This window comes from Variovorax sp. 10N412 (assembly GCF_056394985.1).
Map to the genome: position 1 here is coordinate 111,535 of NZ_JBFTIO010000014.1, position 53,807 is coordinate 165,341.

Genomic DNA, 53,807 nt, shown 5'->3' on the forward strand with positions numbered 1-53,807 from the left:
ATCGTCGGCAGCTCGCACGGCGGCTGCGTGCGGCTGGTGGGCGCGAAGAGCGCGGGCGTGACCGACATCGCCAGCCTGAAGGGCAAGTCCATCGGCGTGTCGGACATCACCAGCCCGGGCAAGAATTTCTTCTCCATTCTGTTGACCAAGAACGGCATCGATGCGGACAAGGACGTCACCTGGCGCCAGTACCCGGCCGACCTGCTCGACATTGCGGTGAAGAAGGGCGAGATCCAGGCCATTGCCGACGGCGACCCCAACATCTACCTGATCGAGAAGCGCAACAAGGGCGCCTACGTCGAGGTGGCGAGCAACCTCACGGGCGAATACAAGGACAAGGTCTGCTGCATCGTCGGTGCGCGCGGCGAGCTGGTGCGCAAGGACAAGGCAACCGTCGCCTCGCTGGTACGCGCCATTGCGCAGGCCTCCGACTACGTGGCCGAGAACCCGAACGAGTCGGCCAGGCTCTTCGCCAAGTACTCGCCGAACGTGCCGGTGGAAGACCTGCGCGCCTTGCTTGGCACGCTCACGCACAACCACCACCCGCTGGGCCGCAAGCTGCGCGACGAGGTGGAGTTCTACGCACGCGACTTCCGCGGCGTGGGCGTGCTCAAGAAGAGCACGGACCCGGCGCGCTTTGCGGAGCACGTGTCTTTCGATCCCCTGGCATGAAGCACAGCAATTCCATGACCCACAGTTCACGCCGCCGGTTTCTTGTTCAGGGCGCCTCGGCCGCTGCCGCCTTGTCTTTGCCCGGCGCTGTGTTCGCGCAGGGCCGCCCGGTGCTCAAGGCCGGCGACCAGAAGGGCGGGTTGCGCGCGCTGCTCGAAGCGGCAGGCGGCCTTGAAGGGCTGGGCTACGACATCCAGTGGTCCGAATTTCCGGCCGCCGCGCCGCTGGCCGAGGCACTGAACGCCGCCGCGGTCGATTCGGGCCCCATCGGCGACGCCCCGCTGATCTTCGCGCTGGCCGCCGGCACGCGCGTGAAGGCCATCGGCGCGAACCGCTCCGACTCGTACGGCACCGCGGTGCTCGTGCGGCCCGACTCCACACTGAAGACCGCCGCCGACCTGCGTGGAAAGAGCATCGCAACCAACCGCGGCTCCATCGGCCACTACGTCACGCTCAAGGCCATCACCTCGGCCGGCCTCAAGCCCGAGGACGTCAACATCCGCTTCCTGGCACCGGCCGACGCCAAGCTCGCGCTCACGCAGGGCTCGGTCGATGCCTGGGCCACCTGGGAGCCCTACACCGCGCTGGCCGAGGTCAGCCACCATGCGCGCGTGCTGGTCAGCGGGCGCGGGCTGCTGCCGGGGCTGAGCTACCTTGCGGCGACCGACAGCGCCATCGCGGCCAAGCGGCCGGTGCTGCACGACTTTCTGCAGCGCGTGGTGAAGGCGCAGGTCTGGTCGTACCGCAACGTCGATGCCTACTCGGCCGCGCTGGCCCGCATCATCGGCATTCCGCCCGAGGCGGCGAAGCTGCAGTTCGAGCGCCGGCAGCAGAAGTGGGTGGCCATCGACGCGCAGGTCATTGCCGACCAGCAAGGGACGGCGGACTTCTATAAGCAGGTGGGGCTCATCAAGCAGCCGTTGGACGTGAAGGGCACCTTCGACATCGGTTTCGGCGTGGCCGGTTGAGGCCTGGACGCCTAAACGTAGCTGAGTCCAAGACTCGCGTAGATGCGTCCGCCGGGCGCGGGTTGGCGGTGGCTAGAGTCCTTGCATGACCTCTGCAACCGACACCCTCTACGCCATTTCCCCCGCGCCCGTCCATTCGCTGCCCATCCAGGGCGAACGCGCGCGCTTCCCGGTCAACCGCATCTTCTGCGTGGGCCGCAACTACTCCGAGCACGCCCGCGAGATGGGCCACAACCCCGACCGCGAGCCGCCGTTCTTCTTCATGAAGCCGGCCAGCGCCATCGTGGCCGACGGCGGCGAGTTTGCCTACCCCACGCTGTCGAACGACGTGCACCATGAAATCGAACTCGTGGTGGCGCTGAAGACCGGCGGCTCGGACATTGCCGCGTCGGCCGCGCTCGAACACGTGTACGGCTACGCCGTGGGCCTGGACATGACGCGTCGCGACCTGCAGGGCGAGGCCAAGAAGATGGGCCGCCCCTGGGACACCGGCAAGGCCTTCGACGGCTCCGCGCCCTGCGGCGAGCTGGTGCCCGTGGCCAAGGCCGGCCACCCGGCGGCCGGAGAGATCCGTCTCGAGGTGAACGGCGCCCAGCGCCAGGTCGGCGACCTGGCCGACATGATCTGGAACGTGCCCGACACCATCGCCTACCTGTCGACCCTGTTCACGCTGCAGCCCGGCGACCTGATCTTCACGGGCACGCCTGCAGGCGTGGCGGCCGTGCAGCGCGGCGACCGCATGCGCGGCACGGTGGCGGGCGTCGGCGCGCTGGAGGTCGTGGTCGTCTGACCCCCCATGAGGGTCCCGGCATCGGCCCTGCTGGGGCTGTCGGACCGCAAGTTGGCGTACCCTCGCGGGCTTCAGCCTGCCGGATCCAGTGACACGCCAGCCCCGATGCGCCCCTCTCCCTCCACGTCCGTTCGCACCTACGGCATGCACGAGCGTGCCGACCATCTCGACTTCGACATTCGCTTCCAGGGTGCGCGCAACGAGCTCACGCTGCCGCACAGGCATGCGTACTTCCAGATCCAGGTCGGCATCGAGGGCCGCTCGCAGCAGGCCATCGGCGGCGAGGTGCGCCCCTTCGGGCCGCGCCACCTGAGCTTCGTGCTGCCGTACCGGGTGCATGTGATCCCGCACCCGCCCGAGGCGCTGTACTGCATCGTCAACTTCGACCAGCGCTTTCTCTGGCCCGAGCTCGAGGTCGATGCGCTCGACCTCGACGACGTGTCGCTCGCGCGGCATCCCGACCTCGCACCCTTCCTGTTCCAGGAGTACGTCGACTTCGCCTTCGACGAGGCCGACTTCGCGCGCATCCGCGGCTGGCTCGACGAGCTGCATGCGCTGAACACCGGGCGCAACTTCGGCGCCAAGATCGCGATGCGCGGCATCGTGCAGCAGATCATCGGCCTGGCCTGCATGCGCCAGGAGCAGGCGCTGATGCGGCTTTCGCTGCAGCACAACGGCAAGACCTCGCAGCGCGACGCGTTGCAGCGCGTGGTGCGCTATGTGCGCGACAACCTCGACAGGCCGTTGTCGCTGACCGATGCGGCCGCCGCCGCTTTCCTCTCGCCGAACTACCTGGCCAACCTGCTGCGCAAGGAAACCGACCGCACCTTCACCGACCTGGTGACGGAGCGGCGCATCGAACGGGCGAAGGAGCTGCTGTCGTCGACCTCGCTGCTGGTGCGCGAGATCGCGCACCAGTGCGGCTTCACGGACGAGGCCTACTTCAACCGGCGGTTCCGGCAATGGGTGGGAACCACGCCGCGCAACTTCCGGCGCGACCATGTGGCGAGCTCGCGCGGTTAGCGATCAGCTTCGCCCCGACGCGCGCGCCAGCTGCGACAGGCGCTTCACCAGCGGCTCGAACAGCTCCGCCGACGTGTTGCCATAGCCCAGCACCAGCCCGTTGTCGGTGGCCAGCGGCTGCATTGCGAACCCCGACAGCGCAGAGGGCGCGATGCGATGGCGCAGCGCCTCGGCGGCGATCTTCCGGTCGTCGAACTGCGCGGGCAGCCGCACGGTCAGGTGCAGCCCGCAGTAGCCGCCTTCGATCTGGTGCGGCACCTTCAGGTGCTTTTGCAGCGCGAGCCGCAGCGCCTGCTGCCGGTCGCGGTACAGGCGCCGCATGCGGCCCAGGTGCCGGCTGAACTGCCCGCTCTCGATGAACTCGGCCATGGCCAGCTGCTCGTGGCGGTGGCCGCCGCGCAGCATCTCTTCGAGCGGCACGCGCACGCTGGGCACCAGCCGTTCGGGCAGCACCAGGAAGCCCAGCCGCAGCGACGGGAACATCGTCTTGCTGAAGGTGCCGACGTAGAGCACGGGCGCATCGGCCACCAGCCCCTGCATCGCGCCGATGGGCTCGCCTGTGTGGCGGAACTCGCTGTCGTAGTCGTCCTCGATGATCCACGCGCCGTGCGCGCGTGCCTGCGCGATCAGGTCGAGCCGGCGCGCGATGCTCAGCACCGAGCCGGCCGGGTACTGGTGCGAAGGCGTGGTGTACACGAGCCGGGGCGGGTGCCTGCGCCAGTCGTGCGCACTCGCGCACAGGCCTTCGGCGTCGACCCGCACCGGCACCACGCGCATGTCGCCCGCATGCATGGCGGCCTTCACGCCGCGGTAGCCCGGGTCTTCGACCCAGCCGGTGTCGCCGGGGTTCGACAGCAGCCGCACGCACAGCGTGATGGCCTCCTGCGCGCCTTCGGCAATGACGACCTGGTGCGGCTCGCAGCGCACGCCGCGTGCCACCGACAGGTGCCGCGCGATGGCCGCGCGCAGCGCCGGCTCGCCCAGCGGATCGCCGTAGCCCAGCGCGGCCGTGCCGGCGCTGCGCACGGCCCGGTCGAGCGCGCGGCGCCAGGCGGCCAGGGGAAAGTGCGACAGCGCGGGCACGCCGGGGCGCAGCGCTGCCTCCATGTCGGCACGCGATGCGCTCGGCTGGAGCCTTGCGAGGCGCAGCGCCGTGGCGGGCACACCGGCCGGCATGTCCGCGCGCCTGGGCACCGGCGAGGAGAGCTCGGTCACCCGCGTGCCCTGGCGGTCGGGCTGCACATAGCCTTCGGCGGCCAGATGCTCGTAGGTCGCGGTGACGGTGTTGCGCGAGATGGCGAGCGCTTCGGCCAGCGCGCGCGAGCCGGGCAGGCGGCTGCCGGGGGCCAGGCTGCCGTCGAGGATGGCGCGCTTGAGGCGCTCGTGCAACTGGCGCTGCATCGAGCCGGCGTCGCGGTCTTTCAGCAGCGGGGATTCGAGCAGCGCTGCGAGGGAAAGGGAAGGGCGTGGCACCATGAAATCAATCAGTCGTGGCACTTTGGCTGGAGCCACGTTGCGGGTACTTTACGTGCTTCGGCCTTGCCGCCTCCCTATTTTTTCCGAAAGACACCCGCATGCCAGCCCGCCACAACGAATTCGGCCAGTCCATCGGCCCCGACGTGCCCGATTGGACGCCGCGCGCCCTGCCGCCGCGCCAGAACGTCGAGGGCCGCTTCTGCACGCTGGAGCCGCTCGACGCGGCCAGGCACGCCGACGACCTGCATGCCGCCTATGCGCAGGCGCCCGACGGCCGCGACTGGACCTACCTGGGCGTGGAGCGGCCCGCCGACCTGGAAAGCACCCGGGCCTACGCGCAGCGTGCCGCGCAGAGCACCGACCCGATGCACTTCGCCGTCGTCGACAAGCAGAGCGGCCGTGCCGTCGGCACGCTGGCGCTGATGCGCATCGACCCGACCCATGGCGTGATCGAAGTGGGCAGCGTCAATTTCTCGCCGCTCCTCAAGCAGACGCCCGTGTCCACCGAGGCGCAGTACCTGCTGATGAAGCTGTCGTTCGACGCGCTGGGCTACCGCCGCTACGAATGGAAGTGCGACGACTTCAACGAGCCCTCCAAGCGCGCCGCACTGCGGCTGGGCTTCCAGTACGAGGGCAGGTTCCGGCAGGCGGTGGTCTACAAGGGGCGCACGCGCGACACCGCCTGGTTCTCGATCCTCGCGAGCGAGTGGCCCGCACTGCGCACCGCCTTCGAGCGCTGGCTCGCGCCCGGGAACTTCGATGCGCACGGCCGCCAGCGCATGTCGCTGGACAAGTTCCGCCTGCCGTCCTGAGCCGGGGATGCCACGGCGCCGGGCACAAGGAGGCTGCGTTGCAAAAAAGGCAAAGGTGGCGCTGAAAATCGGCAATTGTTCAAACGCTCGGGTTTGCCTAGACTGCCGCGAAACCCTACCAAGTGGACCCCGCCCCATGCTTTCACAGCCCCGAACCTCGCGCGGCCCGCTCGCGCTGCTCCCCCTGGCCCTGACAGTGGCCGCCTGCATGACCGGCACGGCCGGCGCGGGCGAACTCTCCGCGGCCGACGCCGAGCGCCACGCGCAGGCCACCTACCGCGAGTACTTCGAGCTGCTGGCCCTGCCCAACGACGCCATCTCGCCGGAGGACATCCGCAAGAACGTCGAGTGGCTGGAGCAGGCCTTCCGCAAGCGCGGCTTCACCACGCAGCAACTGCCCAACGACGGCAAGCCGATGCTCTATGCCGAGTACCCGGGCAGCGACCCCGCGCGCAAGACGGTGCTGTTCTACATGCACCTCGACGGCCAGCCGGTCATTCCCGCGCAGTGGGCGCAGAAGAGCCCGTGGACGCCGGTGCTCAAGCGCAAGGCGGCCAACGGCGGCTGGGAGGAGATCGATTCGGCGCCGCTCTTCAGCGGCCCGCTCGACCCCGAATGGCGCGTGTTCGGCCGCGCTTCCGCCGACGACAAGGGGCCGATCATGATGATGCTCGCCGCCATCGATGCCTTGAAGGCCGGGGGCGCCCAGCCGGCGGTGAACGTCAAGGTGATCCTCGACAGCGAGGAAGAGAAGGGCTCGCCCTCGATCGGCAAGGTGATGCAGGCGCACCGCGACCTGCTGCGCTGCGACGCCATCGTGATCCACGACGGCCCCATGCACGCCACCAACCGGCCCACGCTGGTGTTCGGCAACCGCGGCGCGGCCGAGGCCCGGCTCACCGTGTACGGCGCCAAGGTGCCGCTGCACAGCGGGCACTACGGCAACTACGCGCCCAACCCGGCCCAGCGCCTGGCCAACCTGCTGGCCTCGATGAAGAACGACGAGGGCCGCGTGACGGTGGCCGGCTACTACGACCACGTGAAGATCGCCGAGGCCGACCGCAAGATCATGGCCGCGGTGCCCGACGACGAGGCCGCGCTCAAGCGCCGCCTGGGCATTGCGCGCACCGACAAGGTCGGTGCGAACTACCAGGAAGCGATGCAGTACCCCTCGCTGAACGTGCGCGGCATGGCCGCGGCTTCGGTGGGCGACAAGGTGGCCAACATCGTGCCCGACAAGGCCGTGGCCGAGATGGACCTGCGCACCACGCCCGACTCCGATCCGGCCTACCTCGGCCAGCTGATCCAGAAACACATCGAGCGCCAGGGCTACCACCTCGTCAAGGGCGAGCCGACCGACGAGGACCGCGCGCGCTACGACAAGCTCGCGAGCTTCTCCTACCAGAGCGAAGGCGGCGACGCGGCGGGCTCGCAGATCGAGTCGCCCGTGGGCCGGTGGGCCTACAAGGCGCTCGGCGCAACTTTCGGCACGCAGCCCGAGCCGGTGCGCATCCGGATGATGGGCGGCACGGTGCCCACCGCCGAGATCGTTCGCGTGCTGCCGGTGCCCTTTGCGATCATTCCGCTGGTGAACGCCGACAACAACCAGCACGCGGCCAACGAGAACCTGCGCATGGGCAACTACGTGAGCGGCGTGCGCACCGTGTACGGGCTGGTGACGCAGGCGTTCTGAGGCCTTTCAGCCGGTCTTGCCCGGCTTCTGCGCCTGCTCGCACTCGACCTGGATCAGCTCGCGCTCGTCCAGCGTCGCGCCGATGCGCACCGCGCTCAGGCAGCCGCCCCACACGCAGCCCGTGTCGGTCGAGAGCAGGTCGGGCCGCGAGAGCCAGCCCAGCGTCGACCAGTGGCCGAAGGCGACCGTGGCCTTGCGCGTCTTGCGCCCCGGCACGTCGAACCAGGGCATGTAGCCCTCGGGCGCCGTGGCGGCGCTGTCCTTGGCCTCGAACTCCATCACGCCGTCGGCCGTGCAGAAGCGCAGCCGCGTCAGCGCATTGACGATGGCGCGCAGCCGGGCGCTGCCCGTGAGGCTGTCTTGCCACTGCGCGGGTTCGTTGCCGTACATCGTCATCAGGAATTCGCCCAGCGCCGGGCCGCGCAGCACCGACTCGACTTCGGAGGCCCGCACCAGCGTGTCGCTCACCGTCCACTGCGGCAGCACGCCCGCATGCACCATCAGCAGGTCGCCGGTGCCGATGCGCATGTGCAGCGCCATGTGCTGCTGGCGCACCCAGTCGAGCAGCGCCTCGCTGTCGGGCGCGGCCAGCAGTTCGCCCAGCGTGTCCTTGCGCCCAGCCTTGCGCGCGCCGTGCGCCACGCCCAGCAGGTGCAGGTCGTGGTTGCCCAGCAGGCTCAGCGCGGAGGCGCCGTAGCCCTGCACGCGGCGCAGCACCGCGAGCGAATCGGGGCCCCGGTTCACCAGGTCGCCCAGCAGCACGAAGGTGTCCCGGCTGGGGGAGAAATCGATCTTTTGCAGCAGCCGCGCGAGGGGGGCGTCGCAGCCCTGCAGGTCGCCAATCAAGTAAAGTGACATTCCTTCATTCTCTCCCTCAGTTCATGGATGTTCTCCTCCTGGCCTTGTTGACCACGCTGAACGCGTTGTTCGCAATGTCCGAAATGGCCCTTTCCACCAGCCGGCGCGCACGTCTCGCGGCCTTGGCCGAAACGGGAGACACCGGCGCGGTGGCCGCGCTGAAGCTGATGGAGTCGCCCACGCAATTCCTCTCGACGGTGCAGATCGGCATCACCTCCATCGGCATGCTGAGCGGCATCGTCGGCGAGGCCGCCTTCGCCGCGCCGCTGGCCGTGTGGATGGAAAGCGTGGGCATGGGCGCCGGCACCGCCAGCGTGGTGTCCACCGCGTGCGTGGTCACCTGCATCACCTTCTTCACCATCATCTTCGGCGAGCTGGTGCCCAAGCGCATCGGCCAGCTTTATCCCGAGCCGGTGGCGCGCTGGGTGTCGCGCCCCATGCGCGGGCTGGCCAAGGCCGCCAAGCCCTTCGTGTGGCTGCTCGCGGGCGCCACGGCCACCATGCTGAAGGTGCTGCGCATCGACGCCAACGCGGCGCGCCACGTCACGGAAGAAGAAATCTCGGCCAGCCTGGAAGAAGGCGTGGACGCCGGCGTCATCGAGCACCACGAGCACCAGATGGTGCGCAACGTGTTTCACCTGGATGACAGGCGGCTGTCGTCGCTGATGATCCCGCGCGCCGACATCGAATGGCTCGACGCCTCGTTCACCGTGCCACAGGCGCTGCAGAAGGTGGCCGACGCCGCCGCGCTCAACCTCGTGCATTCCTGGTACCCGGTGTGCCGCAACTCGCTCGACGACGTGGTCGGCGTCATCAGCGTGGCTCACCTGCTGCGCCTGGGGTCCGCGCACCCCGGCGCGCTGGGCCCGGAGGCCTTGCCCGCGGTGTTCGTGCCCGAAACCCTCACCGGCATGGAACTGCTGGAGCAGTTTCGCGAGCGCGCCGGCCGGCTGGTGTTCGTGGTCGACGAATACGGCGTGGTGCAGGGCCTGATGACCCCGCGCGACCTGCTCGAAGCCATCACCGGCGAGCTGCAGCCCGGCATGCAGACCGACGCCTGGGCCCGCGAGCGGCCCGACGGCGTGTGGGAGCTCGACGGCCTCATGCCCGTGTCGGAGTTGCGCGCGCGCCTGGGCATTCGCGAGCTGCCCGAGGAAGAGCGCGGGCGCTACAACACCGTGGCCGGGCTGCTGATGTCCGTCTCGGGCCACCTGCCGGAAGTGGGCGAGCTGATCGACTGCGCCGGCTGGTGCTTCGAGATCGTCGAGCTCGAAGGCCGCCGCATCGACCGTGTGCGGGCATCGCCCGACCCGGCGGCGCTAAGGGACGCGTAGGGCACGGCCGGATGCTGTCGCTGCTCGCACTCAGCTGCCCCCAATGCTCCGCGCCGTTGCCGCGTGCCGCACGTTGGCGCACGGTCGACTGCAGCTACTGCGGCGCCACCATCGTGCGCGGCACGGAAACCGTCGAACGCGAGAGCTTCCGCGCCGCGCTGCGGCGGGCCAACGCCGACGTGCCGGGCGGACGCATCCTCACCTGGCGCGGTGCGCGCTACCGCGTGCTGGCGCCGCTGGCCACCGGCGAGCACAGCGAGGTGCTGCTGGCCGAACGGCTCGGCGCACTGCCCGAGCGCGTCACGCTGAAACTGGCGCGTGACTCCGCAGCCAACCAGGTGCTGCTGCGCGAGGCCGCCGTGCTGCAGGCCCTGCAAGACCTGTCGATCGCAGGCGCGGCCTACTTCACACGTCGCTTGCCGCAACCGCTGGGCACGGGCCTCGCCGAAGGCCTGGGCGACGGCGCCCGCCAGGCGCTGGTGCTGCGCCACCCGACCGGTTTCTGGGGCAGCCTGCAGGACGTGCAGCAAGCCAACGCCCGAGGCATCGACCCGCGCCACGCCGTGTGGCTCTGGCGCCGCATGCTCGAGGTGCTGGCCTTCGTGCACGGCACGGGCTGGACGCATCGCGACCTGTCGCCCGCGCATGCGCTCGTGCATCCGCGCGACCACGGCGTGCTGCTCATCGGCTGGTCGCGCGCGCAGCAGGCCACCGGGCCGGCCCACACCGCCGCCGTCGCGCGCGACCTGATGCAGGCCGCCTGGACCGTGCGCGCCGTGCTGCATGGCCTGCATGAGGCAGGGGCCGGCGAGCCCGGCTTCGGCGCCCACACCCCGGCACCGCTCGCGACCTTGCTGCGCCAATGCAGCGAAGACGCCGCCACCTGCGAGCGCCTGGGCGCGCAGGGCATCGAGCAAGCGCTTTCGGCCGCCTCGCGCGAAGCCTTCGGGCCGTCGAGGTTCGTGCCTTTCGATCCCGCGCCGCGCGCCGGCGCCTGAACAACAGTCACCAAGGAGGTCATTCATGGGCTATGGAAACTACTCGCATGCCGCACACACGGCGCTGATTGCCGACCGCGCCGCCAAGCCCGGCGCCGAAGTCTTCACGCAACGCTCGACGCACCCGCTGATGAACCCGCACGGGCTCAAGGTGCGCGAGTCGCGCGACAACGCCGACCACCCCAATTCGCTGGGCATCGTGTTCGCCCTCGACGTCACCGGCTCCATGGGCGACATTCCGCAGACCCTGGCGCGCCGCGAGCTGCCCAACTTCATGAAGCTGCTGACCGACTGTGGCGTGCCCGACCCGCAGCTCATGTTCATGGCCATCGGCGACGCCACCTCCGACGGCGCGCCGCTGCAGGTCGGCCAGTTCGAATCGACCGCCAACCTCATGGACCAGTGGCTCACCTGGAGCTACCTCGAAGGCGGCGGTGGCGGGAGCGGCGAAGAAAGCTACGAGCTGGCCTTCTACGTCATGGCGCAGCACACCGACATGGACTGCTGGGTCAAGCGCAAGAAGCGCGGCTACCTGTTCGTGACCGGCGACGAGCTGCCGTACCCCGCCGTCTCGCGCCACCAGATCGAAGGCCTGATCGGCGAGAAGCTCGACGAGGACATTCCCATCGAAGAGGTCATCGCCGCCGCGGCCGAGACCACGAACCTGTTCTTCCTGATTCCCGACGCCCAGCGCCGCCGCCGCTGCGAGGGGCGCTGGCGCGAGCTGCTGGGCGATCACGTCATCTGCATGGACTCGCCCGACGACGCCTGCGCCGTGGCCGCCGGCATCGTCGCCCTCACCGAGAAGGCCGTGCCCAGCCTCGAGGCGCTGGCCGGCGTGATGAGCGGCACCGGCATGGCCAAGGAACGCGTAGGCGGCGTGCTGCACGCGCTGGACGCCTACGCGGCGCTGCTCGACCCCGGCGCATCGCGCCGCGCGCCGCCGGCCGTGGCCACGGCGGCCGCGAACCCGCGCTCGTCGTGGTGGAAGCGCCTGTTCGGCTGAGGGTCGGGTGACCGCCGGGTGACCGCCGCCGCCGCAGGGGCCACGCACTACGTCTCGCTGCTGGGCTTGGGCTTCGGCGACTGCGGCAAGGGGCGCTTCACCGACCACCTGTGCGGCGCGTTGCAGGCCCACACCGTGGTGCGCTTCAACGGCGGCGCGCAGGCCGGGCACAACGTGGTGCTGGCCGATGGCCGGCACCACACCTTCTCGCAGTTCGGCGCCGGCAGTTTCCATGCGGGCGTGGGCACTTTGCTGGCGAGTGCGGTGGTGGTGCATCCCACGGCGCTGCGCGTCGAGGAGGCGGCGTTGCGCAGGGTGGGTGTGCAAGACGCCTTCTCGCGCCTGCTGGTCGACGCGCGTTGCCGCGTGACCACGCCGTTCCACCAGGCCGCGGGCCGGCTGCGTGAATGGACGCGGGGGGAGGGCGCGCACGGCAGCTGCGGCGTGGGCGTCGGCGAGACGGTGCGGCACGCGCTCGCCTCGCCGGATGAAGCGCTGCGCTACGGCGATCTGCTTCACCCCGCTCGCGCGCTCGAGAAACTGGAGGCCTCGCGCACCGCGCTGCTGCGCGAGTTTGCGGCTGCAGCCTCTTTGCATGGGGATGCCGCGCAAGAACTCGCCATGCTGCGTGACGACTCGCTCGCGCAGCGCTGGCTCGACGCCGTGGCGCCGTGCCTGGCGCAATCGCCGCCCGCTGGCGCGGACCGTGTCGCCGAACGGCTCGCGCGTCCGGGCACCGTGGTGTTCGAAGGCGCTCAGGGTGTGCTGCTCGACGAGTGGCGCGGTTTTCATCCCCACACGACCTGGAGCACGGTGTCGACTGGCGCTGTCGAGGCGGTGCTGCGCGATGTAGGCGTCGGCGCGCGCGTGCAGCACCTGGGCGTGCTGCGCAGCTACCTCACCCGGCACGGCGCCGGCCCGCTGCCCACGCATGACCATGCGCTGGACGCTCTCCTGGCCGAGCCGCACAACGCCGACGAAGGCTGGCAGGGCGTGTTCCGGCGCGGGCATCCCGATGCGGTGCTGCTGCGCTATGCGCTGGAGGCCGTGGGGAAACTCGATGGGCTGGTGGCGAGCCATCTCGATGCTGTCGAGGGTGCGGGCCTGCGATGGTGCGCAGGGTATCGCGGTGCCGACGGCTCGCGCATGAACGCGTTGCGTTGCAGCGAGGTGCCTGATCTCGAACACCAGCAAGCCCTGACGCAACGGCTGTACACCGCCCAGCCCCTGTACGAGCCGGGCACCGTCGGCACGCCGCAGGAATGGATTGAACGTGTCGAAGCCCTCAGCGGCCTTGGCGTGCGCTACGGCGCCTTCGGGCCGACGCGCGACACGGTGCGGGTGCTGCGGCCGCTCGCGTGTTTTTGAAAGATTCCTTGTGTCCTGCAACATTCCCTTGATCGCCGGGGCCGTGCTCAGTGCCATCGCGGCGCTGCTGCACATCTGCATCATCTTTGGCGGGCCCGCCTGGTACCGGTTCTTCGGGGCTGGGGAACGCATGGCTGCAGGCGCGGCCGCGGGGCATCTGTATCCGCCGATCGTCACGCTGCTGATCGCGTGCGTGCTCGGCGTCTGGTCGGCGTATGCGCTTTCAGGGGCTGGGGTGCTGCAGCCGCTGCCATTGCTGGCGCTCGTGCTGCCTGCGATCACGGCGGTGTACCTGCTGCGGGGGCTCGTGGCGCTGGCGTTGTTCGTCTTCGACCGGCGGCGGCTCACTGCCTTCTGGGTCTGGAGTTCGGTGGTTTGCCTGGCATTCGGCGTCGTCCACCTGGTGGGGCTGATTCAGGTGTGGGATGCACTTTGAGTGCCTGAGCCATCCTGAGAATCGAATCCGGCCATGATCGTTGGGTGGCCACGTCCGCCGTGACGAGCCTGTTGCCGCATCCCCGGTCGCTGCTGCCTGCTCAGGTCTTGCGCAGGAACGCGTCTGCGTCTCCAGCCTCGCATTTCCAATCTGCGAATACACCGACCAGCTGGCAGCTTGTGCACCTGCAGCCGATGTAGTACCAACGAACGTCGTTGCTGTCCGCGTACAAGGCGACACCCGACAAGAGTTCGAATGCCTCCGCGTCGCAGATGCACGAATGCCTTTCGAACTCCGCTTCGCTCGCGTATTCGTCGCTGTCTCCCATGAGATGAACGGCGCCGCAGCGAACACAGGTTCGCCTGGCCGCGCCTGCGTCCTCATCGGTTTCGAGCTGGAACGAACGCTGTCCGCATGCGCATGCAGACCGGGAGAACCTGACGGCCTCGTACCTGTTGCGCGTGCTGTAGGCGACGAGTTGAGCCTCGATGTCCTCGGGTGTGGTGCCGTACCAGTACTTGCCCTTCTTCTGCAATGTCATGGATGAAGACCCTTGCGTGGCGCAGGGCGTGAAGCTGTGGAATTCATTCGATTTCTCCGGTGACGGCCTCAGCCCCTTCGAAACATCACCTGCACTTCGGCCGCCCGCGCCCTCAACTGGCCGCAGCCGCCATCGACGTCCTGCCCCGCCGAATTGCGCAGCTTCGTCAGGATGCCCCGCTCGTGCAGCGTGCGCGCCACCTGTTCGCAGCGCTCCCATGACGGCCGGCTGAACGTCACGCCGTCCACCGCGTTGAAGGGAATCAGGTTCAGCACGCCGTACTTGCCCGACAGCAGCCGGACGATGCCTTCGATCTCCTCGGGCCCGTCGTTCACGCCTTCCAGCAGCGTCCACTGGTACTGAATCGGGTAGCCGGTGGCGCGCGCATAGCGCTCGCCCGCGTCGACCAGCTCTTCGGGCGTCATGTTCGGGGCGCGGGGCAGGAGGTCCTTGCGCAGGTCGGCCTTCGTCGTGTGCAGCGAGAGTGCCAGCGCGGGCCGCACGCGCTCCTGCAGCAGCCTGTCGAACACCCGCGGGTCGCCCACGGTGGAGAACACCAGGTTCTTGTGGCCGATGTTGCCCACCGTGCCGAGCAGGTCGATCGCCTCGATCACGTTGTCCAGGTTGTGGGCCGGCTCACCCATGCCCATGAACACCACCTTGCGCACCGGACGGCGCATGCGCGCGAGCGCGACCTGGGCGATGATTTCGGCGCTGCCCACCTGGCGCAGCAAGCCCTCCCGGCCCGTCATGCAGAACCGGCATCCGACGGCGCAGCCCACCTGCGACGACACGCACAGGCCGTCGCGGGGCAGCAGCACGCTTTCCACGGTCTGGCCGTCCGCCAGGGCAACGAGCAGCCGCTCGGAACCGTCGGCGCCAGGGTGCACGGCGTGAATGCGCGCCAGCCCCGCGAGCTCGGCTTCGATGGCGGGCAGCGCCTCCATCAGCGACGACGGGAAAAAGCTCGCCGGCAGGCGCCTGCCGCTGTCGCGGGGCAGCGCATGTGACCACAGCCGCAAGATCCGCTGTTCATGGCTGGGGCCTGCGCCGGCTTCCCGCAGGCGTCGTTTCAGTTCGTGGATTCGCATGGCGTCAGGGTCGAGATGCCGCAGATTGTGCACGCCGGCCTGCAAGGCCCGGCGTCACCAGGCCACCCCGTCCCCTTCCAACGCCCGCTTCGCCAGCAGGAACGTCGCCGCATTCCAGCTTTGCCCCGCCATTCCCATCGGCGCCAGCGTGCGCCCATGGAACCACTCCGTGAAGCGCCAGCCGTCCAGCGCGTTCGCCTGCGCCAGCCGCTCGAGCTCGGTCCATGCCTGTTCGTGCAGGCCCAACCGTGCCAGCGCCATCACCCAGAACCCGCCGACGAACGGCCAGATCCCGCCGTTGTGGTACTGGTGCACGATGTTCTGCTGGTGGCGCCCCATGTAGGCGCGCCACAGTTCGTGCTGCTGCGACAGCGGATGCAGCACCACGCGCACCGGGTAGGGGGCGCACGCACGCGCCGCGTTGACGGTCTGCACGATGCGGTGCGCCATCTCCGTGTCGGCCAGGCCGCTCTGTATGGCGAGCACGTTGCCGAACACATCGCCTTCGTCGCCGACGACCGCGAGGTTGACGAAGCTCAGGTACAGCCCGGGGTCGCGCCGGCCGCGCCGCGCGTAGTGCCGCAGCAGCCGCGCGCGGTGGTACTCGGGCAGGTCGCGCTGGAACGGGTTGAACAGGTGGTTGAAGTGGTGCTGGGTCTCTTCTGCATGGTCGAGCGCGAAGCGGCGCTTCACGTCGTACCAGAGCGCGTTGCTGTACAGCACGTAACCCGAGCGCGGCATGATGTCGGCCCAGTCGCTGGCCTCGTTCTGCTGCAGCAGGCGGAAGTGCTGGTGCTCCTGCGCCTGCAGCCATTGGATGGCGCGCGCGGCCTCTTCCTGCCAGTGCGATGCGCCGACGCTGCCGTGCCGGCGCACATGGTCCACCGCAATCAGCCACCACAAGGTGGCGTCGATGCAGCCCAGGTACCAGAAGTCGGCGTCCTGGCCTTCGGGGTCGACGTACTTGGGAATCTGCCCGTTGGCCGCCTGCTGCGCCGCGAGCGCGTCGAGGCTGGCCACCGCGCCTTGCTCCAGCGCGGGCACGCCGCTGCCGCACATGGCCATCACGCAGATGGCGGCGTCGCGCCCGAAGATGCGCGTGTAGCGCCGCGCGACAGCCGCCTCGGTGCGGCTGGCGGCCAGGATGCCGTGCGGTGTCAGGTTGCTTTCCAGCAGGACGAGCGAGGCCTGGGTGCAGGTGTCGATGAGTGCGGGCGTGGAGGGGGCGGAGTTCGTCATGGGTCGTCTATCGTCGCGCACCGGCGTGCCGGCATGGAAAATTCCCTGCGGGGCATCGGGCATCCGATTGTCGGACCCCGCGACCCGCACGGTTTGCACCCGGTCGGCTCCGAACGTGCCCCGAACGCAACGATTGACGCGGCCGCCCGGCACCGTCAGGCTCGCGTCATGCGCGCGGCCCGATCATCCCCTCGCGGGTGGGCGCGCCAACCGAGACGAGAGCAGGAAAAAAATGACGACAGCATGCTGGGCCGATGCATCGCGCCGCGATCGGCAGGGCGCCTTTCGCGCCCACATGTTGGGCCGCCCGCTGCTTGCGGCGTGCCTGCTGGTTCTTTCGATGTGGATGACTGCATGCGCCAGCCTGCCGCCGCAGGTGCCGACGCAGCCCGTCGGCGCCATCACCGATTTCCAGGCCACCCCGTTGGGCACCCTCACGCAGAAGGTGCTTCCGCCCGACGGCCGCTCGGGCTTTCGCCTGCTGCCTTACGGCCCCACCTCTTTCGCGACCCGCATGGAACTGGCCCGGCTCGCCACGCGCAGCCTCGACGTGCAGTACTACCTGCTGGCCGGCGACAACACCGGCCGCGCCCTGGTGGGCGCGCTGCGCGACGCGGCGCTGCGCGGCGTGCGTGTGCGCCTGCTGGTCGACGACCTCTACACCACCGGCGAGGACGACCTGCTGCTCGCGCTCGCCAGCTACCCGAACGTGCAGGTGCGCCTGTTTAATCCTTTTCCGGCAGGGCGGGGCAGCGATGTCACGCGCTTCGTCAGTTCGGGCTTCGACTTTGCCCGCGTCAACCGGCGCATGCACAACAAGCTTTTCGTGGCGGACAACGCCGCCGCCGTGGCGGGCGGGCGCAACATGGCCGACGAGTACGTGATGAATGCAGCGGGCAGCAACTTCGTCGACATGGACGTGTTCGCGGCCGGCCCGGTGGTGCGCGACCTGTCGAGCGAGTTCGACCACTACTGGAACAGCGAGGTCGTCTACCCCGTGGGGCGCATCGCCGGCACCTCGCTCACGCAGGCGCAGCTGCGGCAGAAGTTCGACACGCGCGTCGCCGACGCCAGGCCTCCGCAGGCGCCGCGCATTCCGGCGGACGGCAAGATCCACGACCCGCAGCCCGACGAACCCGTCGAGTTGCCGCTGGACCTCGTGCCCATGATGAACCTGCCCTTCGAGCTGGCCGACCGTGCGCTCAGCTCGCTGCTGTGGGCCGACGCACGGGTGCTGTTCGATCCGCTCAGCAAGACGCTGGGCCTGAACGAGCGCGAGAACTCGCTCAAGGGCACCGTCACGGAAGGCGTGATCCGCTGGTTCCGCACGGCGCGCAGCAGCATCAAGATGGTGTCGCCGTACTTCGTGCCGTCCGACGCCTCGGTGGCCAGCCTGGCCGGCGCGCAGGCCGAGGGCGTGAGCGTCACGCTGCTCACCAATTCGCTGGCATCGACCGACGAACCCTGGGTGTACGTGGGCTACTGGCCGCACATCCATGAACTGCTCAAGGCCGGCGTGGGCATCTACGAGCTGAGCCCCACCTTGAGCGTGAAGCGCGGCAAGTTCGGCATCTTCGGCCATCGCACCGGCGCGCTGCACATGAAGAACGGCATCGTCGACCGCAAGCAGGTGTTCCTGGGCTCGATGAATCTCGACCCCCGCTCGGCGCGGCTGAACACCGAGCTGGGCCTGATCATCGACAGTGCCGAGATGGCCCGCCAGCTGGACAGCTTCGCGGACGCGGGCAGCTCCTACCGCCTGCGGCTGGACGCCGGCGGCAAGAACGTCGAATGGATCGAGCAGGACAACGACGGCAAGGAAACCGTCTACGACGTGCCGCCCGAGACCACGGCGTGGCAGCGCTTCAAGCTGCGGCTGGTGGCGCCGTTCATTCCGTTGAACGAGCTGTAGGTGCAGGGCCGCCGGGCCGCGCGTTCACACGTTGCTGGTCGCGCGCACTTCCTCGATGCTGGTGTGCCCGGCCAGCACTTTCTCGATGCCGTCCTGGCGCAAGGTGCGCATGCCTTCCTGCAGCGCGGCCAGCTGCAGCTCTTCCGCGCGTGCGCCGGTCTGCACCAGGCGGCGCAGCGTGCTGGACATCACCATCAGCTCGTGGATGCCCACGCGTCCCTTGAAGCCGGTGTTGCCGCAGTGCTTGCAGCCGGTGCTGGCGTGGCTGTGCAGCTTGCCGTCGTGGCCGTAGCGGCGCAGCCAGTCGTCGTGAACGGCCTGGCGGTGGGCCGGCGTCTTTTCCTGCGGGCCGAAGGCATGCATGTAGTCGTCCAGCAGTTCCTCGACGGCCTCCGCGCTCGCGGGGGAGGGGGTGGTGCAGCGCGTGCACAGGCGGCGCACCAGCCGCTGGGCCAGCACCGCGAGCAGGGAGTCCGCGAAGTTGAACGGGTCCATGCCCATGTCCAGCAGCCGGGTCACGGTTTCCGGGGCGCTGTTGGTGTGCAGCGTGGACAGCACGAGGTGGCCGGTGAGCGAGGCCTCGATGGCGGTCTTGGCGGTTTCCTCGTCGCGGATCTCGCCGACCATGATCACGTCGGGGTCCGCGCGCACGAAGGCCCGCAGCGCCTTGGCAAAAGTCCAGTCGATGCGCGGGTTGATCTGCACCTGCCGCAGGCCGGCCTGGGTGATTTCGACCGGGTCTTCCGCCGTCCAGATCTTTCGTTCGGGCGTGTTGATCTGCATCAGCGCCGAGTGCAGCGTGGTGGTCTTGCCCGAGCCCGTGGGACCTACGCACAGCACCATGCCGTAGGGGCGCCCGACGGCTTTGGTCAGCTGCGCCAGGTTGTTCGGCGACAGGCCCAGCTGGCTCATGGGAATGGGCTTGGCCGATGCCAGGATGCGCATCACCACGTCTTCGAGCCCGTTGTTGGTGGGAATGGTCGCCACGCGCAGCTCGATGCGGTGCTGCGGCGAGTACTTCGCGAAGTTGATCTTGCCGTCCTGCGGCATGCGCTTTTCGCTGATGTCCAGGTCGCACATGATCTTGATGCGCGCGACGATGGCGGCGCGGTAGCTCGGTGGCAGCTCCAGGTAGGTGTAGAGCAGGCCGTCGCGGCGAAAGCGGATGCGGGTCTTTTCCTGGCCCGGGTAGCTTTCGATGTGGATGTCGGAGGCACCCTCGCGGTGCGCCTCCAGGATCATGCTGTTGATCATGCGCACCAGCGAGTTGTCCGACTGCTCGATGGGCGCATCCGTGGGGGCGGCCGCGGGACCTTCGCGCTCCAGGGTCTGCAGCAGTTCGGTGGTGCCGGCCATGTCGAACTCCAGCGGCCGCATGGGGTCGAGGTTGGCCGCAAAGGCGCCCCCGACGCCGACAGCGGGCTCGCCGATCTTCTCGTAGGCCGTGTGCAGCACGGTGTCGAGGTCCAGGCATTGGCCGATGACGGGAATCACCTTCGCCTGCGCGATGAACTCGATCTCGTCGAGCGCCGAGTGCCGGCTGATCGGATCGTCGATGGCCACGATGATGCGGCCCTCGTGCATCATCAGCGGCATGACCTGCAGGCGCCGCGCGACGCTGTGGCCGACCTTGCGAAGGGCGTCGGCCGCGGGCGGGAACAACTGCAGGTTCACCAGCGGGTAGCCCATCTTGCGCACCAGCGCGGTCTGCAACTGGCCCTGGGTGACGATGCCCATGCGCACCAGCGTCTCGCCCAGCGGCACGTTGGGTGCGCGTTGCTGCTGTGTCAGGCCTTCGCGCAGCTGGTCCTGGCTGACCATGCCCAGCGATGTCAGCGCTTCGCCGATCCGGGCAATCGGCATGCGGCTCTGGGCCGCGATGGCGATCAAAAGCTGTTCGGGCAGGACGACTTCGGTGGAAGACATGTGTTCTTTTCCTGTCTTGATTGCGTGAGCGTGGCGCACCGAACTGCGGCGCGCCGATGCTGCATCCTAGGGCGAGGCGGAAGAACCTGCCATCCGTGCGACGCTTGAGTACGCAAGTTCTCAGCGAACACGTAGGCCGTCGACATCAAGGCTTGCAGCGCGTCGTCGACCACCGCCATGGCATACGAAGACTCGATGATCTAGCTCGCGCAAGGCGCTGCGGGCCGCAGCCTGCGCAGCCGCACGGTCAGCTCCTTGACCAGCTGCAGTTCACCGCGCCGCTGCGCCACCTCCAGGCCCCGGGCGAAGGCCGCCTCGGCCTGCTCGGCATCGCCGAGTTCCAGTGCAATCAAGCCTTGCAGGCGGTGTGCCGCGGTGAAGTCCGCGTCGAGGGCCAGTGCCTTCCCGAGGTGTATCAGCGCAGTGTGGGGATCGTCGCGCCGGTGATGGGCCAGCGCCAGGCTCATGCGCAGCAGCGCGCCGTCGCGGCCCGCGGCCAGCATGCGTTCGAGTGCTTCGGGCGAGGGGCCGGGTGGCGGGGGTTGCGTGCTCATTGTTGCGTCCTCGGTGGTTTGTCAAAGCATAGCCTTGGACATTTCAAGTTGCAGTTCGCGGCCCGAATCTCCTTGCGTCCTACGCGGATCGCGCCGCCGATGGCAAAGCATCGAGACGATGCGTAAATTGATACTTGTGACAACACTGGGGTTGGGTGCGTCTTGCGCACTCGTGCAGGCCGAGCCGATCAAGGTGCCGGTCGACAACGACGACAAGGGCACCGTCTATGTGGCGCCCAACGTGAACCCGACCGAGCAGGCCGCCACCGTCAATGGCGCGACCGTCGGCGTGCAGCGGCCCGACGGCAGCGGCACCTACATCGGTACCGACACCTCGACGCCCCGGCCCACCTATTCGCTGGGAGCCAGCACGGGCGGCAACGTGTCGCTCAACGGCGGCGTGTCGTCCGACGGCAAGGCCAACAACGGCGTGAAGGCCGGGGTGACGATCAAGTACTGAGACTGAGGGGCTCAGACCGAGGTGCCGTACACGATGAACCCGTCGTGAGTGGCCACCTTGTCATACAGCGCGCGCCCCGCCGCGTTGGTCACATGCGTCTGCCAGTACACGCGGTGCCCGCCCGCACGCTTCACCCGGTCGTACACGCCCTGGATCAACAGCCGTCCCACGCCCCGTCCGCGCTCCGAGGGCAAGGTGAACAGGTCCTGCAGATAGCAGGTCGGCTCGATGCGCGTGGTGCTGCGGTGGAACAGGTAGTGGGTCAGGCCGACCAACTGCCCTTCACGCTCGGCAACCAGCGCATGCACCGGTTCGTAGGCATCGAAGAACCGTTGCCAGGTGACCTGTGTGATCTCGTCGGGCAGGGCGGTCGGGCCCTCGCGGCCGTAGAAGGCGTTGTAGCCGTCCCAGAGCGGCTTCCACGCCGCGTAGTCGTCCGGCACCGGAGGGCGAATCGAGAGGGAAGAGGTCGTCATGCGTGTGCTGCCTGCGCGTTGAAAGAGTGAACGTGCGATTGCAACATGACTCGGCCTCGGGCCATTGCGAGCCATGCCACGCGCACCCGTCGTCACGCGCACTCCGGGGCCAGGGTGTCCAGCACCGTGACCAGTCGCTCGACGAGTCGGGTGGAATAGACCTGCGACGGATGAAGAATGTCCGCCATCTCGCCGCGACGCATCGGCACGCTTCCCCAGTCGGCGAATGGCACCGCCAGGTCCCCCGCCACGCGTCGCACCGTCGCGTCGCCTCGTGCGCGCACGTCGGCGCCGACCAGTATTTGCGACAAGCCCGTCAGGACCACATGGCGGCCCTCTGCCCTGGTTTGCGTGACCATGGAGCGCAAGGCCGGTTCCAGCGGCAGGTTCTGCATGGCGTCATTGAGTCCGTACTGGATGACGACGATGCGGCTCGAACGTGGTTCCGTCGCGAACGCCGCCGATCGCACGCTGGCGGTTTCTCCGTTCACGGAGTGATCGATCACCCGGTATCTGGGACGCATGCGCCGAAGCGCGGCCGCCGGGCTTTCCTCGAGACGCCGGTCGCCCAGGTAGCCGCCATGAAGGATGGAGTCGCCGTAGAGCTCGACGCTGCAGGCACCTTTCGGCGCCGCAGCAGCACCCAAGGAATCGACCGCGAGGCCCGGATCGGGATCCCCGGCGCGGCTAGAGACGGAAGCCGCAGTACCTTGGGCGTGGTCTTCCAGCGGCGCGACGGAGGGCTGAGAGCAACCGGTGGCCAGTGCCATGCTCAGGGCGCCGGCGATCGTTCTGAACAGATGGGATCGCCAAGGTCGAACGCGAATGAAATCAGGCATTCCCTCAGGCTAGAAGGCAATGAAGGAGGAAAAATGGAGACTGTGTGCTCGCCTCGGAACGCAGGACGGCTGCGAGCGTGCACGCCGACAATCGGCAAGCCGAAGATCAAGACGGCGGCGCGGCCGCCCAGCCAAAGAAAAGGAAAAGCCCATGTCCAGCCTCACCCTGCAGCAAGCCCGGACCATCATCGATGCCGCCCTGAAGAAATCCACGGAGGCCGGCTATCAGCCCATGGGCATTGCCGTGCTCGATGCCGCCGGCAACCTCAAGGCGTTCGCCAGTGAAGACGGGGCCACCATGTTCCGCTTCGACATTGCCCGCGCCAAGGCCTGGGGCGCCGTGGGCATGGGCGTGGCCAGCCGCAAGCTGGCCGAGCGTGCCAAGGACAACCCCAACTTCTTCGTCGCGCTGGCCGCCACGGCCGACGGCAAGTTCCTGCCGCAGACCGGAGCGGTGGTGATCCGCGATGCGGCGGGCCGGATGCTGGGCGCGGTGGGCGCCAGCGGCGGCACCGGCGACGAGGACGAAGCCATCTGCATCGCCGGCGTTCAGGCGGCGGGGCTCGCGGCCGGTTGAAACGCCCTCAGCCGGCGGCCTGCCAATCGGGCAGGCCGGCATTGGCGTCGCGCCGGTTCACTTCGTAGAACAGGCCGCGCAGCCAGCGGTTGGACGCATCGTTCTGCATGCGACGGTGCCAGTACTGCTGCACCTGGAGCTGCGGCGGCTTGAAGGGCAGCTCGATGGTCTTCACCGCAATGTGCCGCTGCACCACGGTGGCGATGTCGTCGGGCACGGTCGCCACCAGGTCGCTGCCGGGCAGCAGCGACAGCAGGCTCATGAAATGCGACAGCTCCAGCGTCACGTGCCGGTGCCAGCCCTTGTCTTCCAGAAAGCGGTCCAGCATGTGCTCGCGCCCGTCCGGCCGCACCACGATGTGCCGCGCCGCCAGGTACTGCCGTGCCGTCATGCGCGCGGGCGCTGCCGGGTTGTGCGCGCAGGCGATGCAGGTGTAGGACGTCCTGAACAGGGCCTGGCGGTAGTAGCCTGCCTTCTGCAGATCGGGAAAGAAGCCCACGGCCAGGTCGGCCTGGCCGGCCTCCAGCGCCTGGGCGGCGGCCGTGCGCGGCATCGAGAGCGCATGCAGCCGCACCAGCGGCGCCTCCTGCCGCAAGCGGCGCAGCACGCCGGGAAGAAAGGCGACCTCGCCGATGTCGGGCGTGAGCAGCGTGAAGCTGCGCTCCGCGTGCGCCGGATCGAAGCCCGCGGGCTGGAGGATCTCCGACTGGATCGCCTGCACCACGCGCTGCACCGTGGGCCCCAGCGCCTGCGCGCGCGGCGTGGGCTCCATCTGCGCACCGGCGCGCACGAACAGGTCGTCGTCGAAGGTCGCGCGCAGCCGCGCCAGGGCCGCGCTGGTGGCCGGCTGGCTGAGTCCGACGGCTTCGGCCGCGCGGCTGACGCTGCGCAGCCTGGTCATGGCATCGAACAGCACCAGCAGATTGAGATCGACTGAACGAATATCCATGAAATGGATTTTATGTATCCATGTCATCGACTGTTCAGATGATCGAAGGCTTCCTAGCATGCAGGCTCAAATAAAAAAGGAGACTTCATGCAACGCAGAGATTTCGCCCGGGCGGCGATGCTGTTTCCATTGGCCGGGAGCGGCCTGCTTCGCGCCCAGCCCGACTGGCCGCAGCGCCCCGTCAGGTTCATTCTTTCGCAGCCGGCGGGCTCGGGCCCCGACGTGCTGGCGCGCGTTGTTGCCGACCGGTTGAGCCGAAGCTGGGGCCAGCCCGTCGTGGTCGAGAACAAGCCCGGCGGACAGAACGTCATCGGCGCACTGTCGGCAGCGCGTTCGCCGGCCGACGGCTACACCCTCTACTACGCCACCACCGCGGCGATGGTGACCAATGCCTTCACCTTCAAGGCCTTGCCTTACGACCCCGCGAAGGACTTCGCGCCGGTCCGGCTGGTGGGCCGCAGTCCCTTCGTGATCGCCTGCGCGGCGAACTTTCCGGCCCGGAACCTGAAGGATGCGCTGGCGTTGGCCAAGGCGAAGCCCGGCGACATCACCATTGCAACGGAAGGCCCGAAGACCTTCTCCGGCATGCTGGCCGACAGCGTGGCCGGCATGGCCGGCGTGCGCTTCAACCATGTCCCGTACACCAAGGCCACCGATGCGCTGCAGGACGTGATCGGCGGACGCGTGCAACTCGTCTGCCTGCCCGATGCGGCCCTCACGGCCTACCTGAAGGCCGGGCAGGTGCGTGCACTGGCCGTGAGCACCGCCCAGAGGCAGCCGGGCATGCCGGACGTGCCATCGCTCTCGGAGACCTTTGCCGGCTTCGACTACGCGGGCTGGAACGGCCTCTTTGCGCCGGCCGGTACGCCGCCGGACGTGATTGCGCGCGTCAACCGCGACCTGGAGGCCATCCTGCAGCAACCCGAGGTGGTGGAGCGCCTGCGGACCCTGGGCTCGGAACCGGAGCTGCACATGTCGGTGGGTGAGTTCGAATCCTTCATGCGCAGCGAGCGCGAGCGCTGGGTCAAGCTGGTCAAGCAGCTCGGCATCCAGCCTGAATGAACCGGAGTTCGAGGCGTGCACAAGCTCGACTGCAACTGCGGCATCGACGTGCATGCGCACGTGGTGCCCGAACACTTTCCGAACTACATCGGCGCCAGGCTGCCTGCCGAATGGCCCTCGATGGCGCCGGCCCATGCCTGCCACCGCCACGTGATGATCTCGGGCAAGGTGTACCGCACGGTGTCCGACAAATGCTGGGACACCGCGCGCCGGCTCGAGGACCTGCCGGGCATGGGTCTCGCACTGCAGGTGGTCTCCCCGATGCCTGAGCTCCTGTCGTACTGGATGGCGGCCGGCGATGCCCGTCAGCTGCTGCGCTACACCAACGACTGCATGGCGCAGATGGTGGCGCAGGGCGACGGCCGCATCGCGGCACTGGGCGCGGTGCCGCTGCAAGACATCGACCAGGCGATTTCCGAACTCGAATACGTGATGAAGACCCTGGGCTTTGCCGGGGTCGAGATCGGCAGCAACATCAACGGCGCGCCGGTGGGCGCCCCGCAGTTCGATCCCTTCTTCGAAGCTTGCGAGGCCCTGGGCGCTGCGGTGTTCGTGCATGCCCTGCGCCCGGCGGGCATGGACCGGCTGGTGGGCCCTGCGCCGTTGCAGCAGGTGCTGGCCTACCCGGGCGACGTGGGCCTGGCCGCGGCCTCGGTCATCACGACCAACCTGCTGGTGCGGCGGCCGCGCCTGCGCATCGCTTTCAGCCATGGCGGCGGCACACTGGCCGCGTTGCTGCCGCGCCTGCAGCAGGGCTGGGACGTGTTCCCGGCGCTCAAGGAAAGCATCGCCACGTCTCCGGCCGAGCAGGCACGACGGCTGTTCTACGACACCCTGGTGTTCGACACGCCCTTGCTGCGCCACCTGGTGGACCGGTTCGGGGCCACCCAGCTGCTGCTGGGCACCGACTACCCCTTCAACTTCCACGACCGCACGCCGGTGCAGCGCGTCGAGGCCGCAGGCTTCGATGAGGACACGGCGGCGGCGCTGGTGCACCGCAACGCCGAGCGATTCCTCGGCCTCCTTACGAAAGAGACGACCCCATGAGTTCTCCCTGGATCCAGGGCCTGCGCAGCGTGGCGCTGTTCGTGCCGGACCTCGCGCAGGCCGAAGACTTCTATACCCGCACCTGGCAGCTCGAAGTGGCGCACCGCGCGCAAGGCGTGCTCTACCTGCGCGGCACGGGCAACGATGCCTACCTGCTGGCGCTGCACCAGGGCAGGGAGCTGCCGCAGATCCGCCAGGTGACCCTGCGTGCGCGCAGCCGCGAGGCGCTCGATGCCATTGCGGCCCAGGTGGTGGCCGCCGGCGGAACTTTGCTGGCGCAGGTGCACGAACTCAGCCGCGACCCGGGCGGCGGCATGGGCCTGGAGTTCAAGGACCCGCATGGCCGCATCTTCCAGGTGGTGCACGGCGACACGCAGCGGCCCGAAGGCGCCGCGGTGAAGGACCGGCCCGTCCGCCTGACCCACGTGGTGCTGAACAGCCACGCGGTGGACGAGACGCAAGCCTTCCTGCAGCAGGCGCTGGGGTTTCGCCTGGCTGACCGCACCGGGATCATGGCCTTCATGAATTGCGATCGCGACCACCACGCCATCGCCATCGGCATCTCGGACAACGATGCGCTCAACCACATCGCCTTCCTGATGCCGGACTTCGAGTCCGTGATGCGTGGGGGCGGCCGCATGAAAGACGCGGGCTTTCCCATCCAGTGGGGCCCCGGCCGGCATGGCCCGGGCAACAACCTCTTCAACTACTTCATCGATCCCTTCGGCGTCGTCATCGAGTACACGGCCGACGTGGAGCAGATCGACGACAGCTACGAGGCGCACGGCCCCGAGCACTGGAAGTGGCCACCCGGCCGCGTGGACCAGTGGGGCATCTCGCCCGCGCCCGGCGCCGCGCTGAAAGAAGCGCAAAGGCGCATCTTCTTTGCACCGAATTCCTGATTTCCCAACCGAGCGACATCCCGATGAAATTCACCACCTACCTGCGCCAAGGCGCACCCCGCCTGGCCCTGGTCGAAGGCCAGGACCTGATCGACCTGAACGATGCCGACTCGCAGCTGCCCACCGACCTGCGCGCCGCGCTGCGGACCGGCGTCGACCTGCAGGCCGCGGCACGCCAGGCGCTCGCGTCCGGCAAGCGGCAGCCTCTGGAGGCCGCGAAGCTGGCGCCGCTGGTGCCCGAGCCCGGCAAGATCATCTGCCTGGGCCTGAACTACTATGACCATGCCAAGGAAGGCGGACGCGAGAAGCCGGACTACCCCTGGTTCTTCTTCCGCGCGCCGTCGTCGCTGGTGGCCCATGGCGAGGCAGGCTGGCTGCCCAAGGTCTCGACCCGCTTCGACTACGAGGCCGAGCTGGCGGTGGTAGTCGGCCGCACGGTGCCCCGGCACACCAAAGAGGCCGATGCGCTGCAGTACGTCTTCGGCTACAGCTGCTTCAACGACATGAGCGTGCGCGACTACCAGAAGCGCACGCCCCAATGGACCATCGGCAAGAACTTCGACCGCACCGGCGGCTTCGGGCCGGTGCTGGTCACTGCCGACGAACTGGCGCCGGGGGCCGCGGGCCTGCGCATCCAGAGCCGCCTCAATGGCCAGGTGATGCAGGACGCCAACACCGACGACATGATCTTCAGCGTTGCCGAGACGATCGCGCTGCTGGCGGAGGTGCTGACCCTGGAGCCGGGCGACGTGATCGTGATGGGCACGCCCGCGGGCGTGGGCCAGGCACGCACCCCGCCGGTGTGGATGAAGGCCGGGGACACCATCGAGATCGAGATCGACCGCGTCGGTCTTCTTTCCAACCCCATCGCGGACGAGGCGGCGTGAGCACGGGCGACATCTACGACGTCGCCATCGTCGGCTACGGGCCGGCGGGGCAGGTGGCGGCCGGACTGCTGGGGCAGCGCGGACTCAAGGTGTATGTGTGCGAGCGCCTGCCTGACGTCTACGAGATTCCGCGCGCCATTTCGCTGGACCACGAAATCATGCGTGTGTTCCAGCAGCTGGGCGTGGTGGAGGCCGTCGAGCCCTACACCGAGCCGTTCACCAACTCCGAGTATTTCGGTGTCGACGGCCAATTGATCCGCCGCATGACGATGGTGGCGCCGCCCTATCCGCAGGGGTACACACCTTCCGTCGTGTTCACGCAGCCGCCCGTGGAGCGGGCGCTGCGTGCGCGGGTGGCGCAACTGCCCAACGTGAAGGTGGACCTGGGCGTCGGCATGAGCGCGCTCGCGCAGGACGACGAGGGCGTCACGCTGCAGATCGATGCCGAAGGCCAACGGCGCACGGTGCGTGCCCGCTATGCCATTGCCTGCGACGGCGGCAGCAGCGGCGTGCGCACGCAGCTGGACATCGAGATGCAGGACCTGGACTTCGACGAGCCCTGGCTGGTGGTCGATGTCCTCGTCAACGAACAAGGCCTGGCCAAGCTGCCGAAGGTGAGCGTGCAGTATTGCGAACCGCAGCGCCCCTGCACCCTGGTGGTCGGCCCGAAGAACCATCGCCGCTGGGAGATTTCGATCCTGCCGGGCGAAGACCCCAAGGAGGTTGCCACGCCGGAGCACACCTGGAAGCTGCTCTCGCGCTGGCTCGCGCCGGAGGATGGCGCGTTGTGGCGGCAGGCGAGCTACCGTTTCCATGCGCTGGTGGCCAAGGAATGGCGCCGCGGCCGCGTCTTTCTGGCCGGCGACGCGGCGCACATGCAACCACCTTTTCTCGGGCAGGGCATGTGCCAGGCCGTGCGCGATGTGGCCAACCTGAGCTGGAAACTCGCGGCGGTGCTCCAGCGCGAGGTGCGGGGCGCGGCGGGCGAGGCGCTGCTCGACAGCTATGGTGCCGAGCGCCAGGCCCATGTGCGCGAGCTCACCAGCCGCATCAAGGGGGTGGGGGCGGTCATTTGCGAGCGCGACCCGGCCAAGGCGAGGGCACGCGATGCACGCCTCTTGGAGGAATGCGGCGGCCGGGTGCAGGACACGCCGCGACAGGACATCCTGCCGCGCCTGGCGTGCGGTCTTCTCTCGGCGGCGCCCGGTGCGGCACGCGGCAGCCTGTTTCCCCAGCCGTGGCTCGGGGGCGCGGCGGGGGAGGGTCGACGCATGGACGAAGTGGCAGGCCATGGCTGGCGGCTGGTGCTTGCGCCGGGCCTGGCGCTGGCAAAGGCCGATCCGATGCCGGGATTCGTCACGCTGGCACTTGGCGGGGATGACGACGTGGAAGGCGTCGCGACGGGCTGGTTCCGTCAGCATGCATGTGTCGCCGCGCTCGTGCGGCCCGACAACTACGTCTACGGCACCGCTCGCAGCGCCGCCGAGGCGCTCTCCTTGTGCGAGGAGGCCGGCGCGGCGCTCGGTTTGCCGGCCTGCGTCGCCTGAGCCCGCGGGGCTTGCTGATCAAACGCCGCATGCGACTCGCGGAACTCGAACGGCGTGCGGCCCGCCATCCGCTTGAAGAACTTGAGGAAGTTGGTCGGCTCGGTGAAGCCGAGCCGGTGTCCGACCTGCGCGGGAGACCGTGCTCTCGGAGACCCAATGCACCCGGCTGTCGGCGCCGACGCCCACAGCGGCGGCAGCTCCGAAGCTGATCTGCGTTCAACGGCGTCGCTTGCAACCATGCTGGTCGCGCAATCCGCAGTCATTGGGGAGCGGCTGGCGCGGTACAGAATCGTCGGGCCATGGAACTCAGATCTCTCCGCTATTTCATCGCCGTACTCGAGGCGGGTAGCCTGTCGCGTGCGGCGGGTTCGCTGTATGTAGCTCAACCCGCGCTCACGGCGCAGATCAAGAAGCTGGAGGTTGAACTCGGCACCCAGCTCTTCGAGCGCTCGCACGTCGGGGTCACGCCCACGGCCGCCGGCCTGCAGCTGTACCAGGACGCGCGCAAGCTGCTGTCCGACGCCAGCGCGATGCGTGAGCGCCTGCAGCGCGCGCCCGACGGGCCCGAAGGCTCGGTCACGGTGGCGGTGCCTTTCCTGCTGGCCTCGTTGCTGCTCGGGCCGGTGCTGGCGCGGTTGAAGCGCAGCCACCCGCGCATCCGCGTGTTCGTTCTCGACGACCTGAGCCTGATGGTGCGCAAGGCCATGGTCGAGCGGCGCGCGGACATCGGCGTGCTGGTCGACGCCGAATCCGTCAACGGCCTCGACGTGAAGCCCTTCGTGCGAGAGGCGATGTTCGTCTGCGGCTACGACGCCAACGGCAAGGTGGCGTCCATGACGATGCCGCCCTCGGCCAAGAAAGCAGGCAAGGGCAAGACGGCCGCAGTGCAGCGTCTCGAACTGCCGTTCGCCCGCGCGGCCAACTTGCCCCTGGTGCTGCAGTCGCGCCGCTTCAGCATCCGGGCACAGGTCGAGAGGACTGCGGCGGATCTGGGGCTGGAACTCAACATCGCGCACGAACACGACTCGGCGCGCGTGATCCGCTCTCTGTACCTGGCTGGTGCCGGCTTCACCTTCTCGCCGGCCTGCGCCATGGGCGATGCGCCGCCGAGCGGCAAGCAGTGGCTGGTCGCGCGCGTCGTCGAGCCCGATCTGGCGCGCACCTATTCCCTTGCGACCCCGGCGGGGCGCGAGCCTGACCCCGCGATCCAGGCGGTGCTGGACGTGCTGGTCGACGAGGCGCGCCACATGATCGCCTCGGGCCGCTGGGAGGCGGAGTTCCTGTTCGGCAAGCGGCGCGCCGGCCACGGCGGCAGGGCCAGCTGAGCCATTGCGTCGGTCGCATTGAACCGAGGGGCATCAACTTTTCTGATCGCCGTGCATCAGCAATCCGTATTTGTTGTTGTGCGCCTTTCGCCGCCAAAGTCGTCTTCATTCCGTGCCGTGGCACGGAAATCCAGGAGACAACTTGCAAACCACCACCCCGGAGATCGCCAACGTCGGCGAGCTCGCATCCCGCGCCGCCCGCCTCCACGCGAAGCGTCTTGCCGTTACCAGCGCACAGCGCTCGGTCACCTATGAAGAACTCGAACAGCGTTCCAACCGCCTGGCCAATGCGCTGCACGGCCTCGGCCTGCAGCGCGGCGACCGCGTAGGCGTGTATCTGCCCAACTGCATCGAGATCGTCGAGCTCGAACTCGCGTGCTACAAGGCTGCGCTGGTGAAGGCGCCCATCAATGCAAGGCTGGCGCCGCTCGAGGTGGCCGAGGTCATCGCCAACAGCGAGGCGACGCTGGTCGTCACCACCACCGAGCGCGCCGAAGGCTTTCTCGCACACCTGAAAGGCGCAGCGCCGCGCCTGCTGCTGCTGGACGCCGCCGAATACACGCCTGCGTCCTACGAAAGCGTTCTCGCGCGCGCCAGCGACCGCTTCACGCCCGTGCGCGTGCACGCCGACGAACTCGCGGTGCTGCACTACACCTCGGGCTCCAGCGGCGTGCTCAAGGCCGCGATGCAGACTTTCGGCAATCGGCTCGCGCAGTTGCGCAAGTTCCTGATGCGCGCGGACAACCCGCGCCCCGGTGATCTGCTGGGCCTGGTCGGGCCCATCACCCATGCCTCGGGCATGCAGCTGGTGCCGGCGCTGTGCAGCGGTGCCACCATCCGCCTGTTCGGCGGCTTCGAGCCCGCGCGCTTCATCGCCGAGATGAAGCGCGAGCGTGTGACCCACACCTTCATGGTGCCCACCATGATCAATATGCTGCTGGCCGAGCTGCAGGGCCGCTATCGCCCGCTGCCCGACCTGCAACGCCTGGGCTACGGCGCGGCGCCGATGGCGCCCGCGCGCATCATGCAGGCCATGGACGTGTTCGGCCCGGTGCTCTCGCAGGGCTACGGCGCCGGCGAGACGACCTCGGGCGTGTGCGGCCTGAGCGTGGAAGACCATTTGTTTGCACGCGCCGCGATGCCCGACCGGCTGGCGTCGTGCGGGCGGCCCTTCCTCGAATCGGTGGTGGAAATCGTCGACGACGAGGGCGTGCCTGTAGCCACGGGCGAGATCGGAGAGATCGTGGTGGGCGGGGCCGACATCTTCGCGGGCTACTGGCGCGCGCCCGAACTCACGGCCGAAGTGTTGAAGAACGGTCGATACCACACCGGCGACCTCGCACGCGCGGACGACGAGGGCTACATCTACATCGTCGACCGCAAGAAGGACATGGTCATCAGCGGCGGCTTCAACGTGTATCCCTCGGAGGTCGAGGCGGTGCTCTACCAGCATGCGGCGATCGACGAGGCCTGCGTGTTCAGCGTGCCGGACGACAAGTGGGGCGAGGCCGTGGCCGCGCATATCGTGCGCAAACCCGGCGCCGTGCTCGACGCCGCGGCGCTCGATGCCTTCTGCGCCGCGCGGCTCGCGGGCTTCAAGCGGCCGCGCCGCATCGAGTTCGTCGAGGCGCTGCAGAAGAACGCCAACGGAAAGATCGCGCGCAAGGCCATCCAGACGCCGTACTGGGCGGGCCATGACCGCCGTGTGAACTGAGGACCCTCACCGCCATGACCACGCCAACCACCACAGACGAGCCCACCGCCGGCTCCCGCGTGCGCTCGCCTTTGTTCGACGGCCCGTTCGAAGGCTCCGAGCGCGCGGCCGACCTGATCGCGCGCATCGGCGACTTCCTGCAGGGCGAACTCGCTGCCCTGGTGCGCGAAGAGGGCATCGACCATGAGCACAGCCCGGGCAAGCCGGTGCTGCAGCGCGTGTGGCGCCGCTCGCACGAACTGGGCTTCTACGGCATGACCTTGCCCACCGCCATGGGCGGCCTCGGACTTTCGCTGCTCGACCATGTGCTGATCAAGGAGTCGATCTACGCGAGCGGCTCGCCGCTCGCGCCCCATGTGTTCGGCGAACTCAGCGGCCCGCCGCGCGTGGGCGCGCTCGCGCGCCACGCCACGCCGATGCAGCTCGCGAACTTCATCGTGCCGGTCGCGCAGGCCGAGAAGGCCATCTGCTTCGCGCTCACCGAGGCCGAAGCCGGCTCGGACCCCGGCGCGCTGCAGACGCAGGCCCGCCTCGAAGGCGACAGCTATGTGCTCAACGGGCGCAAGCGCTTCATCTCGGGCTCACCCTTCGCGGACTACGCGGTACTGATGGCCTCCACCTCCGACAGCCCCGAGCGGCGCGAGATCTCGGCCTTCTTCGTCGACCTGCACCAGGCTGGCGTGGAGGTGGTAGCGGGCTACAAGACGATGGCGGGCCAGCAGACCACCGGCGACATCGTGCTGAGCGACTGCCGCGTGCCGGCCACGCACCTCATCGGCGCGCCCGGCCGCGGCCTGGCACTGGCGCTGGGACGCATCACAGTCAACCGGCTGCTGCATTGCCCCGGCATGGTCGGGCTGGCCACCGTGGCGCTGAAGGACGCGCGCGACTATGCGCGCACGCGCCGGCAGTTCGGCCGCCCGATTGCCGAGTTCCAGGCAATCCAGCATTCGCTGGCCGACATGGCCACGCAACTGGCCGCGGCGCGCGCGCTGATGATTTCCACCGCGCGCCAGCTCGACGCGGGCGGGGACGCACGCGCCGACGCGTCGATGGCCAAGCTGTTCTGCTCGGAGTCGGCGTTCCGCATCGCCGACGCGGCGGTGCAGATCCATGGCGGCGAAGGCATCGTGCAGGGCAGGCGCGTGGAGTTCCTGTTCCGCATGCTGCGCATGTACCGCGTGCTGACCGGCACCAGCGAGATCCAGAAGAACATCATCGCGCGCGAGTTGCTCGGCGAGGCGCCGTAGGCATTCCCGGCATGAATCACAAAACAACGATCCGGAGACAAGCGCTTTGAACATCGACCTTTCACGCCGTGCGCTGTGCCGCGCGTTCGCGGCATCACCCCTGCTGTCGCTCGCGGACGCCGTGCGAGCCGCCGACCAATGGCCCGGTCGTCCGATCAAGTGGGTGGTGCCCTACCTGGCAGGCACCGGCCCCGACACCGGCGCACGCATCCTCGCCGAAGCAGTGGGCCGGCTGCTCGGTCAGCCGGTCATCATCGAGAACAAGGGCGGTGCGGCGGGCAACATCGGCGCGCGCCAGGTGGCGCATGCCGCGCCCGACGGCTACACCTGGCTCTACTCAGCCGCGCCCATGGCCGCGAACGTGTTGATGTATCGCTCCCCCGGCTTCGATGTGATGAAAGACTTCCGCCACGTCATGCGGCTCACGACGTCGGATGTGCTGCTGGTCGTCAACCCCGCGTCGGGCATCGAGACGCTGCAGGACCTCGTCGCCAGGGCACGCGCCCACCCCGGGAAACTCGACTACGCCTCGGGCGGCGTGGGCACGCCTTCGCACCTGGGCGTCGAGCTGTTCCTCCATGCTGCCGGCATCAGCGCCACGCATGTGCCGTACAAGGGTGCATCGGAACTCGTGAACGCGGTGCTGGGCGGCCAGGTGAGCTTCGGCATGCCGATCTTCGCGGTGGCCTATCCCCACGTGAAGGCGGGCAAGCTCAAAGCCCTGGGTGTTGCCAGCGCAACGCGCAACGCGAACCTCCCGGAGGTGCGCACGCTGGCCGAGCAGGGACTGCAGGGCGTGGAGCTCACCTCGTGGGGCGGACTCTCGCTGCCCGCGGGCACGCCCGATCCGATCGCCTCGCGCATCTACGAAGTCTTCAGCCGCGCGCTGAAAGACCCGCGGGTGGTCGCATCGATGACCGAACTCGGCAGCCAGGTGAGCCCTTCGACGCCTGACGGCTACCTCCAAGTGATCAGGCACGAGATCGACTTGACCGGACGCATGATGAAGAGCGCGAACATTCAGCCGTTGTAACGGGGATGCCGGCCGCACCCTCGCCACGACAGGCCCCGTCCTGGCGGCCGTTGCGCTGTGGGGCCACGGTCTTGTGGTTGTGAAGTTCTCCGAGGGCTTCTGCGGCAGTTCGGCGGTTGAACTACCTCTTTCCCGCCTTGGGCTTGGCTTGGCGTGTCGAGACCTTTTCCTCCAATTTTCGATTGGCCTTGTCCAGGGCCTTGGCTGATTTGCTGAGCCTTTTCTCGATCTTTGCCGTCTGGGCGACTGCTTGATCTACATCACCAGAGCGCGCCTCTTCCGCCAGCTCCTTGTCCAGTACGGCGTGCACAACGACCAGGTCATCGGCAGCCGCCTTCACCTCCTGGGCCACCTGCTTGGTTGTCTGAACGGCATCCGCGGTTGGCAAGTCTTCGTGCGGGGAGACCTTGGTGCGTCGAGCTGGCATATCGATTCCTTCGTGCGTGGCGGTTGCTACTCAGTCTCAATCTCATCGAAGACGCGGCGTGGGACTACAACGCCGAACCCGGCGGGCCGTAAATTAGCGCGCTTCAGGCAGTTTCAATCCCCCCTACGAAAAATCTCGATCAGGCGCAGTCGCGTACTCCGATGCCCCTTATCACCATTCTTGTCGAAGACAGCAAAACCATCCGGGAAAATCTGATACCCGCCTTGGTCGATCTTGTTGGAGCGAAGGTCGTTGCAGTGGCAGAGTCTCCGCTGGAAGCAGAAAAAGCTCTCGATGATCACCGCAATGACTGGGAGTTGGCCGTGGTCGACCTTTTCTTGAAGGACGGTTCGGGCCTTTCGGTCCTGCGCCATTGCCAAGCCAGAAATCCGCGTCAGCACGTACTGGTGCTCACCAACTATCCAACCGCAGATATTCGTGCCCGCTGCCTCGCACTGGGTGCCGACGGGGTGTACGACAAGTCCACCCAGCTGGAGGAGTTTTTTGCCGAGTGTGTGCGTTACGCAGAGTCGTAGCGCTTTGCAAGCCACATGCCGCTCACGCTCGCTCTTTCTGACATGGAGATGGATGCGACCTGGCACGCGTGCAAAAGTCGCAGCAGCGACCGTTGAAATCTCGAATGCTCGCCCTCAGACAAAGCTCATTCCCGTTCTTACATGCGCCGTATAAATATGTGGAAGTTTGTTCGGACTTTTCTTGCGGTCATGGCAGTGCCGTTTGTCGCCGTGGCGATGTTCGCTTTCGGATTGCTCGCCGCGGCAGCCCATTTGGTCGCCTTGCCGGGACTCTTCCTATGGGAAAGGTATCTCGAAACACGGCCTGTTCGAGGCCGTGAATCAGACCAGAGCGTTCGATGACGCACTGCAGGCACCTGCGAGGATGACGGACTTGCCATCTTTGCGGGTGTTGCTTGGCCAAGCCAGCTGAATCCCAAGGCAACGTGTCGAGGCACCGCGACGAGAAAAACCAAACTGACTTCTGCAAACGAATTTGCCGCCGTGTGGACCGGTTAAGGACGGTCAAATCGTCCGAGTACAAGGAATGGACAGCCGAAGCTGTCCATTCTTCTACGCGACCCGAACGTCGATCCGCCGCGGCTTGGCGTGCGCAGCTTTTGGAATCCGCAGCTTCAACACGCCCTGCGTCAACTCCGCCGACACGCTCTGCGTGTCCAGTTCCTTGCTGAGGGTGAACACGCGCCTGAAGCGGCCGAGGCCAACCTCCGTATGGCTGGATTTCAGGCCCTCGGGCACTGGAAGATCAGATTCCGCCTCGATCGTCAGCGTCGCCGCCTCCACCTGCAGGTTCAGCTTGTCGCGGCTGACGCCGGGCAGGTCGGCGTAGAGCGTGATGCCGCCGGCATCCTCGACGACGTCCACGGCGGGTGTCAGCGCTGCCTCGCTGTAGCGGGAACGCTCCTGACGCGCGCGCTCGGTGGCATCGGCCGGCTGCGATTTCTGGATGTTGTTGGTCATGGCAATGGACTCCTTCTTCGAAGATCACTGGATGGCGATGCGGCGCGGCTGCGCGGACGCGCGACGCTGCACGGTGATGTGCAGCACGCCGTCGCGCAGCTTGGCGTCCACGGCATCGGGGTCCGCATCGTCAGGCAACGTCATCACCCGGCGGAAAGTGCCCTCGAAGCGCTCGTTGATGTGGACCGCCGCCTTGTCGCCGGACTGGGGCAACGAGCCCTTTCTCTCGCCCGAAATCGTCAGCAGCCCGCGCTCCAGGTTGACCTCGAGCGTGGAAGCGTCCACACCCGGCGCAAACGCATAGATCTCCAGCGCTTCGGGCGTGCTGCCGACATTCAGTGCCGGAAAGCCGTTGCGGGCAAAGCCGCGGATGGTGGGGGACAGATCAAAGGCCTGCTGCACGTCGCGCTGCAGGCGATCCATCTCGGCGAACAGGTCGCGAGGATCCAAGGATCGATACATGGCGAAAACCTCCGTGAAGTTGAACGGAGCGCGGGAGCGTTCCCGGCGCTTCCGTGGAGTGATCTGGGTGCTGCAAAACGGGTTTCAAGGGCCGTCGCCGCACCTGGCAGTTGCTTCCCTACTGCGGTCTTGCAGGCTCACGCGAAGCGCAGGACGCAGCCGCGGAGCGGCCGAAGGCTGCCGTCATGATCCTTGGCATCTGGAACCTCCAGCGCGGCGGGCGCGACTCGGGAAAGTCGAACTTCGAGAGCTCTTCGCGCCCCTTCTGGGTGACCGCGAGCACCTGGGCAGCAGGGGGCGACCCCGACAGGGTCTGGGAACCCGAAGACGAAGGAACCAGTGCGACGACGAGGCCGGCGGCCCGAAGCACCCTGACGCTGTCGATGTCTTCGTTGCGGTAGAACGAAACGGGCAGTCGAGAGCCCGCAATTTGCCTGAGCAAGTTCATGGTCATTTCAGTACCTCCTTGTCGGTGACCAAATTTCGACGGCAAGGAAGATAGACCTTCCTGCGGCAGATTTCAAGAGGGCGAAATCGGCGGCTGAAAACGCGAGGCCGCAAGAAAAAAGGACCGGCCTCTCGAGCCAAGTGGAGGCTGAAGCAACAGCCCGCGTACCCGTGGGGTAGAGTGCGAGTTCCTCAACACGGAGCCCGCAAGGGAAGGACAACATGACCACACCGCAAGAGGCAACAGGAATGGCTTCGGCTGCAAACTTTCTCGGCACGGAGATGGCGCTGACAGCAGTTCTGAGAGCGCTGATCAAGACGCACCCCCAACCGAACCTGCTGGCGCAAGAACTGGAGCAGCAGCGCCAGTTTTCGCAGGCTCACCTGGAAGCAAGTCCGGTTCCGGAAAAAGCACTCAGAGGGTTTGAACTGACCTGGGCACTGGTTCTTCACCAGCATCCGGCGCAAGACGTACGGCTCGTGCCGTCGCCATAGGCGATCTCGGCGCATTGAACCGCGCGGCCAACCTCGCAGCGCCGAGGTTGGCCAGTTGCGCAGCCCGTTCTACCCACCCAACGCCGACCGCGCATTGCAAGAGGCGGCCTCGTTCACCCATCGGCGCTGTGCCTTGCTGAGCAGACGCGATCACGGCCTTGCGTCTTCGCTTGATAGAGAGCCTTGTCGGCCGCTTCGATGAGCTCTTTCGGCTGTCCGCTCATGGGCGACGGCCTCAGTGCCTCCACGCCGGCGCTGAGGGTCACGAATCCGGCTGCAGTCCCCGCATGTGCGATCCTCAGATCGCGAACCGCATTGCGGATTCGTTCGGCCAGGGCGACCGCTCCCTGCACGTCGGTGTTTGGCAGCAGCACCGCCAGCTCCTCTCCTCCATAGCGAGCAGCAAGATCCCCTGGACGCCTGGAAGCGACGGCCGCAATCGTTCGCCCAATGGCTTGCAGGCACTCATCGCCGGCTGCATGACCATAGATGTCGTTGTACTGCTTGAAGCAGTCCACGTCGATCATGATGAGGGCCAGCGTGCTCGCCTCCCGGATTGCGCGGCTGAATTCGGTGTCCAAGGTCACATCGAACTTCCGGCGATTTGCGAGCCCGGTCAGCCCGTCCTCCATCGCAAGCGTACTGAGGGTTTCGTTCAACGTCTCCAGCGCATCTCGCGTCCGCCGCAACTCGGCCTCTGTCTGAATCTGCAGCTCGAATTGCTTGACCAGACGCCAACCGATGGCGCTGACGATCAGCACCAGGAAAACGACGCCCGCCGAGTGCCACAACGTCTCGCGCCACCAATCGGCGAGGATTTCCTCCTTGGACAAGGACGCAGCAACGAACAGCGGGTAGTTCGGCAAGCGTTGGAAGCTGTTCAGCCGCAAGACGCCGTCCTGGGCAGACCTGATATAGGCTGTTCCGACCGGTCCTTGCGCAAGGTAGGCGCGAAAGAGATCGCTGCCGCGCATATCCCGTCCGACCACGCTTGGGCTGTAAGGCCGGCGGGTGATCATGGTCCCGTCTTCCCGTATCAACCCCAGGGCGCCGGCCTGTCCGATGTCGAGACTGTCGTAGAACTTGACGAAAAAATCGACCTTGATCGTTGCAAGCGCGACGCCCGCAAAGCTGCCGTCAGGATGATTGATGCGCCGCGAAATGGGAAAAAGCAATCTGCCACTGGTTCGACTCTTCACCGGGACGCCGACATGGGGGCGGCGGTCTGTATTGTTGCGATGGAAGAGAAAGTACTCTCTGTCTGCGTTGCTCAGGTTCTGGGGCCAGGTCTGGCGCGAGTTCGCAACCCAGTTCCCGTCCTCGTCGTAGATGTGCAGCCCGTCCAGTTGCGGCAGCTCTGCGATGCGCATCGCGAGGAATTCACGAAGTCGAGCGACCTCGGCAGGGCCTGCTCGCTCGGATTCCATCCGTTCGACGATGTCGACCAGCGTGGTGTCCGCCAGCTTGATCTGATCGTCTGCTTGCTGCGCCATGGCGCGCGCGAGATTGGCGGTCGCTACACTCATTTGCCGAAGGTGGAGCGCACGAGACTGCCAACTGTTCCAACCATCGATTGCAACCAGGCCGAAGCACACGACGGCCACGAAAGCCATGGTCCGGAAGGTGATGGACGGTTGACGAAACGCGGCGCGATGTCGGAGTGAGGATGTCAAGCGGCGACTTTGACACATCTGGGCCGGGCCGGAGCGATCACGTGTCGCTGAAGCTCTCCAAATCCTGGCGCACACGAGCGCGTCGATGCACGCGTTGCGCCTCTCCTGGGCAACCGTACAACGCACGAATGCAACGAGCTGCTATTCCGGATGCACGAGTGCGGCGTCCAGCTCAAGGTTTCAAGAAGCTAAACAGATCCTTGTTTATCGCAGCCTTTTCCGGCAAAACATAGACCACTCCCGGTCGGCTCCCAAGTGCAGGCTTCACATAGGCATCGTAGAAGGGCGCAGGTACGTTGATGCATCCGAAGGTGATCCGGTTGTCGTTGGGCGTTGGCGTTGCGAGCCGCTCCAGCCGACGCTCGGCTTTGACGTTGGGTCGTACACGGTGCATCGACACTGCCGCGTCGTAGTCCACCCATACGATGTCCTCGCCCGAAAGGTTGAGCCCCGGTTCGCTCGCAAAGCGGCCTGCAGGCGTAGTCCGCTCTTCGGGACGAATGTCCGACATCTTCCGCTCGCCGATGCCCGGGACGGACGCGTCGCCACGCGCCAGTCCCAGCAACACCGGCGAAGAAGCTTGCAGGGAACCGTCGCCGCTGAACACAAAAACGCGCGCGAGTTGCTTGTCTACCACCGCAAAAGCACCGCTCTTGTTGTCGTTCGAAGCAACTGCCGTGTGCGCAAGCCTTTGTGCGTCGCCCTGAGCCGCGCCACTCATCAGAGGTGACAAAAGAAATGCCGCCAGAGTGGCGCGGTAGATAGCGCGGGCATTCACCGTTTCGCGCCCGGTGTGATCAGTTCCGGTCGGCGCGCGCCGCGCGCATGGGCCGCTCGGGTGCCATGGCAGTCGTAGCTCCAGTATTGCTGGAGTTGCTCATGCCGGCGTTGCCCGAACTGGGAGGGGCGCTACCCATGCCTGTCGCTGAGTTGCTTTGAGGCGTTGTGCCGGTCGTGCCCATCGGGCCGCCGGCTGGGTTTTGCGTCCCGGCCGCAGTAGCAGGATTCGGCGGCGCCGTCGTGGGCGGCGTGCCCTGTGCAAATGCTGCGGCGGATGTTGCCAGTGCCAGTGCGGCGATAAGTTTGTACGTCTTGTTCATGATGAGTCTCCTGGGTTCGAATGTCAGCACATCGAGAGCACCGATCAAGATCTGACCGGTTGTGCACGATTTGCCCCGCAATACGAAATGCACGTGGGCAGTTGGCGTGCCACCGCGTAGGAGATCATGAAGAAGCGGCGCCTGCGCCGTATCGGCAACGAGCGCGGGCCGGCCGCCAGACGGGAATGTCGCTACTTGAGGACGCCGAATCCGAAGGCCGTGGGCTTGCCTCGCTTGGCGTCCGCCTCCTGCCGGGGCCTCGTAGTCGGCGCGGCGCGTTTGCCGGAGCGCGGGTCTTCGGGCTCTGAATCGGCGAGTAACGGTGCTCGAGGCCCGATGTCCAGGTCGTCGGTAAGCGCTTCGAGCGCGGCCAGCCCCTCGGCCATCGCAGCATGAAAAGTGCGCTCGGCTTTGCGGGCTCGTTTCAGGGCGTGCCAGTCGTCCGCGCCGTCTGAGCCGGCCTCGCTCAACACCCATTTGAAGGCGCCGGGCTCGGGTTCCTGCACATGGACCGATATGCGGCGCAGCGCATCTTGCGAGGGTTCAGTCATGCAGGGCTCCCGACGCGGTTGGATTGCAATCCAGATGAAAATGAATCTTCCGGGACTTCAGAATGAGAAGTGAAGCTTGCTGCAGTGTGCACTTGATCTCCTGTCGCAGGGGCGGCCTCAGGCTGCGCTGTCGGCCTGCTGTTACAGAGCAGGCGTCAGGCCGCATGCGCGCATGCCGGCAAGGACTTTGTGATGGCTGCGGCGCGCGCGCTAGGCCGGCGCAGACCCGTCACATAGTCCGGATGAAAGCAGCGTTCGCTTCCATCGTCAAACCCGATCGTGACCGAGCTGCCGTCCCACGCAATCACCGTGCCCCGGCCGAAGCGCTGGACCTTCACGGCGTCGCCGATACAGAAGGCCGACAACACTTCCGAGGACGGCGCTGCGTTCCCGGCGCTCACGATGATCGGTTGCGCCATGGCCGCCTCGTGGGCCGCAATACGGCGGCAGTTGTCGCACGTGCCGCAGCGCTCAAGGCGCGCCGACTCGTCGAGATCGCCCAGTAGCAGCTGCCACCTGCATCGGCCGGACTGTGCATACGCGACCATGCGTTCGAGCGTCTCGCGGTCCTGCAAGCGACGCTGCGTGTAGGTGTCGAGCAAGGCCTGCAACTCGGCTTCGGTGGTCTCGGTCTTGCGCACCGACAGGCGTCCGCGCCGGTCTGCCTTGAGCACCTGCGCCTGCTTGAGCAGCGCGATGCCGGCCTGCACCCGCGTGCGCGGCCGTTCCAGCGCGTCGAGCAGGCCGTCGGCCTTCCAGCCCGAGGGATCGGGCGATGACGCCAGCAACTGCCGGTAGATCGCGTCGAGGTCTTCGAGCTGCGGATATTTCCCGGCGAGAAAAAACTGCTGCACCGTCCGGTCCTTGGCGTGAAAGAGCAGGGTGCAGCGCGCACGCTGGCCGTCGCGCCCGGCGCGTCCCGCTTCCTGGTAGTAGGCGTGTAAGCTCGAAGGCATCTGGCCATGCAGCACGAAGCGGATGTCGGGCTTGTCGATGCCCATGCCGAACGCATTGGTCGCCACCATGACCCGCACGTCGCCTGCCATGAAGGCCTCTTGTGCGGCGGTGCGCTCGCGCGAACCGAGCTTGCCGTGATAGAGCGCCACGGACACGTCGCGTGCCTTCAACGCATCAAAGGTGCGCTGAGCGGCCTTCACGGTCGAGGCATACACGATGCCGCTGCCCGGCTCCTGGGCGACGAACTCGACGGTGCGGCGCAGACGCTCGCCCTCGTCCGCAAGTTGCTCGACCGCGAATTGCAGGTTGTCGCGGTAGGCGCCGGTATCCACCAGGCCCGTGCGGGGAATGCCCAGTTGCTTCATCACGTCGGCGACCACCTCTTCGCCGGCTGTGGCCGTCAGCGCAAGCACGCCTGGGCTGCGCAGCGCCTTGATGGCGGGCCCTATCTCGAGGAAGGCAGGGCGAAAGTCATGCCCCCACTGCGAAATGCAATGCGCCTCGTCCACGACGACCAGCGCGGTCGGGTGCGCACCCATGCGCTCGAGGAAATCGGGCTCCGCCAGCCGCTCGGGCGTCGTGAGCACGACGCGCGCGCTGCCGTCTGCGATGTCGCGCTCGGCCTGCGCGAGTTCGTCAGCACCTAGTGCGCTGTTGACCTGCACCGCGTGGATGCCCAGCTGCCGCAGCCGGTCGCACTGGTCCTTCATGAGCGCGATGAGCGGTGATACCACCACCGTCTTGCCCTCGAGCAGCAGCGCCGGCAGTTGGTAGCACAGCGACTTGCCTGCGCCCGTTGGCATCACGGCGAGGGTCGGCAAGCCCGCCATGACCCGCTCGATCACCTCCGCCTGGCCGCGGCGCAGGTGCGCATGGCCAAAGACGCTGTGCAATACCTCTTCGACGCCGCGCGCGGGCGGCCTGGATCTCTTAGATGCCCCTTCCGTGTCGCGTGGCATCAGGCGTCCTCGGTATTGCTGTCGTCTCCTTCGTTCTGTTCGCCTTCGGCGGCAAGTTCGTCGGCGCTTGCAGCATCGAGGTCGTCGATGGAGGTCGACGCTTCGAAGGCGTCATCGGGGAAGACTCCCACCCTGTCGGGCAGGATGTCCGCATTGGTGGCTTCCTCGAAGCCAGCCTCGCCGCCCTCGCCGCCCTCGGTGGCCGCGCGGTCGCCCGTGCCCAGGGCATCGCTGCCGCTGTCGCTTGAGTCGCTGGGGCCCAGGCTTTCTTCGTCGGTTCCCTTGGGTTCGAGGGGAGGGCGCTCACCGCCCAGGATGCTGCTCGTCGCCATGTTCAAGTTCCTTGGTCCGGGGTGGTGGCGTTTGCCTTCTGGTTGACTTCCTGCTCGGCTTGCAGCCAATCCTGTTCTTCGCTGCCGGCGCTGCCGCCCTCACGCTCACGCCGCTGATAGGCCTCGTAGGCCGCGCGACGGATTGCGGCCTCGCGTGAGTCCTTGTCGGGCGCGGCGTCTGGTGCGGCACCCTGGCCGGCACCGGGCTCGCGATTGGACGCCGGCGTCAGGTCCTCGGTCAGGCCGAATGCCGCGGAGTCGTCCTGCTTCGTGGCTTCCACGTTTTTGCGCTTGTCCTGCATACGCTCGGCAGGACCGGGGCCGGACACGTCTTCGCCTGCTGCGGTCTTCTTGCCGGTGAAGCTTTCACCCGCTCCCATGTTGTCCACGCCGCCGCTGGTGGCGGGGCGGGTTCCGTCGCCGGAACCACTGACGGGTATGTCGCTCATTTCATTCTCCTGTGCACTGGGGTTGGTCGTTCAATTGATGGTTTCAGGGTGCTCATTGGCTTGGCGGTCGACTGGGCCGTCAAAGACCACCAAGCTCACCATGGCACTACCCGGCTCAACGGTCGGTGCGACGGCGCCGCTCGTTGGAAAACCGTGAGAGGTGATGCCATGCAAGAGGTGTTCATGCCCGAAGGTTCAATCTCACCTCTGCGCTAACGCGTAGGCGCACTTCGACGCGCCGTGTCTGAGATTGGAGCTTGAGCACATTCCCAGGCGCAGACTCAAAGACGAGCCCGCAGAGACTGCGAACCCTGCGCTGGGACGCACGTCATCGCGAGCAGCTGCGTGCGGTGCGCTTGGGTTTCTAGCGCATCGAAGCATGGGCGCAGCGGCCGCAGACCGAATCGTCGCGGCGCACGGCGCCGGGCCGTTGTTGCCAGCGTCGAGGAACTGACCCGGCGGGCGCGGTTCGCGCAATGCAAATGGGCCAAGGCACGCCAGCAGAACTTCCAGCGTGCAAGCACGCCGGGAAGCTTCGTCTCCCGACACGAACGCTGGTGAACTTCGAGGCTGGCCATGGGCATAGCTTCCTCTGGGCAATCCAGATGCCTGTCAACGCTTGTACCCCAGCAACTTCATCGCCTCCGCCAGCGGCTGGCGCGCCTTCCAGTAACCGGCCCACGGGTCGGAGATCTGGAATGACAGGTGCTCGCGCGCGGTGCGCACGTTCCACTGCGCGCCGCTCTTGAGCTTCGGGAGGTCGTCCCAGCTCACCGGAATCGAAACACCCAGACCCGGGCGCGCGCGCGCTGAGAATGCCGCCGCGGTGGTGGCGCCATGACCGTTGCGCAGGTAGTCGATAAAAAGTTTTCCCACGCGGTTGCTCGGCCCGCTCTTGGCGACGAAGCGCATGGGAATCGTCTTGGCCATGTGTTGGACGATGGCCTGGGAGAAGCCTTTGACCGTGTCGTAGTCGTAGCGCGGTGCCAGCGGTACCACGACATGCAGACCCTTGCCGCCGCTCGTTTTCAGCCAGGACTCGAGCCCGAGGGCGTTGAGCATCGTTCGCATGAGCGTCGCCGCTTCCTGGATGTGCTCCCAGGTCGTCCCCTCGCCGGGATCGAGGTCGAAAATCATCCGATCAGGCTTGTCGATGGCCTTGGCCGTCGAATTCCACGTGTGAAATTCGATCACGTTCATCTGCGCGGCGCCGACCAGCGCCTTCGCATTGCCCACCTCGAGGAGCGACGTGTGTCCCGGCCAGAGGCTCTCGGGCAGTTCGGTGATGCCCGGGATTCCGATCTTCTCGCCATGCTTCTGGAAGAAGAGCTCCCCCGTCACGCCGGAAGGACCGCGCACAAGCGAGCAAGGACGACCTTTCAGGTGTGGAAGGATGAACTCTGCAACGGATTCGTAGTACCGCACCAGGTCGAGCTTGGTCACGCCTGTGCTCGCGTCGATCACGCGCTCACCATGGCTGACTTTCACGCCCGTGCCGGTGCCGGCCCCGGCAAGCTTGCTGCCAGGGCCGGTAGCTGCGCCCACAACCTTCGGCTGTTCTCTCACGATGGCCTCGGCCGGCTTGTCGTCCCGTAGCCCGATGAAGGATGCATGTCTGACCTGACCATCAGGCGTCCACTCGGCAAACGAAACCTCCGCAAGCAGCACCGGCTTCACCCAGTGCTCGCTTCCTGCCTTCCTCTTCGACCATCGCCCCGGCTTCGACGCGCCCTTGCCAAACGGGGATGCCGCTACGGCCAGCGGCAGGAGCTTTCGCATGATCTCCTCGGCCTCGACTCCGCTCCAGCCAGTCCCTACGCTGCCGGCGGGCACCAGATCGCCGTTGTCGTCGTGGATGCCGAGAAGCAGGCTTCCAATCTGAGCACTGTTGTCGGTCCGATCGGTGTAGCCACAGACAACAAACTCCTGCCGAAGCTTGCACTTCAGCTTCAGCCACGTCTCGCTGCGGCGAGAGACGTATGGCGCATCAGCCCGCTTTGCGATCACGCCCTCCATCTGCATTTGGCAGGCAGACCGAAGAATAGAAGCGGGATCTGCCGGGAAGTCGGCGCTGAACCGCACGTGCTCCGTGGCGCGTTGCTCGAAAAAATCGCGCAGCAGCGCGCGGCGATCCTTCAACGGTACGTCCCTCAAGTCGGCGCCTTCGAAGAAGGGCGCATCGAACACGAAGTAGACGATCTGATCAGCGCCTTGTTTGCGGTCGAAGGCGTTCTGCAGGGCATTGAAATCGGGTGCGCCGTTCGCGCCGAACACGACGATCTCACCGTCAAGAAACGTGGAGTTCAAGCCTAGCGTTCCGAGCTCCGCCACCAACCCGGGCATCTTCGCCGCCCAGTCATGTCCGCCGCGTGTGATGAGCGCGGCTTTACCCTTTTCGATCCTGGCCATCAGCCGGTACCCGTCGAACTTGATTTCGTAGAGCCACTCGCCGGCAGACGGGATCCCAGCTGCCAGAGTGGCGAGCTGCGGCTTGATGGTCTGGGGTAGAGGCGCCTTGCGCGCGCCAGCCAGCGGGTTCGATGGCAACGCCTGCGTCTTCGACAGCGCGGGCTGCGGACTCTTTTTCTTCAGCGGCTTGGCGATCACGCTGTCCGGCAACGTCGTCACGACGTCATATTCAGCGTGCGGTCGCGCAAATTCATCCTTCTTCTTAAACAAGATCCATGGCTCTTGTTTTTCACCGCCCTTGGCAATATTGACCAGCTCCCAGAGGCCTTCGAGTTTCTGGCCATGCAGGCGGAAGACCAGCTTGCCCGCAGCGAGTCCCGCACGCGGGTCGCCTACGGGTTCCCAGGTGCCGTTGTCCCAGACGATGACGGTGCCGGCGCCATATTGCTTCGGCGGGATGGTCCCCTCGAAGGAAGAGTAGGAGATCGGGTGGTCCTCCACATGGATGGCCATCCGCTTCTGCTTCGGGTCGAAGCTGGGGCCTTTGGGAACCGCCCAAGACAGCATCACGCCATCCAGCTCAAGACGGAAATCGTAGTGAAGGCGAGAGGCGGCGTGCTTTTGAATCACGAACGAGAGCGCGCCGGGGTTGGCCTTGCCACCTTCGGCGGGCTCGGTCGTGATTGTGAAATTGCGCTTCGCTCGATAGAGCGAGAGCGCGTCCCCTTGAGTCACAGTGTCGCCGCCGTGCTATTTTTTTGCCAAGTGCTCGCGGACTTTCTCGGCGGAATTGCCTACCGCCTTTACCGCCGCGCGAAGCTCGCCGGGAGTGCATCCCAGGCTTTTGGACCCATCACGCACTTCGTAGTCTTGTTCAAGCGAAACAAGCTTGCGGTCGAGCGCGGTTCTATTGCTGTCGTCCGTCATGGCGGGTCACTCCAAAAAAGCCACCTTGCGAGGCTTCGCAGGTTGCCGATGTAGGCAGTCGTCGCAAGCGCGGCTCAGAGAGAGACAGTTCGCGCAACCCGCGATCTTGAAAGCGCCCGACGCGTCATAGAGAAGCGGTCCTACCGCGGCGCTCCGGCTGAACTGCAATCTACGGTACTCCACAACACAGGAGATTCCACGATGACCACCAAACGCGCAGCACCAGATGCATGTTCCTTGCTGGACACGGATCACAAGAACGTCAAGAAAATGTTCGCCGCCTATGAAGAGCTGACCTCCTCGAAGTCGGCCTCGGCACGCGCCAAGAGGCGCGATTTGGCGATGCAGATCTGCATGGAGCTGACCGTCCATACCCAGATCGAGGAAGAAATCTTCTATCCCGCAGTGCGCGAAGCCATCAAGGACACCGACCTGCTGGATGAGGCCGACGTCGAGCACGCCAGCGCGAAGGACCTCATCGCCCAGTTGCAGGATGCTACCGAGGTCGACGACATGTTCGACGCCAAGGTCAAGGTTCTGGGGGAGTACATCGATCACCACGTCAAGGAGGAGCGGAACGAACTCTTCCCCAAGGCGAGGGCGGCGCGCAAGCTCGACCTCGTCGGGATGCGCGAGACGCTCGCGGCCCGCAAGGAAGAGCTGATGGCCGAGATGGCGGTTATGGCTTAGTGCCGGCGACGGCGCAGCCCTCTCGAAGCCGCCATGAAGGGCGGCTTTGTCATTCATGCGAGAGGCAAATGACAAGCAAGGATGCCGATGAAGGCCAGCCGTTGCTCCCACCGGATCGATACCCGGCGCGACGAGCGAGCTGAATGCACACCGGTCGCGCTTTGAACTTTCAGGACGGCCAAGCGCGAGCAGCTATCGGCAATGGCGGAGCGGCGCGCACGCCGACTGCTTGTGCTCCTACAACGAGGCCGGGTTGCTGGACCTAATTTTCATCGTTCGGGCAGCCCATCAGTGCATCTCTTCACGCTTTCTATCCCATCAAAGGAACACCGCGCCATGAAAGCCCTGACTTATCAGTCATCCAAGAACGTCAGCGTCGAAACGGTACCCGATCCGGTGCTGGAGCAGGAGGACGACGTTCTGCTGCGCGTGACCGCTACGGCCATCTGCGGCTCCGACCTGCACATCTTCCGCGGCAAGATTCCCGACATGGAGGCCGGCGACATCCTGGGCCACGAGTTCATGGGCATCGTGGAAGAAACCGGCAAGGGCGTGACGCGCCTGAAAAAGGGCGATCGTGTGGTCGTGCCCTTCACCATTGCCTGCGGCCAGTGCTTCTTCTGCAACAAGACGCTGTTCGCCGCCTGTGAGACCACCAACCCTGGCCGCGGGGCCATCCTCAACAAGAAGAATGTGCGTTCCGGCGCCGGGCTCTTCGGCTACTCGCACCTGTACGGCGGGTATCCCGGCGGGCAGGCCGAATACGTGCGCGTACCCAAGGCGAACGTGGGTCCGCTGGTGATCCCGCCGGGACTGGCCGACGAGCAGGTGCTGTTTCTCTCGGACATCCTGCCCACCGGCTACCAAGCGGCCGTGAACGGAGAAGTGGGGCCGGGCTCGACGGTGGCCATCTTCGGCGCCGGGCCGGTGGGCCTGATGGCAGCGGCTTCGGCACGGCTGCTGGGGGCCGAGCGCATCTTCATGGTCGACGAACACGCCTATCGGCTCGAGTTCGCACGCGCCACGTACGGCGTTGAACCGATCAACTTCAAGGACATCGACGACCCCGCAGGCGCCATCATCGAGCGAACCGATTTCCGCGGCGTCGATGCCTCCATCGACGCGGTCGGCTTCGAGGCCAAGGGCAGCACGCTGGAGACGGTGATGACCGACCTCAAGCTGGAAGGCTCCAGCGGCAAGGCGCTGCGCCAGGCCATCGCGGCCACGCGCCGCGGCGGCGTGGTCAGCGTGCCCGGCGTGTACGCGGGCTTCATCCACGGCTTCCTGTTCGGCGATGCCTTCGAGAAGGGCCTGACCTTCAAGATGGGCCAGACGCATGCGCAGCAGCACATGCCCAAGCTGCTTGAACACATCCAGGCGGGCGACCTGAAGCCCGAAGTCATCATCACCCACCACATGGCGCTGGAAGACGCGGCGCGCGGCTACGAGATCTTCGAAAAGGCGGAGGAGGAGTGCCGAAAGGTCGTGCTGACGCCTTCGGGGCCGCGACCCCTGGCGCCTCTCGCCGCCGACGCCGAGCGGACGCTGCCGCTCTGAGCGGAACTTCTTTCATCACCAAACAGGAGACCTCATGACAAATCCGAACGAATCCACGACACCCCGCATCGACAGGCACGACGCATCGCAGGTCGAGCGATGGACACGCGAATTCGGCGTGACCGACGAACAGCTGGCTGAGGCCATGGCCAAGGTCGGCGACAAGGCGGCTGATGTGGAGCTGTACCTCAAGGGCAGCCGCAGCTCGACCAACGCGGACACCGCTGAGAAAGCGAAGTAGCTCTCCACCCGCTGGCGCGATGGGGGCCCAGCGTTTGAGGGCTTGGGGTTGGAGCGCATCGAGCTGGAAGCCGCAACATGGGTGTTCGCGACGGTGGCGCAGGGCCGCCGGTTGCTGCGCGGCCATCCGCGCACACAGGCGATCTGCAAAAGTGCTTAGAACTGGCCTCGCCGGTCGCCAGTGCGGTCGTGAATTCAGCGCATCGCTTGTTGCTCTCCGTGCCGAATTGCCTCCGCCGCGGTGCTGTAGACGATCTCTTCCGTGTCGTTCGGAAGTTGCGTCTCTTCCTCATCCGCGGGCGTGCGCACAAGAACGACGACCGGGCGATAGCCGCCTCGCTGCGCCTCCACGCGAAGTTCGAATCGGAAGCCGCGGTACTCCAGGGAGTGGCCGTCGGAGCTGGGTATGTTGTCGTTTGTCATGGGTGTGCCTTCGCGAGATGCGCAAAGCGTGCGCTACCGCCGGCGAGACGGGATGCAGGCACGCGGGGGCTCAGTCTGAAGGACGGGGCCCCGTGCGATCCCGAGGTTGGGGCGTGGCCGAAGTCGCGCGCCGCCGATTCGCGGCAAGGAGGCGCGAGGTCGAGCACTTGTCCGATGGAAGCACGCGGGCCGTAGGGTAGCTTGGGAGCCGAACCCATTCGAACCCGCAACCGAAACGGAGCGCACCATGACAGACCCACAGCACGCAGGCCCCCGTCCGCCCTTCGACACACCGGAGCAGTCGCCCCCCGGGTTGGAGTCGAAGATGGAGCCCAAGCCGGACTTCGGCGAGACCTCTTATGTCGGGAGCGGCAAACTCAAGGGAAAAGCGGCACTGATCACAGGCGGAGACAGCGGCATCGGCCGCGCCGTTGCGCTTGCCTTCGCGCGGGAAGGCGCAGACGTGCTGATCTCGTACCTGGCGCAGGAAGAATCCGATGCGCAGGCCTGCAAGGAACTGATCGAGCGCGAAGGCCGGGTGTGCGTCGCGGTGCCGGGCGACATCTGCGAGGAGGCGCATTGCAGGAAGCTGGTCGACACCGCCGTGCAGCGCTTCGGCAAGCTCGACATCCTCGTGAACAACGCGGCGTTTCAGATGAGCCACAAGGACCTGGGGGAGATCAGCGCCGAAGAGTTCGACCGCACCTTCCGCACCAACGTCTATGCCAACTTCTTTCTCTGTAAAGCGGCCGTGGCGCACATGAAGCCGGGCAGCGCGATCATCAGCACCGCCTCGGTCAACGCCGACAAGCCGAACGCCACGCTCGTCGCGTACGCTGCGACGAAGGGTGCTATCCAGAACATGTCGGGCGGCATGGCGCAGCTGCTGGCCGACAAGGGCATCCGCGTGAACTGCGTGGCGCCGGGCCCCTTCTGGACACCGCTGATTCCTTCGACCATGCCGCCGGACAAGGTGAAGGAGTTCGGCACGCAGACGCCCATGAAGCGCCCGGGCCAGCCCGCCGAGTTGCAGGCGGTGTACGTGCTGCTGGCATCCGACCAGGCGAGCTACATCTCCGGCGCCACCATTCCGGTGACGGGCGGCGTGCCTTTCATCTGAGGCAGCCGTGATATTCGCGCCTGTGCAGATCGGTGCAAACCAGCCGCCCGGGACGTGTGCGTTCTACGTCCGCGTGCTGATTCATGTCGGCCTTCAGCGGGCACGGGCGGCTTCGACTGGCCCTCATCGGGCTGCATTTATTCGCCGAGTTTCGACGATCTCTTCGAGCACTTCCTCAAGGCTCGACCAAGTCGGAAACAAGATGGCGTTGTCCGAAGAACTCCAGCGGCCACCGGCGGATAACAGTTGCGTGGCGAGTTCCCCTGTGGCTCCCACGAGGGCAGACTGCGACCACCCAATTCTTGGCAAGGTTTCTCGCACATCGCAGCCCAGTCGTATTGCCGGTTTTTGAGCGCGCAGTCCGCTCCGACCTGCAGGAGAAAGCATGGCAGTCCTCCAATTTCCCGGCGTCAGGTGCCGTGTTCGCTCGCTGCACGAGCCTCCCACTCCTGGATGAACTGGTCGGCGCGAAACTGCAAGCGGGCCTGGGCTGCCTCTTGGCTGCCTTGCAGTGCAATGACGAAGACACAAAGAGTCTCTCTGCCTTGCCGCAATTCGGCCTTCCCCGAGACCGCGCCGTCGGCGTTCTGCATGAGCACGACATCGCAGTGCCAGCCGACAGGCAGATCGAGGTCGAGACCAAGAAGAGGCATGGCAGCAGGATAGGCCTTCTGGTGGGGCGCCGCCAGTTTTCCTTGGCTCGCATGGTTTTTTGACGCTTGGCCAAAAGACTCATCCCTGTTCGGACGAAGAGTGCGCGCGCCGTCGTTCGCTGGGCTGCGTTTGCAGTTCGCTGCGGCTTTTCCGCGATGTCGCTGTGTCTATGTAATGGAGCGGCGCGCTCAGTGCCGGCATCTCAAGCGGGCACAGCCGAGGCCTGACTTGGAGCCGCCGCCTCGGCAATGCGCTGTGCTACGGCGTTCAACAGCGCGCCCGCGAACCCGCCCGGTGCTCGCGCTTCAACACGCGCGCTCGTTACCACTCGGGGCAGTGAGCTCCACGCGACCTGTCGACCGGCAGCGACCAGCGCGGCGACCAATGCCTCGTCTTCCCCGCAAGTGAGATGCTTGAAGCCGCCGACCTCACGGTATGCCTCCGCGGACACACCGAGGTTGGCCCCGTGCACATGACGATGACCATCGCGATCAAAGTATGTTTCACCGAAGTGCGCCTGCAGCAGGTCGGCGTTGGAGCCGTGCGGTGACCAGTCCTGCACGCAAACCGTGCCACAGACCACATCCACCTGCAACGCGAGCTGGTTCGCCAGCCACGCTTCGGACACCACGGTGTCCGCATCGGTGAAGGCGAGCCAGCGAGCGCCGCGTGCCAGCATGGCTTGTGCACCGACGGCGCGGGCCATGCCCACGTTTCGCGCGCGAACGCTGACAGTCATTGCACCGGTGGCGGCAGCAAGTACACAAGTTGCGTCAGTGCAGTCGTCCAGAACGACGATCGTTTCCACCAGTTCGCCCTTCAAGGCGGGATGATGCCCAGCACATTGAACTGCGGCGAGACAGCTGCTGATGACCTGCTCTTCGTTGTGTGCCGGGATGATGATGCCGATCATGGGAATAGCTCCGCTGTATTGCTTGTTTGGCGTGGTGGGCCGGGAATCTCGAAGCTATGTGCCGCTCTTTGGATCCATCTTCGCTTCGGCCTCAAGCCAATCGCTTGTTTCGTCGCCTGGTCCCCCATTGCGACGCAGATATGCCTCGTACGCGGCCCGCCGGATCGCGTCATCGCGCGTATCGGCGCTCGAAGGGAACACTGTCGAATCAGCGTGCCCTTCGCTGGAGGAGACCTCGGCCTGCGAATCTTCCGCGTCTGCCTGCTCGGCCTCACCCGGATAACCATGCGACTTGTTTGCCTCGCGTCCCATTCGGCTCCCCTCGGCAGGGCTGTCCTGACCAACGGCCCGAGCTTGGTCAATATTGACCGGTGACATTTGCTTTTGACTACCACTCTGCTTCATCAAAACTCCTTGAAAGGTGAGCGTCACGCAGGGTAGGGACCGTGGCGTGCCTTTTTATGTAGGACGCAATCCCCCTCCGCGGCAGGGCGCAAATTCAGTTCGGAACTTAATCTGGGTTAATGCAGCGACCCATGACATGACGCACGATGGCGCCCTCGCCCGATCCAAGCGTTGGAGAAGGTCCTGATTGATGATGCTGCGCTGGCCAGGCGCCTCTGGGTCATCACGCTGCTCGATGCCGCGCAGCATCGACAAGGGATCTATGACTTTTCAGCCTCGCGGTGCTGCAGCGGGTGGCTCACTTTTTTTGCGAGACCCATGACCAACTCCTGGCGGTGGGTCGGTCCCGCGGCTGT

Annotated in this window: 56 protein-coding genes (1 of these 56 running past the window's edge); 29 read left to right on the forward strand and 27 right to left on the reverse strand. The window is 66.7% G+C overall.

What is annotated here, in order from left to right:
* The 4 genes from AC1DJH_RS25490 to AC1DJH_RS25505 all read left to right on the forward strand — a co-directional run.
* Positions 1-672: the 3' portion of an ABC transporter substrate-binding protein gene (locus AC1DJH_RS25490; protein ID WP_472123718.1), read on the forward strand. It extends 330 nt beyond the left edge of the window; the window shows 672 of its 1,002 coding nt (coding positions 331-1,002); its start codon lies beyond the left edge, outside the window; it ends in the stop codon at positions 670-672.
* Positions 673-686: 14 nt separating this feature from the next.
* Entirely contained in the window at positions 687-1,640 is a 954-nt protein-coding gene (locus AC1DJH_RS25495) for an ABC transporter substrate-binding protein (protein ID WP_478187618.1), read from the forward strand.
* Positions 1,641-1,725: 85 nt separating this feature from the next.
* Positions 1,726-2,430, forward strand: coding sequence for a fumarylacetoacetate hydrolase family protein (locus AC1DJH_RS25500; protein ID WP_478187619.1), 705 nt, complete (start codon positions 1,726-1,728; stop codon positions 2,428-2,430).
* A gap of 105 nt (positions 2,431-2,535) precedes the next feature.
* Positions 2,536-3,453, forward strand: a complete 918-nt coding sequence (locus AC1DJH_RS25505; RefSeq protein WP_478187620.1) for a helix-turn-helix transcriptional regulator — start codon at positions 2,536-2,538, stop codon at positions 3,451-3,453.
* Positions 3,454-3,456: 3 nt separating this feature from the next.
* Here the strand turns inward: AC1DJH_RS25505 and pdxR are convergent, their stop codons facing one another.
* On the reverse strand, positions 3,457-4,929 hold the full coding sequence (pdxR, locus tag AC1DJH_RS25510) for a MocR-like pyridoxine biosynthesis transcription factor PdxR (RefSeq protein WP_478187621.1): 1,473 nt from the start codon (positions 4,927-4,929) through the stop codon (positions 3,457-3,459).
* Positions 4,930-5,027: 98 nt separating this feature from the next.
* Between pdxR and AC1DJH_RS25515 the strand changes: the two genes are divergently transcribed.
* Positions 5,028-5,741 (forward strand): GNAT family N-acetyltransferase, encoded by a 714-nt coding sequence (locus tag AC1DJH_RS25515; RefSeq protein WP_478187622.1) that lies wholly within the window; start codon positions 5,028-5,030, stop codon positions 5,739-5,741.
* 208 nt (positions 5,742-5,949) lie between these two features.
* Positions 5,950-7,434 carry a M20/M25/M40 family metallo-hydrolase gene (locus AC1DJH_RS25520; protein ID WP_478187669.1) on the forward strand — a complete coding sequence of 495 codons (1,485 nt, stop codon included), beginning with the start codon at positions 5,950-5,952 and terminating at the stop codon, positions 7,432-7,434.
* A 6-nt stretch (positions 7,435-7,440) separates the two neighbouring features.
* On the opposite strand, the gene AC1DJH_RS25525 is transcribed toward AC1DJH_RS25520, so the two are convergent.
* Positions 7,441-8,292: a symmetrical bis(5'-nucleosyl)-tetraphosphatase gene (locus AC1DJH_RS25525; protein WP_478187623.1), complete on the reverse strand. Its 852-nt coding sequence runs from the start codon at positions 8,290-8,292 to the stop codon at positions 7,441-7,443.
* A gap of 23 nt (positions 8,293-8,315) precedes the next feature.
* Between AC1DJH_RS25525 and AC1DJH_RS25530 the strand changes: the two genes are divergently transcribed.
* The 5 genes from AC1DJH_RS25530 to AC1DJH_RS25550 are packed head-to-tail and all read left to right on the forward strand — an operon-like array spanning position 8,316 to position 13,434.
* Positions 8,316-9,626: a hemolysin family protein gene (locus AC1DJH_RS25530; protein WP_478187624.1), complete on the forward strand. Its 1,311-nt coding sequence runs from the start codon at positions 8,316-8,318 to the stop codon at positions 9,624-9,626.
* A gap of 11 nt (positions 9,627-9,637) precedes the next feature.
* Positions 9,638-10,624, forward strand: a complete 987-nt coding sequence (locus AC1DJH_RS25535) for a lipopolysaccharide kinase InaA family protein (protein ID WP_478187625.1) — start codon at positions 9,638-9,640, stop codon at positions 10,622-10,624.
* A gap of 25 nt (positions 10,625-10,649) precedes the next feature.
* Positions 10,650-11,630, forward strand: a complete 981-nt coding sequence (locus AC1DJH_RS25540) for a VWA domain-containing protein (RefSeq protein ID WP_478187626.1) — start codon at positions 10,650-10,652, stop codon at positions 11,628-11,630.
* Positions 11,631-11,648: 18 nt separating this feature from the next.
* The gene (locus AC1DJH_RS25545) at positions 11,649-12,998 is read left to right on the forward strand and encodes an adenylosuccinate synthetase (protein WP_478187627.1); all 1,350 of its coding nucleotides are present in this window, start codon (positions 11,649-11,651) and stop codon (positions 12,996-12,998) included.
* 28 nt (positions 12,999-13,026) lie between these two features.
* Positions 13,027-13,434, forward strand: a complete 408-nt coding sequence (locus tag AC1DJH_RS25550; protein WP_478187628.1) for a hypothetical protein — start codon at positions 13,027-13,029, stop codon at positions 13,432-13,434.
* Between the two features lie 100 nt (positions 13,435-13,534).
* Here the strand turns inward: AC1DJH_RS25550 and AC1DJH_RS25555 are convergent, their stop codons facing one another.
* The 3 genes from AC1DJH_RS25555 to AC1DJH_RS25565 all read right to left on the reverse strand — a co-directional run bounded on the left by AC1DJH_RS25555 (position 13,535) and on the right by AC1DJH_RS25565 (position 16,305).
* On the reverse strand, positions 13,535-13,975 hold the full coding sequence (locus tag AC1DJH_RS25555; protein WP_472120011.1) for a hypothetical protein: 441 nt from the start codon (positions 13,973-13,975) through the stop codon (positions 13,535-13,537).
* 68 nt (positions 13,976-14,043) lie between these two features.
* A complete protein-coding gene (locus AC1DJH_RS25560) occupies positions 14,044-15,066 on the reverse strand; it encodes an RNA methyltransferase (RefSeq protein ID WP_472120009.1) in 1,023 nt (340 codons plus the stop codon).
* Between the two features lie 54 nt (positions 15,067-15,120).
* Positions 15,121-16,305: an amylo-alpha-1,6-glucosidase gene (locus AC1DJH_RS25565; RefSeq protein WP_478187629.1), complete on the reverse strand. Its 1,185-nt coding sequence runs from the start codon at positions 16,303-16,305 to the stop codon at positions 15,121-15,123.
* A gap of 232 nt (positions 16,306-16,537) precedes the next feature.
* Between AC1DJH_RS25565 and AC1DJH_RS25570 the strand changes: the two genes are divergently transcribed.
* Positions 16,538-18,217, forward strand: a complete 1,680-nt coding sequence (locus AC1DJH_RS25570; RefSeq protein WP_478187630.1) for a phospholipase D family protein — start codon at positions 16,538-16,540, stop codon at positions 18,215-18,217.
* A gap of 24 nt (positions 18,218-18,241) precedes the next feature.
* On the opposite strand, the gene AC1DJH_RS25575 is transcribed toward AC1DJH_RS25570, so the two are convergent.
* Positions 18,242-20,143 carry a GspE/PulE family protein gene (locus tag AC1DJH_RS25575; protein WP_478187631.1) on the reverse strand — a complete coding sequence of 634 codons (1,902 nt, stop codon included), beginning with the start codon at positions 20,141-20,143 and terminating at the stop codon, positions 18,242-18,244.
* Positions 20,144-20,343: 200 nt separating this feature from the next.
* Entirely contained in the window at positions 20,344-20,697 is a 354-nt protein-coding gene (locus AC1DJH_RS25580) for a hypothetical protein (protein WP_478187632.1), read from the reverse strand.
* A 118-nt stretch (positions 20,698-20,815) separates the two neighbouring features.
* Between AC1DJH_RS25580 and AC1DJH_RS25585 the strand changes: the two genes are divergently transcribed.
* Positions 20,816-21,157, forward strand: a complete 342-nt coding sequence (locus tag AC1DJH_RS25585; RefSeq protein ID WP_435439649.1) for a hypothetical protein — start codon at positions 20,816-20,818, stop codon at positions 21,155-21,157.
* A gap of 11 nt (positions 21,158-21,168) precedes the next feature.
* On the opposite strand, the gene AC1DJH_RS25590 is transcribed toward AC1DJH_RS25585, so the two are convergent.
* Both AC1DJH_RS25590 and AC1DJH_RS25595 read right to left on the reverse strand, forming a co-directional pair.
* The gene (locus tag AC1DJH_RS25590; RefSeq protein ID WP_478187633.1) at positions 21,169-21,633 is read right to left on the reverse strand and encodes an N-acetyltransferase family protein; all 465 of its coding nucleotides are present in this window, start codon (positions 21,631-21,633) and stop codon (positions 21,169-21,171) included.
* A 92-nt stretch (positions 21,634-21,725) separates the two neighbouring features.
* Positions 21,726-22,403, reverse strand: a complete 678-nt coding sequence (locus AC1DJH_RS25595) for an SGNH/GDSL hydrolase family protein (RefSeq protein WP_478187634.1) — start codon at positions 22,401-22,403, stop codon at positions 21,726-21,728.
* Between the two features lie 220 nt (positions 22,404-22,623).
* On the opposite strand from AC1DJH_RS25595, the gene AC1DJH_RS25600 reads away from it, so the two are divergent.
* The gene (locus tag AC1DJH_RS25600) at positions 22,624-23,049 is read left to right on the forward strand and encodes a GlcG/HbpS family heme-binding protein (protein ID WP_472119996.1); all 426 of its coding nucleotides are present in this window, start codon (positions 22,624-22,626) and stop codon (positions 23,047-23,049) included.
* 7 nt (positions 23,050-23,056) lie between these two features.
* On the opposite strand, the gene AC1DJH_RS25605 is transcribed toward AC1DJH_RS25600, so the two are convergent.
* On the reverse strand, positions 23,057-23,998 hold the full coding sequence (locus tag AC1DJH_RS25605; RefSeq protein ID WP_478187635.1) for a LysR family transcriptional regulator: 942 nt from the start codon (positions 23,996-23,998) through the stop codon (positions 23,057-23,059).
* A gap of 87 nt (positions 23,999-24,085) precedes the next feature.
* Between AC1DJH_RS25605 and AC1DJH_RS25610 the strand changes: the two genes are divergently transcribed.
* The 9 genes from AC1DJH_RS25610 to AC1DJH_RS25650 all read left to right on the forward strand — a co-directional run bounded on the left by AC1DJH_RS25610 (position 24,086) and on the right by AC1DJH_RS25650 (position 34,765).
* Positions 24,086-25,060 (forward strand): Bug family tripartite tricarboxylate transporter substrate binding protein, encoded by a 975-nt coding sequence (locus tag AC1DJH_RS25610; RefSeq protein WP_478187636.1) that lies wholly within the window; start codon positions 24,086-24,088, stop codon positions 25,058-25,060.
* 15 nt (positions 25,061-25,075) lie between these two features.
* Positions 25,076-26,107: an amidohydrolase family protein gene (locus AC1DJH_RS25615; protein WP_478187637.1), complete on the forward strand. Its 1,032-nt coding sequence runs from the start codon at positions 25,076-25,078 to the stop codon at positions 26,105-26,107.
* Positions 26,104-27,009, forward strand: coding sequence for a VOC family protein (locus AC1DJH_RS25620; protein ID WP_478187638.1), 906 nt, complete (start codon positions 26,104-26,106; stop codon positions 27,007-27,009). Before AC1DJH_RS25615 ends, AC1DJH_RS25620 begins: the two co-directional genes overlap by 4 nt.
* A 23-nt stretch (positions 27,010-27,032) precedes the next feature.
* A complete protein-coding gene (locus AC1DJH_RS25625; protein WP_478187639.1) occupies positions 27,033-27,896 on the forward strand; it encodes a fumarylacetoacetate hydrolase family protein in 864 nt (287 codons plus the stop codon).
* On the forward strand, positions 27,893-29,443 hold the full coding sequence (locus AC1DJH_RS25630) for a bifunctional 3-(3-hydroxy-phenyl)propionate/3-hydroxycinnamic acid hydroxylase (RefSeq protein ID WP_478187640.1): 1,551 nt from the start codon (positions 27,893-27,895) through the stop codon (positions 29,441-29,443). Before AC1DJH_RS25625 ends, AC1DJH_RS25630 begins: the two co-directional genes overlap by 4 nt.
* 299 nt (positions 29,444-29,742) lie before the next feature.
* Entirely contained in the window at positions 29,743-30,768 is a 1,026-nt protein-coding gene (locus tag AC1DJH_RS25635) for a LysR family transcriptional regulator (protein ID WP_478187641.1), read from the forward strand.
* 142 nt (positions 30,769-30,910) lie between these two features.
* Complete coding sequence (locus AC1DJH_RS25640; protein WP_478187642.1) at positions 30,911-32,482, forward strand: AMP-binding protein; 1,572 nt, start codon at positions 30,911-30,913, stop codon at positions 32,480-32,482.
* 14 nt (positions 32,483-32,496) lie between these two features.
* Entirely contained in the window at positions 32,497-33,732 is a 1,236-nt protein-coding gene (locus AC1DJH_RS25645; RefSeq protein WP_478187643.1) for an acyl-CoA dehydrogenase family protein, read from the forward strand.
* Between the two features lie 46 nt (positions 33,733-33,778).
* Positions 33,779-34,765, forward strand: a complete 987-nt coding sequence (locus tag AC1DJH_RS25650) for a Bug family tripartite tricarboxylate transporter substrate binding protein (protein ID WP_478187644.1) — start codon at positions 33,779-33,781, stop codon at positions 34,763-34,765.
* Between the two features lie 121 nt (positions 34,766-34,886).
* Here the strand turns inward: AC1DJH_RS25650 and AC1DJH_RS25655 are convergent, their stop codons facing one another.
* On the reverse strand, positions 34,887-35,192 hold the full coding sequence (locus AC1DJH_RS25655; RefSeq protein ID WP_478187645.1) for a hypothetical protein: 306 nt from the start codon (positions 35,190-35,192) through the stop codon (positions 34,887-34,889).
* Positions 35,193-35,353: 161 nt separating this feature from the next.
* Between AC1DJH_RS25655 and AC1DJH_RS25660 the strand changes: the two genes are divergently transcribed.
* Positions 35,354-35,728, forward strand: coding sequence for a response regulator (locus AC1DJH_RS25660; protein WP_478187646.1), 375 nt, complete (start codon positions 35,354-35,356; stop codon positions 35,726-35,728).
* A gap of 552 nt (positions 35,729-36,280) precedes the next feature.
* On the opposite strand, the gene AC1DJH_RS25665 is transcribed toward AC1DJH_RS25660, so the two are convergent.
* The 3 genes from AC1DJH_RS25665 to AC1DJH_RS25675 all read right to left on the reverse strand — a co-directional run bounded on the left by AC1DJH_RS25665 (position 36,281) and on the right by AC1DJH_RS25675 (position 37,604).
* On the reverse strand, positions 36,281-36,688 hold the full coding sequence (locus tag AC1DJH_RS25665) for an Hsp20/alpha crystallin family protein (RefSeq protein ID WP_472119966.1): 408 nt from the start codon (positions 36,686-36,688) through the stop codon (positions 36,281-36,283).
* A gap of 24 nt (positions 36,689-36,712) precedes the next feature.
* Positions 36,713-37,150, reverse strand: a complete 438-nt coding sequence (locus AC1DJH_RS25670; protein ID WP_435440857.1) for an Hsp20/alpha crystallin family protein — start codon at positions 37,148-37,150, stop codon at positions 36,713-36,715.
* Between the two features lie 118 nt (positions 37,151-37,268).
* Positions 37,269-37,604 carry a hypothetical protein gene (locus AC1DJH_RS25675; protein WP_478187647.1) on the reverse strand — a complete coding sequence of 112 codons (336 nt, stop codon included), beginning with the start codon at positions 37,602-37,604 and terminating at the stop codon, positions 37,269-37,271.
* Between the two features lie 215 nt (positions 37,605-37,819).
* On the opposite strand from AC1DJH_RS25675, the gene AC1DJH_RS25680 reads away from it, so the two are divergent.
* On the forward strand, positions 37,820-38,092 hold the full coding sequence (locus AC1DJH_RS25680; protein WP_435441525.1) for a hypothetical protein: 273 nt from the start codon (positions 37,820-37,822) through the stop codon (positions 38,090-38,092).
* A 113-nt stretch (positions 38,093-38,205) separates the two neighbouring features.
* On the opposite strand, the gene AC1DJH_RS25685 is transcribed toward AC1DJH_RS25680, so the two are convergent.
* From AC1DJH_RS25685 to AC1DJH_RS25725, 9 genes are all read right to left on the reverse strand, one after another.
* Positions 38,206-39,705, reverse strand: a complete 1,500-nt coding sequence (locus AC1DJH_RS25685; protein WP_478187648.1) for a sensor domain-containing diguanylate cyclase — start codon at positions 39,703-39,705, stop codon at positions 38,206-38,208.
* Between the two features lie 232 nt (positions 39,706-39,937).
* Positions 39,938-40,543 carry a L,D-transpeptidase gene (locus AC1DJH_RS25690; RefSeq protein WP_478187649.1) on the reverse strand — a complete coding sequence of 202 codons (606 nt, stop codon included), beginning with the start codon at positions 40,541-40,543 and terminating at the stop codon, positions 39,938-39,940.
* Between the two features lie 19 nt (positions 40,544-40,562).
* On the reverse strand, positions 40,563-40,865 hold the full coding sequence (locus AC1DJH_RS25695; protein WP_478187650.1) for a proteophosphoglycan ppg4: 303 nt from the start codon (positions 40,863-40,865) through the stop codon (positions 40,563-40,565).
* A 191-nt stretch (positions 40,866-41,056) separates the two neighbouring features.
* On the reverse strand, positions 41,057-41,416 hold the full coding sequence (locus AC1DJH_RS25700) for a hypothetical protein (RefSeq protein WP_478187651.1): 360 nt from the start codon (positions 41,414-41,416) through the stop codon (positions 41,057-41,059).
* Positions 41,417-41,571: 155 nt separating this feature from the next.
* Positions 41,572-43,332, reverse strand: coding sequence for a RecQ family ATP-dependent DNA helicase (locus AC1DJH_RS25705; protein WP_478187652.1), 1,761 nt, complete (start codon positions 43,330-43,332; stop codon positions 41,572-41,574).
* Entirely contained in the window at positions 43,332-43,664 is a 333-nt protein-coding gene (locus tag AC1DJH_RS25710) for a hypothetical protein (protein ID WP_478187653.1), read from the reverse strand. Before AC1DJH_RS25710 ends, AC1DJH_RS25705 begins: the two co-directional genes overlap by 1 nt.
* A gap of 2 nt (positions 43,665-43,666) precedes the next feature.
* Positions 43,667-44,113 (reverse strand): DUF2934 domain-containing protein, encoded by a 447-nt coding sequence (locus tag AC1DJH_RS25715; protein ID WP_478187654.1) that lies wholly within the window; start codon positions 44,111-44,113, stop codon positions 43,667-43,669.
* A gap of 612 nt (positions 44,114-44,725) precedes the next feature.
* Entirely contained in the window at positions 44,726-47,257 is a 2,532-nt protein-coding gene (gene ligD / locus AC1DJH_RS25720; protein ID WP_478187655.1) for a DNA ligase D, read from the reverse strand.
* A gap of 15 nt (positions 47,258-47,272) precedes the next feature.
* Positions 47,273-47,449 (reverse strand): DUF3606 domain-containing protein, encoded by a 177-nt coding sequence (locus AC1DJH_RS25725; RefSeq protein ID WP_478187656.1) that lies wholly within the window; start codon positions 47,447-47,449, stop codon positions 47,273-47,275.
* A gap of 201 nt (positions 47,450-47,650) precedes the next feature.
* Between AC1DJH_RS25725 and AC1DJH_RS25730 the strand changes: the two genes are divergently transcribed.
* The 3 genes from AC1DJH_RS25730 to AC1DJH_RS25740 all read left to right on the forward strand — a co-directional run bounded on the left by AC1DJH_RS25730 (position 47,651) and on the right by AC1DJH_RS25740 (position 49,937).
* On the forward strand, positions 47,651-48,139 hold the full coding sequence (locus AC1DJH_RS25730; protein ID WP_478187657.1) for a hemerythrin domain-containing protein: 489 nt from the start codon (positions 47,651-47,653) through the stop codon (positions 48,137-48,139).
* 336 nt (positions 48,140-48,475) lie between these two features.
* Complete coding sequence (locus AC1DJH_RS25735) at positions 48,476-49,696, forward strand: zinc-dependent alcohol dehydrogenase (protein WP_478187658.1); 1,221 nt, start codon at positions 48,476-48,478, stop codon at positions 49,694-49,696.
* A 34-nt stretch (positions 49,697-49,730) separates the two neighbouring features.
* Positions 49,731-49,937 carry a DUF3606 domain-containing protein gene (locus tag AC1DJH_RS25740; protein WP_478187659.1) on the forward strand — a complete coding sequence of 69 codons (207 nt, stop codon included), beginning with the start codon at positions 49,731-49,733 and terminating at the stop codon, positions 49,935-49,937.
* Positions 49,938-50,131: 194 nt separating this feature from the next.
* Here AC1DJH_RS25740 and AC1DJH_RS25745 read toward each other — a convergent pair whose 3' ends face one another.
* Positions 50,132-50,359 (reverse strand): hypothetical protein, encoded by a 228-nt coding sequence (locus AC1DJH_RS25745; protein WP_478187660.1) that lies wholly within the window; start codon positions 50,357-50,359, stop codon positions 50,132-50,134.
* Positions 50,360-50,606: 247 nt separating this feature from the next.
* On the opposite strand from AC1DJH_RS25745, the gene AC1DJH_RS25750 reads away from it, so the two are divergent.
* A complete protein-coding gene (locus AC1DJH_RS25750) occupies positions 50,607-51,479 on the forward strand; it encodes a glucose 1-dehydrogenase (RefSeq protein ID WP_472115255.1) in 873 nt (290 codons plus the stop codon).
* Positions 51,480-51,889: 410 nt separating this feature from the next.
* Here the strand turns inward: AC1DJH_RS25750 and AC1DJH_RS25755 are convergent, their stop codons facing one another.
* From AC1DJH_RS25755 to AC1DJH_RS25765, 3 genes are all read right to left on the reverse strand, one after another.
* The gene (locus AC1DJH_RS25755; protein WP_478187661.1) at positions 51,890-52,132 is read right to left on the reverse strand and encodes a hypothetical protein; all 243 of its coding nucleotides are present in this window, start codon (positions 52,130-52,132) and stop codon (positions 51,890-51,892) included.
* 203 nt (positions 52,133-52,335) lie between these two features.
* A complete protein-coding gene (locus tag AC1DJH_RS25760; RefSeq protein WP_478187662.1) occupies positions 52,336-53,046 on the reverse strand; it encodes a glycosyltransferase family 2 protein in 711 nt (236 codons plus the stop codon).
* A 54-nt stretch (positions 53,047-53,100) separates the two neighbouring features.
* A complete protein-coding gene (locus tag AC1DJH_RS25765) occupies positions 53,101-53,451 on the reverse strand; it encodes a DUF2934 domain-containing protein (protein WP_478187663.1) in 351 nt (116 codons plus the stop codon).
* Between the last annotated feature and the right edge of the window lie 356 nt (positions 53,452-53,807).

What these genes read in the sequence shown, in the direction of transcription:
- AC1DJH_RS25525 (WP_478187623.1), bottom strand. Translation starts at nt 8,292, where the DNA reads ATGTCACTTTACTTGATTGGCGACCTGCAGGGCTGCGACGCCCCCCTC.
- AC1DJH_RS25760 (WP_478187662.1), bottom strand. Translation starts at nt 53,046, where the DNA reads ATGATCGGCATCATCATCCCGGCACACAACGAAGAGCAGGTCATCAGC.
- AC1DJH_RS25660 (WP_478187646.1), top strand. Translation starts at nt 35,354, where the DNA reads ATGCCCCTTATCACCATTCTTGTCGAAGACAGCAAAACCATCCGGGAA.
- AC1DJH_RS25680 (WP_435441525.1), top strand. Translation starts at nt 37,820, where the DNA reads ATGACCACACCGCAAGAGGCAACAGGAATGGCTTCGGCTGCAAACTTT.
- AC1DJH_RS25705 (WP_478187652.1), bottom strand. Translation starts at nt 43,332, where the DNA reads ATGCCACGCGACACGGAAGGGGCATCTAAGAGATCCAGGCCGCCCGCG.
- AC1DJH_RS25580 (WP_478187632.1), bottom strand. Translation starts at nt 20,697, where the DNA reads ATGAGCACGCAACCCCCGCCACCCGGCCCCTCGCCCGAAGCACTCGAA.
- AC1DJH_RS25570 (WP_478187630.1), top strand. Translation starts at nt 16,538, where the DNA reads ATGACGACAGCATGCTGGGCCGATGCATCGCGCCGCGATCGGCAGGGC.
- AC1DJH_RS25565 (WP_478187629.1), bottom strand. Translation starts at nt 16,305, where the DNA reads ATGACGAACTCCGCCCCCTCCACGCCCGCACTCATCGACACCTGCACC.
- AC1DJH_RS25530 (WP_478187624.1), top strand. Translation starts at nt 8,316, where the DNA reads ATGGATGTTCTCCTCCTGGCCTTGTTGACCACGCTGAACGCGTTGTTC.
- AC1DJH_RS25685 (WP_478187648.1), bottom strand. Translation starts at nt 39,705, where the DNA reads ATGGCTTTCGTGGCCGTCGTGTGCTTCGGCCTGGTTGCAATCGATGGT.
- AC1DJH_RS25715 (WP_478187654.1), bottom strand. Translation starts at nt 44,113, where the DNA reads ATGAGCGACATACCCGTCAGTGGTTCCGGCGACGGAACCCGCCCCGCC.
- AC1DJH_RS25600 (WP_472119996.1), top strand. Translation starts at nt 22,624, where the DNA reads ATGTCCAGCCTCACCCTGCAGCAAGCCCGGACCATCATCGATGCCGCC.
- AC1DJH_RS25540 (WP_478187626.1), top strand. Translation starts at nt 10,650, where the DNA reads ATGGGCTATGGAAACTACTCGCATGCCGCACACACGGCGCTGATTGCC.
- AC1DJH_RS25655 (WP_478187645.1), bottom strand. Translation starts at nt 35,192, where the DNA reads ATGCCAGCTCGACGCACCAAGGTCTCCCCGCACGAAGACTTGCCAACC.
- AC1DJH_RS25645 (WP_478187643.1), top strand. Translation starts at nt 32,497, where the DNA reads ATGACCACGCCAACCACCACAGACGAGCCCACCGCCGGCTCCCGCGTG.
- AC1DJH_RS25700 (WP_478187651.1), bottom strand. Translation starts at nt 41,416, where the DNA reads ATGACTGAACCCTCGCAAGATGCGCTGCGCCGCATATCGGTCCATGTG.
- pdxR (WP_478187621.1), bottom strand. Translation starts at nt 4,929, where the DNA reads ATGGTGCCACGCCCTTCCCTTTCCCTCGCAGCGCTGCTCGAATCCCCG.
- AC1DJH_RS25560 (WP_472120009.1), bottom strand. Translation starts at nt 15,066, where the DNA reads ATGCGAATCCACGAACTGAAACGACGCCTGCGGGAAGCCGGCGCAGGC.
- AC1DJH_RS25755 (WP_478187661.1), bottom strand. Translation starts at nt 52,132, where the DNA reads ATGCCTCTTCTTGGTCTCGACCTCGATCTGCCTGTCGGCTGGCACTGC.
- AC1DJH_RS25725 (WP_478187656.1), bottom strand. Translation starts at nt 47,449, where the DNA reads ATGACGGACGACAGCAATAGAACCGCGCTCGACCGCAAGCTTGTTTCG.
- AC1DJH_RS25670 (WP_435440857.1), bottom strand. Translation starts at nt 37,150, where the DNA reads ATGTATCGATCCTTGGATCCTCGCGACCTGTTCGCCGAGATGGATCGC.
- AC1DJH_RS25635 (WP_478187641.1), top strand. Translation starts at nt 29,743, where the DNA reads ATGGAACTCAGATCTCTCCGCTATTTCATCGCCGTACTCGAGGCGGGT.
- AC1DJH_RS25765 (WP_478187663.1), bottom strand. Translation starts at nt 53,451, where the DNA reads ATGAAGCAGAGTGGTAGTCAAAAGCAAATGTCACCGGTCAATATTGAC.
- AC1DJH_RS25710 (WP_478187653.1), bottom strand. Translation starts at nt 43,664, where the DNA reads ATGGCGACGAGCAGCATCCTGGGCGGTGAGCGCCCTCCCCTCGAACCC.
- AC1DJH_RS25585 (WP_435439649.1), top strand. Translation starts at nt 20,816, where the DNA reads ATGCGTAAATTGATACTTGTGACAACACTGGGGTTGGGTGCGTCTTGC.
- AC1DJH_RS25675 (WP_478187647.1), bottom strand. Translation starts at nt 37,604, where the DNA reads ATGACCATGAACTTGCTCAGGCAAATTGCGGGCTCTCGACTGCCCGTT.
- AC1DJH_RS25665 (WP_472119966.1), bottom strand. Translation starts at nt 36,688, where the DNA reads ATGACCAACAACATCCAGAAATCGCAGCCGGCCGATGCCACCGAGCGC.
- AC1DJH_RS25495 (WP_478187618.1), top strand. Translation starts at nt 687, where the DNA reads ATGACCCACAGTTCACGCCGCCGGTTTCTTGTTCAGGGCGCCTCGGCC.
- AC1DJH_RS25730 (WP_478187657.1), top strand. Translation starts at nt 47,651, where the DNA reads ATGACCACCAAACGCGCAGCACCAGATGCATGTTCCTTGCTGGACACG.
- AC1DJH_RS25575 (WP_478187631.1), bottom strand. Translation starts at nt 20,143, where the DNA reads ATGTCTTCCACCGAAGTCGTCCTGCCCGAACAGCTTTTGATCGCCATC.
- AC1DJH_RS25555 (WP_472120011.1), bottom strand. Translation starts at nt 13,975, where the DNA reads ATGACATTGCAGAAGAAGGGCAAGTACTGGTACGGCACCACACCCGAG.
- AC1DJH_RS25610 (WP_478187636.1), top strand. Translation starts at nt 24,086, where the DNA reads ATGCAACGCAGAGATTTCGCCCGGGCGGCGATGCTGTTTCCATTGGCC.
- AC1DJH_RS25735 (WP_478187658.1), top strand. Translation starts at nt 48,476, where the DNA reads ATGAAAGCCCTGACTTATCAGTCATCCAAGAACGTCAGCGTCGAAACG.
- AC1DJH_RS25520 (WP_478187669.1), top strand. Translation starts at nt 5,950, where the DNA reads ATGACCGGCACGGCCGGCGCGGGCGAACTCTCCGCGGCCGACGCCGAG.
- AC1DJH_RS25695 (WP_478187650.1), bottom strand. Translation starts at nt 40,865, where the DNA reads ATGAACAAGACGTACAAACTTATCGCCGCACTGGCACTGGCAACATCC.
- AC1DJH_RS25595 (WP_478187634.1), bottom strand. Translation starts at nt 22,403, where the DNA reads ATGGCACTGGCCACCGGTTGCTCTCAGCCCTCCGTCGCGCCGCTGGAA.
- AC1DJH_RS25740 (WP_478187659.1), top strand. Translation starts at nt 49,731, where the DNA reads ATGACAAATCCGAACGAATCCACGACACCCCGCATCGACAGGCACGAC.
- AC1DJH_RS25515 (WP_478187622.1), top strand. Translation starts at nt 5,028, where the DNA reads ATGCCAGCCCGCCACAACGAATTCGGCCAGTCCATCGGCCCCGACGTG.
- AC1DJH_RS25620 (WP_478187638.1), top strand. Translation starts at nt 26,104, where the DNA reads ATGAGTTCTCCCTGGATCCAGGGCCTGCGCAGCGTGGCGCTGTTCGTG.
- AC1DJH_RS25605 (WP_478187635.1), bottom strand. Translation starts at nt 23,998, where the DNA reads ATGGATATTCGTTCAGTCGATCTCAATCTGCTGGTGCTGTTCGATGCC.
- AC1DJH_RS25750 (WP_472115255.1), top strand. Translation starts at nt 50,607, where the DNA reads ATGACAGACCCACAGCACGCAGGCCCCCGTCCGCCCTTCGACACACCG.
- AC1DJH_RS25625 (WP_478187639.1), top strand. Translation starts at nt 27,033, where the DNA reads ATGAAATTCACCACCTACCTGCGCCAAGGCGCACCCCGCCTGGCCCTG.
- AC1DJH_RS25535 (WP_478187625.1), top strand. Translation starts at nt 9,638, where the DNA reads ATGCTGTCGCTGCTCGCACTCAGCTGCCCCCAATGCTCCGCGCCGTTG.
- AC1DJH_RS25500 (WP_478187619.1), top strand. Translation starts at nt 1,726, where the DNA reads ATGACCTCTGCAACCGACACCCTCTACGCCATTTCCCCCGCGCCCGTC.
- AC1DJH_RS25505 (WP_478187620.1), top strand. Translation starts at nt 2,536, where the DNA reads ATGCGCCCCTCTCCCTCCACGTCCGTTCGCACCTACGGCATGCACGAG.
- AC1DJH_RS25745 (WP_478187660.1), bottom strand. Translation starts at nt 50,359, where the DNA reads ATGACAAACGACAACATACCCAGCTCCGACGGCCACTCCCTGGAGTAC.
- AC1DJH_RS25590 (WP_478187633.1), bottom strand. Translation starts at nt 21,633, where the DNA reads ATGACGACCTCTTCCCTCTCGATTCGCCCTCCGGTGCCGGACGACTAC.